Genomic DNA, 57,671 nt, shown 5'->3' with positions numbered 1-57,671 from the left:
ACGCTTCTTATACTGAGCTCGAATTTCATCGCGCCAAGGCAGCAAGTTAATTTGATGCAACATGCTTTTCTCCCTGCCACTTGAGGCCACGCATTGCCATCCCCGCCGCAATACCAAAGTGCTGACAATTCAATGACGATCGGCGTTTCTGGACCACCTTATTCTCAAACAAAGACATAGGGTTCAGTGACTCACAACTCATCTGAAAATGACGTTCTAACTCCTCAACGACCATTGGTATGCTCGCTCCTTCGCCCATTAGCCAAATCCCTGAGATAGGTTGAAGCGCATTTACCGACGAATAGAGTTGCAGTTGACGCTTGAGCTTTTCAATAAGATTAACAATAAACCGATGTGTATCCTGAGTGGTGCCGAACACGCCTTCCATATCACTTGGACTGCCTGTGCCTAACAGCTCTTGAGTACCAAAGGCGATGTCTTTATAAAAAGGCGCAGAATTCTGCGGGATAACCCCTAACGAGGTTTGGTCGATTCCAACGTCCACCAGCAGCCAATTCTTCTTTTCTGGGGACAAATACGAAGCCAATTGCCAAATATTGAGAAGTCCATGTGCTTGGGTATCAACGACGATAGGTTTAAACCCGGCTTTGCTTAATGCATTGGCTCGACTATCCACAACTTCCTTGCGAGTCGCGTACACCTGATAACTACTTGTCGATCCTTTACCAAACCGTTTGTCTTCGAGCTTTACAAAATCTAAACTCAGCTCTTCGATAGGAAAGGGAGATTGATGAGCAAAGGTTTGATAGATAGAAAACTCTTTCTCTCTATCTTCTAACTCACTCTCTATTTGCAGTACTTTGCTGATCACCGTGTTATCTGGTACTGAAATAGCGACGTTACGACTTCCAAAAGGCAGTCCTTTCTTAAGTTCTTTGAGTTTCTTAACAGTTTTCTGATACTCCAAAGTATGGTTAGCTGTAAAAATGTCGTCCGAAATAGGCAGCTCTTTGTATCCCACGATGGCATACAACTCCCCAACGGGTTTTAGTACCACAGCTTTGATACTGTGATGATTTATATCTATACCTGTAATTAATGATGAACCCATTTGACCTAGCTCCTGAAGTGCTGAGCATTTCGTTGATTATCTAGGGGTTGTGATTATTAGTTAAATAAGCGTTAATAAACGAAAGCTAAGTTTTTAACCTAGAGTACAAGGGTTTGCTGCTTGTCAGCCTTAACTAATCAGGGATTATCCGGTGAAGTTCATAAAGAGATTATTCATATTTACATTGACTTGCATGATTCTTGGAGTCAGTACAATTTTTGGGTTTTATTATTACGTAAAACCTGAGCTACCTGATGTTGCCACTCTGCGCGACGTAGAACTCCAAACACCAATGCAAGTCTTCAGTCAAGATGGTAAGTTGATATCTCAATTTGGTGAAAAACGTCGGAATCCAGTCACTTACGACGAGATCCCTCGCCACTTAGTTGAGGCTCTGATTGCCACCGAAGATAGTCGTTTCTACGATCACCCAGGTATTGACCCTATCGGTATTACCCGTGCCGCCATCGTGGTCGCCATGTCGGGCTCTGCAAAGCAAGGGGCGAGTACCATTACTCAACAGCTTGCGCGTAACTTTTTCTTATCTAATGAGAAGAAGATCATGCGTAAGATCAAAGAGATATTCATTGCGATCCACATTGAGCAACTGCTTAGCAAAGAAGAAATCATGGAGCTTTACGTGAACAAGATATTCCTTGGTCACCGTTCCTATGGTTTTGGTGCAGCCGCTCGTGTTTACTTTGGTAAAGACCTTCCAGATCTCACCTTGAGTGAACTGGCTACACTTGCTGGTATGCCAAAGGCACCATCAACCATGAACCCTATCTACTCCGTTGAACGTGCGACCAACCGTCGTAATGTTGTATTACGCCGCATGTTGGATGAGCAATACATCACTCAAGAAGAGTACGATGAAGCTAGCAACGAAGAGCTTCTCTCTAAATATCATGGTGCAGAAATAGAAGTCAGCGCTCCGTATGTCGCGGAAGTAGCGCGCGCTTGGATGGTCGAACGCTACGGCGAAGAGGCTTATACATCAGGTATGAAAGTTTACACGACGGTTGATTCAAAACTGCAAAGGGCAGCCAACCAAGCCGCGATTAAAAACCTACTCAACTACGATGAGCGTCACGGTTACCGTGGTGCTGAAAAGGTGCTGTGGCAAACCGAGCAATCGGCTTGGGATCATGAACAAATAGTTCAACACCTTAAGTCTCAACCAACCTATGGTGACTTAGTCCCAGCGGTAGTGACGAGCGTTGATGCGAAAAGTGCACAGGTTTGGGTTAAGAACCAAGGGGAAGGATCGATCGAGTGGCAAGGTATGAACTGGGCACGTAAGTTCCTAACAGACAATCGCCAAGGTCCAGCACCTTCTCAAGCGAAAGAGATACTTGCTGTTGGTGAACAAATTTGGGTTCGACATGAAGCCATAACAGGTGATGAAGTATCTGAAGAACCTAGAGAAGAGTCAGCAGAGGCGAAATCAGAAACGCCTGTAGTATGGCGACTAAGCCAAGTACCTAATGCGAACACTGCTTTTGTTGCAATGAACCCTAACAACGGCGCGGTTTTGTCGATGGTGGGTGGCTTTAACTTCGTGCACAACAAATTTAACCGAGCAACGCAATCTATTCGTCAGGTTGGGTCTGGTATCAAACCATTTATCTATTCAGCAGCGATTAATAAAGGCTTAACGTTGGCATCACTGATCAACGATGCCCCTATCAACCAATGGGATAAGAGCCAAGGTACCGCATGGCGACCAAAAAACTCACCGCCTACCTATGTCGGCCCAACCCGTTTACGCATTGGCCTAGCTCAATCTAAAAACGTGATGGCCGTACGTGTGCTGCGTGAAGTAGGCTTGGATGATACGCGTAACTATCTAACACGCTTCGGTTTTGATGTTGATAAAGTGCCTCGCTCTGAAACCATCGCTTTGGGTGCAGGCAGCTTAACGCCAATGAAGGTTGCACAAGGTTACTCAGTATTCGCTAATGGCGGCTATTACGTTGAACCTTTCTACATCAGCCGCATTGAGACACCATTTGGTGAGACTGAATTTGAAGCGACACCGAAAGTGGTTTGTAAGGAAGATTGTCAACAACAGATAACGAGCAATACTATGGCCGATGAGTTTGCTGAGCAAGATGTCGACACTGAAGTAGAATACGCACCTCAAGTTATCTCTGAGCAGAACGCATTCCTAGTACGTGAAATGATGTACAGCAATATTTGGGGTGGCGGCGACTGGAGTCAAGGCACAGGTTGGAATGGTACTGGTTGGCGTGCTCAACCTTTAAAACGTCGTGACATTGGCGGTAAAACAGGCACAACCAATGATTCGAAAGATGCCTGGTATAGCGGCTACGGACCAGGCATGGTTGCGACCGTATGGGTCGGTTTTGATAACCACAACCGTGCTCTAGGTCGTACCAGAGCGAACTCAAACCTTGAAAAAAACCCGATTACAGGTGCCGAAGCTGGAGCGAAAACCGCAGAGCCAGCATGGGTTAAATTTATGGGAACGGCACTCTCGGGCGTACCAGCACAACGCAAAGAACTTCCGAAAAACATAATCCGAGTTCGTATTGACCGTGAAACAGGCTTACTAACTAACAAGTTCGATAGCTCATCAATCTTCGAGTACTTCGAAAAAGGCACAGAGCCAACCGAGTACACCACCGAAGGTTTCAATGATGATATCTACTCAACGTCGTCTGGCGAAGCCGTAGAAGCGCTCTTTTAGCAGTAGAGTTGATAAAAAAAACACCAAGTAAAAGGGCAGATACGATAATTCGTACCTGCCCTTTTTATGCCTGAAAACCGCCTCTTGAGGCATTAAATCTTACTGTTTCTCAAGTTGCGTTCGGATAGTTTCAGCCAGTTGCTCAAAGCGTCCCTTTAACGGAGATCCTGGCCGGTACGCCACGACAATTCTGCGCGAAGGGGTCGGATTCACCGCAGGAACATAGCACACACCATCTTTCTGCTTTTCCTTTGGTACCGATAACTGAGGTAGTAAAGTAATACCCGCCCCTGCTGCGACCATGTTACGCAGCGTTTCTAAGCTAGTCGCTTTGAAACGTTCATCGTCTTTTGCTCCCGCCGCAAAACAGAAGCCCAAAGCTTGATCTCGTAAACAGTGGCCATCGCCCAGCGCAAGTACGGTTCTGCCATTAAGTTGAAGCATATCCACACTGTCTTGCTGAGCCCATTCATGGCCACAAGGCACAGCAAGACTCAGCGGCTCATCATAAACATCAATCTCTTTGAACATCGCCGTTTCATCAACCGCAGCCAATACCAAGCAATCGAGCTTGCCATCTTCCAACTGGCTCACCAATTGATGAGTCTGCGCTTCGTGCAGGTAAAGCTCAAGGTCGGGGAAGCTCTCTTTCAGATGAGGAATAATTTTGGGTAAAATGTACGGGCCCACAGTCGGAATAAAGCCAATATGCATTGGCCCCGTCATTGCTTCACCGTGTCCACTCGCCATATCTTTAAAGGTTTTCACCTCATTGAGAATAGACTTCGCTTGCTCAACAAGTTGTAAGCCTGATTCTGTAAATATCACCTTTCTTGGGCTACGCTCGGTTAACTGAAGGCCAATTTCATCTTCCAGTTTACGTATTTGGCCGCTGAGTGTGGGCTGACTTACAAAGCACGCTTCTGCCGCTTTTCGGAAGTGTTTATGCTCTGCAAGCGCTACCAAGTATTCAAAGTCACGAATGTTCATGAGCAGTCTCTCACCTCAAGTTTTAATAAGAACAAAGGTTTTAATAGAAATATTTAAAATAAATGTTCTTGATAGAATTTACCTATCAAAACCATAACATCAAACGATTAGAGCTATCAAAGAAATTATCTAATAATGGGCTCAACGAAACGAAACAGAGCAAAGAAAAACGTTAAGCTCTGATAGAACAAATTAAAAATACTATTTAAGGAAATCAATATGTTTACATCTAAAGAAGGTCAATCAATCCCTCAAGTAACATTCCCAACTCGTCAAGGTGATGCATGGGTTAACGTAACGACTGAAGAGCTATTCAAAGACAAGACGGTTATCGTATTCAGCCTACCAGGTGCGTTTACGCCAACGTGCTCTTCAAGCCACCTTCCTCGTTACAACGAGCTACACTCTGTATTCAAAGAGAACGGTGTTGATGACATTCTATGTGTTTCAGTAAACGACACATTCGTAATGAATGCTTGGAAAGCAGACCAAGAAGCGGAAAACATCACATTCATCCCAGATGGTAATGGTGATTTCACAGACGGCATGGGCATGCTAGTTGAGAAAAACGACATCGGCTTCGGCAAACGTTCATGGCGCTACAGCATGCTGGTTAAAAACGGCGTGGTAGAAAAAATGTTCATCGAAGAAGACGTACCAGGCGACCCGTTCAAGGTTTCTGATGCAGATACTATGCTTAACTACATTGCTCCTGAGCACAAAGAGCAAGAGTCAATCACAGTATTCACTAAACCAGGCTGCCCTTTCTGTATGAAAGCAAAGCAGAACCTTATCGACAAAGGTCTAAACTACGAAGAAGTCGTGCTAGGTAAAGACGCAACAACCGTAAGCCTACGTGCAATCTCTGGTCGCACTACGGTTCCTCAAGTATTCATCGGTGGCAAACACATCGGTGGCAGCGAAGAGCTGGAAGCTTTCCTAGCTTAATTTTTCTAGCGAGAACTTAGCAATATTGGAGGCACTGGCTAACCTACCCTTTGTAGGTTAGCTACTTACAAGCTCCACTTCTAAAGTTTCAAAAAAGCATTTAGAAAGTTAGGCTGGACAAAGCATATAGCTTCGACTCATTGACTTAAGAGTCACGCTAAACCTAAGAAACAAAATCACAAAACTAACCCACTACGCTGACTCACTTCAAAAATCACTTGAGTTGGAGGGGGTCGTTCAAACTAAATTTAGCCATTGCGAGAAGATTATTATGAAACAAGTCAATGTAGATGTAGCAGTTATCGGGGGCGGTACGGCAGGTCTAGGTTCTTACCGCGCTGCAAAAGCACACACTGACAGTGTTGTGATGATTGAAGGCGGCCCTTACGGCACAACCTGTGCCCGTGTTGGTTGTATGCCATCCAAACTGCTTATTGCAGCAGCGGAAAGCGTACACCACATCGAGAAAGCGACGGCTTTTGGCGTTCACCCACAAGGTGGTATCGTGGTTAACGGCCGTGAAGTCATGGAGCGAGTGAAGTTTGAGCGTGACCGTTTTGTTGGTTTTGTTTTAGAAGGTGTTGATGAAATCCCAGAGCAAGACAAGATCTCTGGCTACGCAAAATTCTTAGATGACAACACGCTACAAATTGATGACCACACCGTTGTGACGGCTAAGCGTTTTGTCATCGCGACCGGTTCTCGCCCTGCATACCCTGCAGCTTGGAACGACCTGGGCGACCGTCTAATCATTAATGATGACGTGTTCAACTGGGATGATTTACCAAAATCAGTAGCCGTATTTGGTCCTGGTGTTATTGGTCTTGAGCTTGGTCAGTCACTGCACCGCTTGGGTGTAAAAACAAAACTGTTCGGTTTAGGTGGTCAAGTTGGCCCAGTAACCGACCCAGAGATCATGGCTTATGCAAACAAAGCCTTCAATGAAGAGTTCTACCTGGATGCCGACGTAAAAATCGAAAGCATGAAGCGTATTACTACTGAATCTGATGAAGATCGCGTTGAAATCCAGTTCATCAATAAACAAGGTGAACTAGAAACTAACGTCGTCGAGTATGTACTGGCAGCAACAGGCCGTCGTCCTAATACAGACAAGCTTGGCCTAGAGAACACCTCTCTTGAGCTTGATGAACGTGGTGTGCCAATCGCAGACCATTACACGCTACAAACATCACTACCATCGGTATTTATCGCTGGTGATGCAAGTAACCAACTGCCTCTCCTGCATGAAGCAGCCGACCAAGCACGTATTGCCGGTGACAACGCAGGTCGCTTCCCTGAGATTCGTGCAGGTCTACGTCGTTCTAAAATCTCAGCGGTATTCTCTGACCCACAAATTGCAATGGTTGGTGAAACATACAAAGAGATCACAACACGCTTAGGCACTTGTGGTTGTTTCGCAACAGGAGAAGTGTCTTTCGAGAACCAAGGTCGTTCACGAGTGATGCTACGCAACAAAGGTATTCTGCACGTCTACGGCGAGCAAGGTACAGGCCGTTTCCTTGGTGCTGAGATGATGGGGCCAAACGCAGAACACTTGGCGCATCTATTAGCTTGGGCGCATCAAAACAAGATGACGGTTTCGGAAATGCTAGACATGCCTTTCTACCACCCCGTTATCGAAGAGGGTGTACGAACCGCCCTACGTGACCTCAATGCGAAACTACACCTAGGTCCACAGATGGTGAAGCACTGTCTAGATTGTGGGCCTGGTTGTTAATCTCGGTGGATTGAGACAGAACGCATAGATTAGATACTAAAAAGGAAAGCCATTGGCTTTCCTTTTTATCTTTTGGCAACGAGCAAATAACAGATTCCCGATTACGCTCCTTCGTCGCTACCGGGAATGACGTTGATTTATTTATGTAACTAAACCAAAACTAAACTCGTCATTCCAGAACCGAGGGACGAGGTATCTGGAATCTCTTGAAGCCATTGCCTGTCGCTAAATACTTAGCTATTACTTCTCAGCAGCAATCACAGAGATTTCAACAAGTAGCGCTTCGCGAGCCATATCGCCAGTCACACATGCGCGAGCTGGAGCGTGACCTTCTGGAACCCATGCATCCCAAACTGCGTTCATTTCTTGGAAGTCTTTCATGTCTTTCAAGTAAATCGTTGCTGACAGCATGTGCTCTTTGTCGCTGCCTGCTTGCTCAAGTAGGGCTTCCACTTTATCCAACATCGTTTGTGTTTGTTCTGTGATGTCTTTGGTTGCATCAGCGCAAACTTGGCCACATAGGTAGATAGTACCATTGTGTTTAACAATACGGCTCATGCGTTGCTTGGTTTCTTGGCGCTCAATCATCGATCTTCTCTCTCTATGTCACCGTGATCCAATATCTTGTGACGTGGTATTATCAAGGCAACAAGCATAACGCGAATTAAGCCTAAGATGACATGTGTTCATTGCAATAAAAATGAAAAAATCTTCAACAAACTCGGTCGCTGCCAACGTTGTATGAATCAACTGATGGTGCTGTCGATAATCAGCTGGGGAGCATGGTGGGTATTTTTCAGAGAAGACCCGAAAACCATCAATGCCATCGCCTTGATGATGGCTGCTTGCGCATTCAGCGGTTTGTTGTCGCTGCATTGGTTCATGAAGTTTGTGGTGCTGCCTTTAAGGAAAAAAAGCGTTAACTAATGTCTTTGGAGGGATAAGTGATAACGGTCAAATATCGATTCAATGACCCGGTAGAGCTTCTATTTAGCGCCCCATCATCATTTCCCAAACAGCAGATAGAAAAAAGCCCCAGAATCAATCGACTCTAGGGCTTTCTTAGAAAATTCTAAGAAAAAGCAGTGGTACTTTAATAGACCGGGCTTTTCTTAGTTTGTTCCCCAAAGAAGACCAGATTTTTGATCTTTTTTTAGGGCCTATAAAATCAATGTCTTATGCAACATTTACCTTGGCAATAATCTGTTCTACCAAGTTCACTTCCAACGCCACTTCATCGCACGCATGTTGGCGAGGACACTGATCGCAATCTTTTAGCACCTTCTCAGGTAGCAAAGATTTCGATGTTGGTAAGAAAGCGTGCTTCATAAAGAACTCAGGCGTACGAGTCAGTACAAACACCTTCTTAATGGCCATTTGTCGTGCTTTATCAACCAAATGTTGCACAATAGCCGTACCCTGCCCTTGACCTTGCCAACCCGCTTCAACACCGAGTGAGCGAATTTCAGCTAAGCCTGAATCATAGACATAGAGTGATGCACAGCCCGTCACTTCACCATGATGCTCTGCGACTGCAAACGAGCCAATATCACGCACCAGTTCATTACGAGAACGAGGCAAGTTTTCACCCATATTGGCCCAATAGGCTACCATACCTTCTAGCGCCTCGATATCGGTCAAACGGGCAGAACGAACTTTAACGATAGAGGTGTCACGTTGCGATAAGCGCTTTTCTGCTTGGTCGACTGCGTAAGCCACTTGCTGTGGTGATACACCGCCTAACGCGCTACGTTTTTCAAGACATGATTCAATGGTCAGGATGTCATACACATCCTCTTCAATCACCTCAGAGAACTCTTTCATCTCTGCGATGCTTAAGTCTTCTAATGCGCAGCCTTTAGCAATCGCCGCCACGACCGTCACACCGACAATATGGTGAGCTTCACGGAAAGGAATACCTTTCGCTACTAAGTAATCAGCCAGTTCAGTGGAGTTAGCGTAGCCTTGTTTCGCCGCTTCAAGCGTACGTTCGCCGTTCACTTTGATGCCGTCAAAACAGAGTGCGGCCATTTCCATACAATCATTCCAAGTGTCTAAAGCGTCGAACAGACCTTCTTTATCTTCTTGCATATCTTTGTTGTACGCCAAAGGCAGTGCTTTCACTGTCATCATCATTGCTGCTAATGAACCGTAAACACGGCCCGTTTTGCCACGGATAAGCTCTAGCGCATCAGGGTTTTTCTTTTGCGGCATCAGAGATGAACCTGACGTCACGGTATCCGCTAACTCGATGAAGTTTGATTCACCAGAGTTGTAGAAAATCATATCTTCTGCAAGACGCGAAAGGTGAAGCATAGAGATAGAAGCAATCGACATCAGCTCCATCACATGGTCACGGTCAGAGACTGAATCTAGAGAGTTACGCGTTGCACGACGGAAACCTAAGTTGTGAGCTAACTCTTCACGGTCCATCGGGTAAGCTGTTCCTGCAAGGGCACCAGAACCCAGCGGACATGTATCTAGACGCTTAATCGCATCATTTAAACGAGAATAATCACGCTCAAGCATTTCAACGTAAGCCAAGCACCAGTGAGCAAAAGTTACCGGCTGAGCACGTTGCAGGTGAGTGTAGCCAGGAAGCACGGTTTCTTGATGCTGAGAAGCAACGTTGACCATTTGGCTCTGTAGACGATCCAATGCCAATAGCAGTTGGTTACCTTGCTGACGACACCATAGTTTCAGGTCTGTCGCCACTTGGTCATTACGAGAACGGCCAGTGTGAAGCTTTTTGCCTAAATCACCGACCTTGCCGATAAGTTGCTGCTCAACCCAACTGTGAATATCTTCTGCATCAGAACGTAGAATCTGTTCAGGATCTTCCATCACCTCAAGTTTTAGCTCATTCAGCGCTAACTCAAGCTTCTGTTGCTCTTCTTCGGTTAATACGTTGACCGACAGTAGAGCTTTAGACCAGGCAATTGAGCCCACAATGTCTTGCTCAGCCAATCGGTAATCAAAACGAAGAGAATCGTTAAAACCTTTGAACCGGGTGTCTGCTGCTTGGGTAAATCTACCGCCCCATAATGCCATTGTGTATCTCCTAATTGCACAGTGCTCACTGTTTTTGCAAATGATAATTCTGATTAAGATTCAGTATTTTTCTGATGGTTTAAACTTACGGCAATTCAAAATGAAAATAAAGTATTAATTCATTATTTTAACATATTTATTCACCAAAATTTCAAACCATTGATTATTTTCACGTGGAAAGAGAATTATATGCCATTCAATAGTAAAAACCGAAGCTGATTGATAGAGTAAATAGAAAGCAAAAAGCCCATTCACTAATCAATAGTAAATGGGCTTTAAAAATGATGTCTCGTTTACTCGACTTCAATCTTTCGCTAAAGACTAGCTCGCTAACTCATTATTAGGATTACTTTTGGCTATTCAGCGCACGGATACGGCTTGATAGCGAATAAAGGCGGATGAAGCCTTCAGCGTGGCTTTGGTCGTACACTTCATCTTCACCAAAGGTTGCAAACTCTTCTGAGTATAAGCTGTTCTCAGAACGCTTCTGAGTCACTGTTGCATGACCTTTGTAAAGTTTGATCACCACTTCACCATTCACGTCTTGTGCTAGTTCTTCTGTCGCCGCAAGAATTGACTTACATAGCGGCGTGAACCAACGGCCATCGTATACAAGGTGAGAAGCTTTAACGCCTAGCTCTTCACGGAATTCGAAGGCTGCTTTATCAAGAACCAGTTGCTCGACTGCACGCAGTGCTTCCATCATGATTGTGCCACCTGGGGTTTCGTAACAACCACGAGACTTCATACCAACCAGACGGTTTTCTACGATATCGATACGACCAACACCGTGCTTCGCCCCCTTCTCGTTTAGGTAAACCAGCGCGTTGTATGGTGTCATTGCTTCGCCATCTACCGCTACCACTTCGCCTTTTTCAACTTTAAGCGTGACGGTTTCAGATTCGTTTGGCGCTTGCTCTGGATCTACCGTCCAAGCCCAGCAATCTTCATCAGGTGCGTTCCATGTATTTTCTAGAACGCCACCTTCTGTAGAGATGTGCCATGCGTTTGCATCACGCGAGTAAATCTTAGTAAGAGAGGCAGTACAAGGGATGTTACGCTCTGCTAGGTAATCTAGACACTCTTCACGGCTCACTAGATCCCACTCACGCCATGGTGCAATGACGTGTAGGTCTGGTGCTAGTGCTGCGAATGCACCTTCAAAACGAACTTGGTCATTACCTTTACCTGTACAGCCGTGACACAGTGCGTCTGCACCTACTTTACGTGCTACTTCAACCTGCGCTTTCGCGATGATTGGACGAGCCATAGAAGTACCTAGTAGGTATTTGCCTTCGTAGTAAGCGCCCGTTTTTAGCGTTGGGTAGATGTAATCTGCCACCATCTCTTCTTTAAGGTCAGCGATGTAACACTCAGAAGCACCAGAAGCTTTCGCTTTCTCTTCGATACCAATCAACTCTTCGTCGCCTTGACCAACATCCGCGACAAACGCAACCACTTCACAGTCATAGTTCTCTTTCAACCATGGGATGATTACTGATGTGTCTAGACCGCCAGAGTAGGCTACTACAACTTTCTTTACGTTAACTTTGCTCATTTTCTTTCTCCTAGTTTCCATACTGCACATGGCGGTCAGCGTTGGAAATGACTTCATAATTATATGTTTATTTAATTTGTCTAAATTCTTTAAGTAGTGACTCGTTGTGAGAACTACTGAGGTAAAAACTGTGTTCCTATGCTTTTACCTGAAAACAGTTGTGTTAGCTTTTCTGGGTATCGCCAAGTCGCAACTTCGATTGGTCGTCCGAGCTCGTTAGCGGCTTCTAGTGCGGCTTGAACCTTAACGATCATGCCGTCAGTAATCACTTTGCCTGCAATAAGGTCATCGGCTTGTTGTTGATTAAGGCTTGAAATGAGGTGGCCTTTGCCATCCAACACACCACTTACATCAGAAAGCAGTACCAGTTCAGCATCAAGTGCGCCAGCAACGGCAACCGCAGCTTGGTCGGCATTCACGTTCATTAGTTGACCTTGGTCGGTTAGACCAATCGAGCTAATGATTGGCAGTGCGCCAACATTAAGAATCGCTTGCAGGACGGTTGAGTCGCCCGGTTCCGCTTTTCCTACTGCACCTAGTTCAGGGTTCAGTTCGCTCACTTTGCATAAACCACCATCTGCTAGGCTCAAACCAACGGCATTGATACCGTCTTTAATCGCCTGACCTTGAAGTAATTTATTCGCCGTACCCGCTAGTGCACCTGCAATCACAGGGATCTGATCATAAGGAGTAACACGTAGGCCCTCTTTCTTAACCGTTTCGAGATTCAGATTGTTCATCAAATCATCAACTAGGTAACCACCGCCGTGAACAATTACGATTGGTCGCTGTGCCTGTTGTTGGTAGGTAGAGATAGCACCAAATAACTTGCTAAGTGTTTCACCACAAGATAGCGCAGCGCCACCTAACTTTATGATTAATGGTTGATTATTAAGGCTCATATCTAGATTCCTTTACACTAATGCAGTTAATGGCGCAAAACCATAACGTAAATTTAAACACTGCATCGCTTGGCTAGATGCACCCTTTAATAAGTTATCGATCGCTGCAACAACGATGATATGTTGCCCCTGAACCTTCCAACCTAAATCGCAGAAAGGTGTCTGTTCTACATCTTGAATTCTTGGCAATGTCTCTTCGAGTAACCTCACGGCTGGCTTACCTTGATAAGCTTGCTCGAAGGCATCTTGTATCTGTTGCTCCGTCACACCTTCAGCCAGTTTCATGGTGATGGTCGCTAAAATACCACGCTTAAAATTGCCGAGGTGCGGTGTGAAAATCACGTCACGTCCGAGATGAGCAACCATTTCAGGTTGGTGGCGGTGACTGAACACACCATAAGCCTGCAAACTCACTTCACAGAAGCTGTTAACCATGCTTGCTTTGCGACCGGCACCAGTCACGCCACTGGTTGCGTTGATCACTGGCCATTGGGTTTCATCTAATAACTTGCTTTCAACTAAAGGCTTAATCGCCAATTGAGAAGCGGTTGGGTAACAACCCGCAACTGCGACCAGTTGAGCTTTTTTAATGTCTTGCTCATTCCACTCAGCTAAGCCATAAGCGGCTTTATCAAGCCATTGTTCATGTTGATGTTCAAAACCGTAAAATTCTTGGTAAAAGTTTTCGCCCTTAACTCTAAAGGCACCGGATAGGTCGAACACTTGGCAATCGTTCTCAAGAAAGATTGGTGCTAGGTCATGACTGACCTCGTGTGCCGTGGCTAAGAAAATCACATCAGACTGTTTAGCCACTTGTTCTGGATTCGTTAATGGCTGTACTGGCATATCAATCAAGCCAGCTAACTTACCGTGCAGTGCCGCAATAGGTTTACCAGCGTCTACACTATTGGCGGAGACATATAAACCTGATAGCGTGAGATCAGGGTGTCTGTTTATCATTAGAGCCAGTTCTGCTCCTGTGTAGCCGCTTGCGCCAATGATCGTGGTTTTCAACATCTCAACACATCCATTTCTGAGGTAAGTTACATTTCAAATTTGACTATTCATACTTAATTTTTAGCTTTATTTGATTTCTTATGCATTAAATATGATTTAATATGTGTTTTACCGACTTATGGTTTTCCTGTCAATAGTAGAAGTGAAGTTATTATGCAATTACCGAGTTTTCTTGAGGTCTACAAAGGCCTAATTTCCACCGACTCCATTAGCTCAACCGATCCAAGCTGGGATCATGGCAACGAGAAAGTGATCGAAAAAATGGCTCAATGGTTTAAAGACTTGGGCTTTAATGTTGAAGTCGTGGAGGTCGAGCCCGGCAAGCATAATATGGTCGCAAAGATGGGCTCTGGAGAAGGAGGCTTATTACTTGCTGGACACAGCGATACGGTGCCATTTGATGAAGGGCGTTGGAACTTCGACCCTCACGCACTGACCGAGCACAATAACCGCTTCTACGGATTAGGCACCGCCGATATGAAAGGCTTTTTTGCCTTCGTTTATGAAGCGGCGAAGAAGACGGATTGGAGCAAACAGGCAAAACCACTTTATGTATTAGCAACCTGCGATGAAGAGACCACCATGCTTGGTGCTCGTCACTTCACGGAGAATGCACCATTTAAACCGGACTACTGCATCATTGGTGAGCCAACTAGCCTAGTGCCGATTCGAGGGCACAAGGGCCACGTGGCAAATGCGGTGCGCGTAACGGGTAAATCAGGTCACTCTTCCGATCCTGCCTTAGGCGTCAATGCTATCGAGATCATGCATGAAGTGTTGTTTGCTTTAATGCAGTTACGTGACAAATTAGTCAAAGAGTATCACCACCCAGGTTTTGCGATTCCAAGTCCCACGCTAAACCTTGGCCATATTCACGGTGGCGACAGTGCTAACCGTATCTGTGGTTGTTGTGAGCTGCACTACGATGTTCGTCCTTTACCGGGTATCAGCTTAGATGGCTTGGATAACATGCTGCGCAGCGCACTCAAAGAAGTGGAAGCAAAATGGCCGGGCAGAATTGAGATCACGCCACTGCATGAGCCAATTCCGGGTTACGAGTGCCAACACGACCATCCATTTATTGGTGGCATGGAATCGGTGTGTGAGATTAAATCGCAAACCGTGAACTACTGTACCGAGGCACCTTTCCTTCAAGAACTTTGCCCAACCTTAGTACTGGGCCCAGGTTCGATTGACCAAGCTCACCAACCGGATGAGTTCTTGAGCTTCGATTTTATCGATCCAACGATTGATGTTCTGAGGAAATCGATCCGTAAATACTGCTTCTAGCTATTACTACCCATTCGATATTTTCCAATAAAAGCCACCTTAAAACGTGGCTTTTATTCTGTTATCCCTGATTTGGACTCAATCTTGTAATTAAATTTCACTTTATTCCGAAGTATTGGAAAATTTACTTATCCCGCATTTCGAAAGCTAATAATTGCAAACTTAGAATGCTTTATTTGACTAGATACAGCAGTTTTCGCTAGATTGTGTACTTAACAAGGAACAATGGATGTAATTTTTTTACGAGGCAGGATGACAATGAACGAGAAATACGCCGCTCTCAAGAGTAACGTAAGCATGCTGGGACGCTTGCTAGGTAACACAATCCAAGATGCACATGGTGACGTTATCTTAGAGAAAGTGGAAACTATCCGTAAACTTTCCAAATCCGCCCGCGCAGGCAACAAAGCTGACCGTGACAGCCTAGTTGAAGAGATCAAAAACCTGCCGAACGAACAACTCACTCCTGTTGCTCGTGCATTTAACCAATTTCTCAACCTCACCAACATGGCAGAGCAGTACCATACGATCTCTCGCCACTGTGAAGAGCATGTTTGCGAACCAGACGTTCTGCAATCTCTATTTTCCAAATTAAGCCAGAATAACATCAGTAAGCTAGACGCGGCTCAAGCCGTTCGCGACCTGAACATTGAACTCGTTCTGACCGCTCACCCAACAGAAATCACTCGTCGCACCATGATCAACAAACTGGTTAAGATCAACGAGTGTCTGTCTAAATTAGAGTTAAGCGACCTATCGCACAAAGAACGCGTAAAAACAGAACGCCGCCTAGAGCAGCTTATCGCTCAAGGTTGGCACTCTGATGTGATTCGTCAGCAACGTCCAACACCACTTGATGAAGCTAAGTGGGGCTTTGCAGTTGTTGAAAACTCGCTATGGGAAGCGGTACCTGACTTCCTACGCGAAATGGATGGCCGACTTAAAAGCTACCTTGGCGAAGGCCTACCGATTGATGCACGTCCAGTGCATTTCTCATCTTGGATGGGTGGCGACCGTGATGGAAACCCTTTCGTCACGCACACCATCACTAAAGAGGTACTACGACTTTCTCGCTGGAAAGCCGCTGACCTTTACCTAGCTGACGTAAACGAGCTGATTACTGAACTGTCGATGACTAAGTGCAATGATCAGGTGCGTGAACTCGCGGGTGATGAACACGAAGCTTACCGCGCGATCCTAAAAAGCCTACGCACCCTGCTTGGAAACACACTAGAAGTCTTAGATGCTGAAATCAAAGATGTAGAAGTCCCTAAGAAAGAAACACTACAGAACATCGACCAACTATGGACACCGCTTTATGCGTGTTACCAATCGCTGCACGAATGTGGCATGGGCGTAATCGCAGACGGTTCTCTGCTTGATACTCTGCGCCGCCTAAAAGCATTCGGTGTGCATTTGGTTCGTCTCGATGTTCGTCAAGAAAGTACTCGTCACTCGGATGTGCTGTCTGAACTGACTCGCTACCTAGGCATTGGTGATTATGACCAGTGGAGTGAGCAAGACAAAATTGCTTTCTTAACCAATGAATTAAGCTCAAAACGCCCACTACTGCCACGCGATTGGGAGCCATCTGAACAGGTTAAAGAAGTTTTAGACACCTGTAAGGTCATTGCCGCTCAACCTCGTGAAGCCTTCGGCGCTTACGTGATTTCTATGGCTCGTACTGCGTCAGATGTATTGGCTGTTCATTTGCTTCTGCAAGAGTGTGGTTGCCCGTACCGCATGGACGTTTGTCCATTGTTCGAAACGCTAGACGATTTGAACAACTCAGAAGCAGTAATGAAGCAGCTAATGAGCATCGATTTGTACCGTGGCTTTATCCAGAACCACCAAATGGTGATGATTGGATACTCTGATTCAGCCAAGGATGCTGGCGTAATGTCTGCCGGCTGGGCTCAGTATGATGCGATGGACAAGCTGGTTAAGGTTTGCGACGAAGAAGGCATTGAACTGACCCTCTTCCACGGTCGTGGCGGTACCGTTGGTCGTGGTGGTGCGCCTGCACATGCTGCGCTTCTTTCTCAGCCACCTAAGAGCTTAAAAGGCGGTTTACGTGTCACTGAGCAAGGCGAGATGATCCGCTTTAAACTGGGCTTGCCAGATGTTGCGGTAAACAGCTTCAACCTTTACGCAAGTGCGATTCTAGAAGCGAACCTTCTACCGCCACCAGAGCCTAAACAAGAATGGCGCGACCTAATGGAAGTGCTGTCTCAAGTATCTTGTGAGGCTTACCGTAAGGTAGTTCGTGGTGAAGAGAAGTTTGTCCCTTACTTCCGTCAAGCGACGCCTGAACTAGAGCTAGGCAAACTGCCACTTGGCTCTCGCCCTGCGAAACGTAACCCGAACGGCGGCGTAGAAAGCCTACGTGCGATTCCATGGATTTTCTCTTGGAGCCAAAACCGCTTGGTACTTCCTGCATGGTTAGGCGCTGGTGAAGCGATTCAGTATTCAGTAGACCAAGGCCATCAAGCGCTACTTGAAGAGATGTGTCGCGAATGGCCATTCTTCTCAACCCGCTTGGGTATGTTGGAAATGGTGTACTCGAAGTGCAACATGGAAATCGCTAAGTACTACGACCAGCGTCTTGTTGACGAAGAGCTACTACCGTTAGGTGAATTACTGCGTGAACAGCTGCAAAAAGACATCAAAGCAGTACTTAATGTAGAAAACAACGAAAACTTGATGCAGAGCGACCCTTGGGGGCTTGAATCGATTCGTCTACGTAATATCTACGTTGAGCCATTGAACATGCTTCAAGCTGAACTACTTTACCGTACTCGTAAGAGTGAAACACCACCAGAAGAGCTAGAAGAAGCGCTCATGGTGACGATTGCGGGCATCGCGGCAGGTATGCGAAACACTGGATAACCAGTTATTAAAACCAAAAAAGGAACAAAAGGTCACTACAAGTGGCCTTTTTATTTTAATAAATCCAATTGTTTTAGTTTTTTGTAAGTTTTTTGGGTTATTTTGTCCATGTATTCTACTTTATGCTTATTATTTAGATATACTACTGCTCCGCTGCAGAAATACTCCAACATAATAATCTGCAGCAGCTTGGCCAATATACTGGTCGACCTAGGTGATAAACGGCTTTATAAGGTGACATAACCAACGACTAAGTTGGTGCTACTTAAACATAACCAATATAACGTGCCACAAGAAGCACACTTGATGTTTAGGTATTTTGTTTACTGTTTACCATTTGGATCTCAGACATGTCATTACCACACGTAATTCTAACCGTTTTAAGTACACGCGATGCTACTGGTTACGATATCACAAAAGAATTCTCAGCAAGCATTGGTTACTTCTGGAAAGCTAGCCACCAACAAGTTTACCGCGAGCTAAATAAAATGGCTCAAAACGACCAGGTAACTTGTGTGCTTGAACCTCAAGAAGGCAAACCTGATCGTAAGGTTTATTCTATCACTGACGCTGGACGTAGCGCTCTAGGTGAATGGTTTGAACAACCAACTGCACACCCAACCGTTCGTGACGAGTTCTCAGCTAAACTAATGGCTTGTGCTGTACAACCTTGTGACGCATACCGTGTACAACTTGCCGAGTTGGTAGAAGAGTCTCGCAAACTGGTTTCTCATTACAAAGAAATCGAAGCGGCTTACTACGCAACACCATCAACGCTAGACAAGCAAGCTCGTTTAGAACGTCTAACGCTTCGTCGTAACCTACTTCTGCGTGAAGCATGGATAGTGTGGGCTGAAGAGGTATTGTTAGAGCTTGGTACTATCGCTTAAGCTAGAAGCTAGAAGCTAGAAGCTAGAAGCTAGAAGCTAGAAGCTAGAAAAGTAAAAGGCTTGAACTCTTAGAGTCCAAGCCTTTTTTGTATCTATAGGATTTGAGATTCTATCGCCGATGGCGTTTTATCAAGAGCTTCAACTACAGCGTAGCCACTTGTGGACGAACACCTAGCGTATGGCAAAGTGCGTAGGTCATTTCTGCACGGTTTAGTGTGTAGAAGTGGAAGTCTTTCACGCCTTCACGGCTCAGGGTGCGGACCATATCAATTGCTTGGCTAGCACCAACTAACTGACGAGTCGTTGGATCATCGTCCAGGCCTTCAAATTGCTTCGCCATCCAGCCCGGCACTTTAACGTTGTTCATTGCAGCAAAGCGAGACGCTTGCTTGAAATTAGAAACGGGTAAGATACCCGGTACAATCTCAACATCAACGCCCGCCGCCACACAGCGATCACGAAAGCGTAGGTAGCTTTCTACATCGAAGAAGAACTGAGTGATGGCACGGTTAGCACCGGCATCCACTTTACGTTTTAGATTAATAAGATCCGATTGAGCGCTTTTTGCTTCAGGGTGAACTTCTGGGAATGCCGCGACTGAGATATCAAAATCATGGCGCGATTTAAGCAGTTCAACTAGGTCAGAAGCATACATATCTGGCGCACCGCCGCCTGCTGGAATATCACCACGTAGAGCAACAATGCTCTCGATACCATTCGCCCAGTAATCGTCGGCGATTTGAATAAGTTCTTCACGGCTAGCATCAATGCACGTTAGGTGTGGCGCTGCTACTAAACCTGTTTGGTTTTTGATTTCTTTAATGATTGAGTGGGTACGATCACGTTCACCCGAGTTTGCACCATAGGTTACCGATACAAATTTTGGTTGAAGTGTTTTAAGACGGTGAACAGAGTTCCACAGGGTCTCTTCCATCTTCTCACTGCTTGGTGGAAAAAATTCAAATGACACATTAATGTTGTCAGAAAGCTCTGCGATATTCTGATTTAAAGCGTCGATATGGCCTGCGTGTGTGTATCCCATCTTACTCTCCCTGTGGCAAAAGCAACCACTAAAAACTCAAATCCTTAAACGACGTTTAGACGTCTATATGTCTGTAGCATGTATTGAATACGATTTAATGTCAACAGATCGATTATGAATTTTTCTCAAGTAGATCGTGAGTAAAACTCAAGTAGTTAGATGGGTCGCAAAGCAGAAATAAGGTAGAAAAAAGGCTGAAAAACACATCGTGCTTTCAGCCTTATCTATATTAGTGGATAGTATGCTATTTAGACACTAAACCAACCGATCTGAGTATCAGAACAGGCTAGACATTCTGTTCAGGTCAGATTGAATTGCGCCCGCTGTTACTTCACGGCCCGCACCTGGGCCACGAATAACTAATGGATTATCTTTGTACCATTTGCTCTCAATCGCAAAGATGTTATCGCAAGGCAGCAAGTTCGCTAGAGCGTGTTCTTTAGATAGAGCTTCAACGCCTACGGTTGCCTTACCGTTCTTCTCTAAACGCGCTACGTAACGCAGAACCTTTTGTTGAGAATGTGCTTTCTCTAAGCGCTCAGCCAACTCTTCGCTCAGCACTGAGGCCTTATCAAAGAAATCATCCACCGACAGGTCTTGCAGTTCTGCTGGCACCAGTGATTCCACTTTTACGCTTTCAGGTTCAATGTCTAAACCCGATTCACGCGCCAGAATGACCAACTTACGCATCACATCTGACCCATCTAGATCCGCACGAGGATCCGGTTCTGTGAGGCCTTGTTGCCATGCTAAGTCAACCAACTCGCTAAATGGTACTGTGCCATCGAACTGTTGGAACAACCAAGACAGTGTGCCCGAAAAGATACCTGACAATGCAATAATGTCATCGCCACTTTCACGCAGGTCACGTACCGTGTGGTTAATCGGTAAGCCTGCACCAACCGTCGCGTTGTACAACCAATGACGACTGATCTTAGCGAAAGCATCTTTGACTTGATGGTAATACTCACTTGATGCAGAACCTGCGACCTTGTTCGCCGAGATCAGGTGGATACCTTGCTGTGCGATTTGCAGATATTTTGCTGCAAGTACCGGGCTCGCAGTAACATCAAGAACAACCGCTTCGTCATAACCTTGAATAGAACCCAAACGCTCTAACCAGTCGTTACCATTATTGGCAATCGCTTCGTCATCAAAGCGCTTACCTACCGAAGTCGCATCAATACCTTGATCGTCGAACCAATAGGTTTGGCTATCAACCACCGCAACCAATTCAAAGTTCATTCCACGACGCTTTTCAAGTTCCGCTTTTTGCTCTGCGAACAGTCTTAACCAGCTTGAACCGATATTGCCTTTGCCACATAAAGCAATCGCAACACGCTTCTGTGCTTGGAACAGTTGGGAGTGAATGCCTTTCACTAGGCTTGAGGTTTCACTCTTACGAATGACAGCCACTAAGCTCAAGCCTGAGTTTGCTTCTGAGATGAACTCAACCGGCGAGCTCTTGAGTTGTTGATAGAAACCGTAGCAATGGTTCGGGTTCTTAGTCACACCCGCGCCCACCGCCGCGATCAGAGAGAAACCCTCTTTAAGTTTAATCTCAGCTTCAATCGCATGATCTTGCAGATATTCTAGAGCGCCACCAGCAATCTCTTCGGTGTAAGCAAGGCGCAAGCAGTGTTGATCGGGTTCAAGTTCATAAGCAAGCGGCTCGAGTTGAGCGCGCTTAAGCCCTTCAAGCACTTCACTCTCGAGACGGTCGAAATCATGGCCGTGACCAAACGTCAGCTGCACGATAAGCACTTCATCTAAAGAGGTAATAATTTTTGCGCCACGACCCGATGCCAGTACACGCTCAATCTGTGTGGAGCCCGCTTCTGGCTGATAGCTGCAGCGTAAACTTAAATCCATAGCACTTTGAGCCACCGGCTGTAGCGTTCGGCTGTGAAGCACTGGCGCCGCCAGACGAGCTAACTCACTTGCTTCATCAAGGCGAAGCAGAGGCAATAGACACGCATCCAAAACCAAACGAGGATCTGCGCTGTATACGCCTGCCACATCACTCCAAATCGTCACGCGTTCAACTTCAGCCAATGCACCAATCACGGTAGCTGAATAATCCGAACCATTTCGACCAAGCAATACGGTTTCGCCGTCGCTGTTCTGAGCCATAAAACCAGTAATCACCACGCGACAGTGTGCATGCTGCGCCAAGGCTTCTTTAATGAGAGGATAAGAACGTGCTCGGTCAACCTCAGGTTGAGCACCCACTTCTGCACGCAAAAAGGCGCGCGCATCTTGAGCTACCGCTTGTAAATCATGTTGGCACAACAAAGCGGCTAGCAGACGCGAAGACCAAACCTCACCGTGTCCTAGCACCTGTGCTTTTTGCGCTTCGCTCAAGGGAGCAGTTAGCTCACCCAAAGCGGTAAATTCTTGTTGAATAGTGGCCGTAAGTTGCGCTGCCGACTCACCTTCAAGCAGCGCTTCAATCAGCTCAAGTTGAAACTGACGAAGGGTTTGTAGGCATTCATGAGCAATACGACCATCTTTGTCGAGCGCTTCGACAAACTCAATCAAACGGTTAGTTGTTTTACCCGCTGCCGATACCACAACCAAGTCAGTGGTAAATGAGTATTCTCTAAGAATGTTGACCACGCGCTGGTAGCACTCAGGGTTGGCTAAACTGCTACCACCAAATTTATGTAGCTGGCGAAAGGTTGCCATTATTAACCCTCCCCTTCTACGATAAAGTGTTGTGTTTTTTCAAACGCTTGCTTGAGGTCATCAATCAAGTCTTCTGCATCTTCAAGGCCAACAGAAAGACGCAGTAACTGTTGCGAAACCCCCGCTTCTGCTAATGCTTCTTCGCCCATTGCACGGTGAGTCATCGACGCAGGGTGGCAAATTAAGCTTTCCACACCGCCCAGTGATTCTGCCAAAGAGAACAGCTCTAATTTATCAACAAAGTACTTAAGCGCCTCAAATGAGCCCGCAAATTCGAAGCTCAGCATTGAGCCAAAGCCCGATTGCTGCTTCTTCGCGATATCATGACCCGGATGTTCAGGAAGGCTTGGGTGGTAAATAGTGCCGACGAGATCTTGTTGCTGCAGAGACGCAAGAATTTCACGTGAACTCTCTTCGTGAACTCGCATACGCGCACCTAGCGTACGAATACCACGTAGAGTCATGTAGCTATCAAATGGTGTGCCGGTCGCACCAATACAGTTACCCCACCACGCTAGCTCTTCAGCGTGCTCTTCAGTTTTGGTGACGACAACGCCACCAATAACGTCCGAGTGTCCGTTGATGTATTTAGTGGTTGAGTGGATAACAAAATCAGCACCCAGCTCTAAAGGCTTTTGGAACACAGGCGTCAAAAACGTGTTGTCGACAGCAACCAGTGCACCAACCTCTTTCGCTTTGCGGCAAGTTTCTGCGATATCAACCACACGAACCAATGGATTCGATGGTGTTTCAATTAAGATCAACTTTGGCTTAAGCGCGATCGCCGCATCCAGCGCGGCTTGATCCGATTGATCAACAAACAGAACTTTGAAGTCACCTTTAAGTGAGCGTGTGTTAAACAGACGGTAAGTGCCGCCGTAGCAGTCGTGCGGAGCGATAATAAGATCATCGCCACCTAAAAAAGCAGAAACCCATAAGTTTAGCGCCGAGGTACCACAGTTAGTGACAACCGCGCCTTTGCCCGATTCAAGTTCAAACAGTGCCGTTTCTAGTAAACCGCGGTTCGGGTTACCAGAACGGGTGTAATCGTACTTTGGCACTTCACCAAAAGCGGGAAACCCATAGTTAGTCGAAAGATAAATAGGTGGGACAACGGCATGGTGTTGCGTGTCTGACTCGATACCAGTACGTACTGCGATTGTTGCTGGCTTCCGGCTGCTCATAGGTGCTTCCTTACAAGTTTTGCGTCTGAGAATCACAGCTGCTTGTCGGCATTTTGCGGCTGTGTTAGATATATGTTATTCACTTTACTTTCATAAACATGAGACGTCAACACTTCTAGACGTCTATATGTCTTTGCTTATGGCGGTAAATCCCGCTAAAATCACCACTATTAATTTATTCTAACAACTAAAGTGATGAAGGTACGCAATGGCCGACTGGAATGGTGAATACATAAGCCCATATGCTGAGCATGGAAAGAAAAGCGAACAAGTAAAGAAAATTACAGTTTCTATCCCTCTAAAAGTGTTAAAGGTTCTTACTGACGAGCGTACTCGCCGCCAGATTAACAACCTACGCCATGCAACAAACAGTGAGCTACTGTGCGAAGCCTTTCTACATGCGTACACAGGCCAACCACTACCAACGGATGAAGATCTCCGTAAAGACCGTCCAGACGATATCCCTACTGAAGTAAAAAGACTGATGACAGAGATGGGGATCGAATTCGAAGCGTTTGACGAATAATAAAAACAACTCAGTCACCGCCTTTAATACTGATTCGTTATAGCGGCCCCTATTCATAACATCACTCACTATACTGCTTGCGAGTGGGCTGTGAGTGATAGGTATAAAAAAACCGACTCCTGATGAGTCGGTTTTTATTATTCTTGCCCATAGCGAAACCGCTACAGAGAATCCACCACTGCGGGCTATTACGCCATATAGTTAGCTGGCATATCAATACGCGCAACGCCAGATTCAACGGCCGCTTCCGCTACCGCTTTTGCTACTCGAGGAAGCAGACGCGGGTCCATTGGCTTAGGAATGATATAGCCCTTACCAAACTCCAGCGCCGTCTCACCTGCTGCCGCTAATACTTCAGCTGGCACTTCTTCTTTAGCCAGTTCACGAATAGCATGAACCGCCGCCAGTTTCATCTCATCATTAATTTCGCTCGCACGCACATCTAGCGCACCACGGAAAATGAATGGGAAACAAAGTACGTTGTTAACTTGGTTCGGGTAATCACTGCGGCCTGTACCCATAATAAGGTCTTTTCGAACTTCATGAGCAAGATCTGGTTTGATTTCTGGATCTGGGTTTGAACATGCAAACACAATCGGCTTATCAGCCATTAGTGTTAGTGCTTCAGCTGGTAGTAAGTTAGGGCCAGACACACCCAAGAATAGATCCGCATCTTCGATAACATCTTCAAGAGTACGTTTGTCAGTGTTGTTTGCGAATAGTTCTTTGTACTCATTGAGGTCATCACGACGAGTGTGGATTACCCCCTTACGGTCCAGCATGTAGATCTTCTCACGCTGGGCGCCACACTTAATCAGCAGTTCCATACAAGCAACCGCTGCTGCGCCTGCACCTAAACAAACGATCTTACATTCTTCGAGTTTCTTACCTTGAAGTTCAATTGCGTTCAGCATACCAGCTGCTGTTACAATCGCAGTACCGTGTTGGTCATCGTGGAATACTGGAACATCACAACGTTCAATCAGGCGACGTTCAATCTCAAAACAATCTGGTGCTTTGATGTCTTCTAGGTTAATACCACCGAATGTATCTGCGATATTGGCAACGGTATCTACAAACTCATCGATTGTGCGGTGTTTTACTTCAATATCAATAGAATCTAAACCTGCAAAGCGCTTAAACAGTAACGCTTTACCTTCCATTACCGGCTTAGAAGCAATAGGGCCAAGATTTCCAAGACCAAGAATCGCCGTACCGTTAGAGATAACTGCAACCATGTTGCCTTTACCCGTGTATTTATAAACGTTATCTACGTTTTGTGCGATTTCGCGAACAGGTTCAGCCACGCCAGGGCTGTATGCAAGTGCTAGATCTTCTGCAGAATCTGCAGGCTTTGTCAGTTCTACGGCAATTTTGCCTGGAATTGGGAACTCATGATAATCAAGAGCTTGCTGACGAAATTGTTCTTGAGGCGATAACTCTTGAGAGGATTGGTCTTGTCGGCTGTCTTCAGACATAGGTGTAGGTTCCTAGGTTATTATTATTTGGGGGTCTTGTTCATGTTAATGGATGTACTTCAAAGTTCCTAGGTAGTTAAAGCCTCTGTCTCATTAAAAAACGAGATTTAACTACTAATAAGACCAGTGAGCAGTGGAAATTACTATTGCCTGTTGAACTTTCAAGCGAATTTCTAAATAGAAGTAGCGGAACGACCGTTGTGGAAAATGCGGATAAACGACCTATCATTTATATTAATTGCCTACCTATTAAATAGCTACAGAGCAGTATCCATCATTTACTCAAATTATAGGCAACAAAAAAGGACACCTAAGTGTCCTTTTTCATGTCTAAATAGCGAGAATTACTTCTTGCTAGAAAGAGCACCGAAACGCTTGTTAAAGCGATCTACACGGCCGCCTGTATCTACGATACGTTGCTTACCTGTGTAGAATGGGTGACATTTGTCACATACATCTAGGTGAATACCATCTTTACCTAGAGTAGAGTTGAATTCGAATGTGTTGCCGCAAGAACAAGTTGCTGTTACTGCTTTGTATTCTGGGTGGATTCCAGCTTTCATGGGATAACCTCAAGTAGGCCGTGTCGCTATACGATTCTAAGCCGCACACCACACGTAGTTTAAAAAAGAAATAAAGACACCGCATCCGTACAAAAAAGTGACGAAGCCATACCTTTAAGGCGCAGTATAGTAATGAATCTATAAGACAGGATCAACCGATTTGATACATTTTTCGCCAATAGTGTCTTTATTTCTTTTGTTAACTGGCATGTTGGTTGAAATTCAAGAGCTCTAATGACCTTCATTCGTTAACTCACCTCTTTCACCTAAACTGCTCCTCGAATTTAACCGCCTTATCATTTAGACTGTTCGCTCTCCTCAACTCAGTAAAGCCGTCACTTTATGCGTCCAATGATTGCCCGTGTGGCCCTGCCTGTTCCACTCGACAAGCAGTTCGATTACAAGATTCCTAACCACCTCTTTCCGGTTATTGGTGGACGAGTTTCTGTGCCTTTTGGACGCCAAACCTTAACTGGGATTGTTACGGCTCTGGTTAACGAATCTGAATTCGAGCTAGACAAACTCAAGCCGATTAAAACCTTATTAGATAACCAACCCGTTTGGCCAAAGTCGGTCTACTCACTCTTGGTGTGGTGTAGTCAATTCTACCAATACCCGCTTGGCGAAACCTTTGCTAACGCCCTACCGAGCGCCCTAAGAAAAGGCAAAGCCGCCGACTTCGCAACGCTTATCGAATGGCAGTTAACATCGTCAGGCAGAGATCAACTGATGCAAGGCTTTGGTCGCGCCGTCAAACAAGCCAAAGTGATGCATATGCTTGAAAATGGCGCAGTTCCTCATCAAGAATTCATTGATGAAGAAGTGGGTAGCGCAGTACTTAAGACACTGGAAGAGAAAGGTTGGATTGAATCGGTAGAGAAAAAACCGCAGCGCAAACCATGGCCAGTTGAACTCGAAAACGAACAAGACAAGCCAAAGCTCAATGCAGAGCAAGCCATCGCAATCGCAACAGTCAATAGCCAGACCAACTTTGGCTGCTTTCTACTAGAGGGCGTTACCGGCTCAGGTAAGACAGAGGTCTACCTGAATATGATCAAGCCGATTCTTGACCAGGGTAAACAGGCACTAGTTTTGGTGCCTGAAATTGGCCTCACCCCTCAAACCATTAACCGCTTTAAGCGACGCTTTAATGTGCCTGTTGAGGTTATCCACTCTGGCTTAAACGATTCAGAGCGACTGAATGCGTGGCTCTCGGCACGCGACAATATTGCAGGCATCGTAATTGGTACGCGTTCGGCTCTATTCACGCCTTTCGCTGATCTAGGCATTATCATTGTCGATGAAGAGCATGACGCCTCCTATAAACAGCAAGACAGCCTGCGCTACCACGCACGTGATGTCGCCATTATGCGCGCTCATAAAGCGCAGGTTCCGGTCGTTCTTGGGTCAGCAACTCCGGCTTTTGAAACGCTGCACAACGCTCAGATAGGCAAATACAACTACCTTACCCTCACCTCACGTGCAGGTGTCGCATTGCCGACCACTAATAAAGTGTTGGATGTGAAAGGCGAATATCTGGAAAGCGGTTTGTCTGCGTCGTTAATTGCTGAGATGCAAAGACACCTGAAAGCGGGCAACCAAGTGATGTTGTTCCTCAACCGCCGCGGGTTCTCCCCAGCATTGATGTGTCACGATTGTGGTTGGACTGCCGAGTGTAAGCGCTGTGATGCTTACTACACCTATCACCAATACAGCAATGAAATGCGTTGCCACCACTGTGGTTCACAACACCATATCGTTCACCATTGCCAAGGCTGCGGTTCAGCGAATTTAGTGACAGTGGGTGTCGGTACCGAACAGCTCGAAGCGCAACTTGGTCAACTCTTTCCAGAATATAAAACCATTCGTATTGACCGCGACAGCACCCGTCGTAAGGGTAGCTTAGAAAGCGCATTAGAGTCGATTCGCAAGGGTGAATACCAAATTCTTATTGGCACCCAGATGCTGGCTAAAGGTCACCACTTCCCTGACGTGACACTTGTGGCGTTATTGGATGTGGATGGCTCTTTATATAGCAGTGACTTCCGAGCACCTGAACGCCTTGCTCAGCTCTTTATCCAAGTCGCAGGGCGCGCAGGTCGTGCCAGTAAACCCGGCGAAGTGATCTTACAAACGCACCATCCAGAACATGGTCTGCTACAAGCATTGCTGCACAAAGACTATAACCACTTCGCTCAGACGGCCTTAGCCGAACGTAAACAGGCGATGTTGCCACCTTACACCTTTATGACACTGTTTAGAGCAGAAGCGAACGACACGCGCTTGGTGGAAGAGTTCTTACGTCAAGTTCGTCACACCCTGGAGTCACATCCATTGTTTGACCAATATTGCATGGTGTTAGGACCAACGCCTGCACCACTAGCCAAACGTGCAGGCAAATCTCGCTGGCAATTGATCTTGCAAACCCAGACTCGTTCATTGATGCAGAAGCTATTAATGAGCGCCAAGCCGGCCATCAATATGTTACCTGCTGCGAAAAAAGTTCGCTGGTCACTCGATATTGAACCGCAAGATTTAAGCTAAACCCACCTGGGTTAAAACTAATGATAAGTTTGTTCACAAATATTTCATATTTCTCGTGAGTAACATCACACTAGTCATGCGATTTTTGTTAATCTAGCCGTAACTTTACACGGATGAAACAAATAGAATATTGCAATCAAAAAAGTGTTAGCAACACTTTCATTATGTCTATTTGATTGTATTAATTATTCACGCCTTAGATACTTAGGCAACAAAGGAACTTAAAAGAGGGTTTAATTTATGGCGACAATGAAGGATGTTGCCCAGCTAGCAGGCGTCTCAACCGCAACGGTATCACGTGCATTGATGACCCCAGAGAAAGTCTCAGTTTCTACTCGCAAACGAGTAGAGGCAGCTGTACTTGAAGCTGGATACTCACCCAATACATTAGCTCGAAACTTACGTCGCAACGAATCAAAAACCATCATTACTATCGTTCCTGATATCTGTGACCCTTATTTCGCCGAAATCATTCGTGGTATCGAAGATGCAGCTGTAGAAAATGATTACCTAGTTCTGCTTGGCGACAGTGGTCAACAGAAGAAACGTGAATCATCATTTGTAAACTTGGTGTTCACCAAACAGGCTGATGGCATGCTACTGCTTGGCACCGACCACCCATTTGATGTCAGTAAATCTGAACAGAAGAACTTACCACCTATGGTGATGGCATGTGAGTTTGCACCTGAACTTGAGTTACCAACGGTACACATCGATAACTTGACGTCTGCATTTGAAGCCGTCAACTACCTAGCTCAGTTAGGTCACAAGCGCATCGCACAAATATCTGGCCCAACCTCCGCCACTCTATGTAAGTTCCGCCAACAAGGCTACCAACAGGCATTACGCCGAGCTGGTGTATCAATGAACCCAGCTTACAGTACTGTTGGTGATTTTACCTTTGAAGCTGGAACAAAAGCCGTTCGTCAATTATTAGCACTACCGGAACAACCAACCGCAATTTTCTGTCATAACGATTCAATGGCAATTGGCGCTATTCAAGAAGCAAAAAAATTAGGTTTGCGTGTTCCTCAAGACCTCTCCATTGTTGGTTTTGATGACATCCAATTCGCTCAATACTGCGATCCACCACTAACGACCATTTCTCAGCCTCGTTACGAAATCGGACGCCAAGCGATGCTCATGATGCTCGACCTACTTAAAGGTAACGATGTTCAAACCGGTTCACGTCTACTTGAAGCTAAACTCGTGGTTCGTGGCAGTACAGCGCCACCTCGAATTTAGACAAGGTAAATACCCAAACAAACCGGCGGCACATTTTGATGTGCCGCTTCAATTTCTGCACTATTATCCTCACGCAATCTGGATTACCATGAGAGCAGAACTATCAACTATTGAATTGTCTTGTGGCTAATAGAGATTATGTAAAGCGCGGTCGTGGCACAAAAAAAACGACCAACAAACAAGCCCCTCGCCGTAAACCTTGGCGCAGTGGTCTTTTGGCGATCCTCCTTGTTGGTGGTTTTGGTTACGGGCTTTACTTATTAAGTAATGATCCTGAGCCACCAGCGCCAGCTCCTGTGGTGAACAAGTCGAAACCTAAGCCAGCAAAAGTCATTCCGCCGCCTCCAACAGAGAAATGGGACTACGTCGAAACGCTGCCAAGTCGCGAGATTGAAATAAAAGCCAAAGAGCAACAGATCTCGAAAATCCCTTACATCATGCAATGTGGCGCTTACAAAACCTCAGCACAGGCAGAAACACGTAAGTTGGACATTGCCTTCCAAGGTATCTCGAGTGAGATCCGCAAGAAAGATGGCAGTAGCTGGTACCGTGTGGTTCTAGGACCTTATAAATTTAAGCGTGATGCCGAACGAGATCGCCACAAACTACAACGCGCAAAAATCGAACCTTGTGCTATTTGGAAAGACACCGAGTAGTGATAAGCGACAGCGCAGTTGTGTAACCGCTAGAGTCGCAGCAAAGACAAACCCGAAAGCCTCCCATTGTGGAGGTTTTCTTTTATTTAGTCCCCTTAACCAAATTTCCTTACCACTTCCACTAATAAGTTGCTCGACATCACTCATGGTTCCTTGAATTACCCGAGTGTCATCCTCATATACTTTTTATACCCAAGGATAAGAATATAAAGAGGCCCTACTCGTGACTACCATAGTATCTGTACGTCGTAATAATAAAGTCGTCATCGCGGGTGATGGACAAGTATCTCTAGGCAATACTGTAATGAAGGGCAATGCCCGCAAAGTACGTCGCCTATATAACAACAAAGTACTGGCAGGTTTTGCTGGCGGTACGGCTGACGCTTTCACGCTATTCGAAAAATTTGAAAGCAAACTGCAAATGCACCAAGGTCACCTAACCAAAGCGGCCGTTGAGCTGGCAAAAGATTGGCGTAGCGACCGTGCTCTACGTAAATTAGAAGCACTGCTTGCCGTAGCGGATGAAACCGCTTCACTGATCATCACTGGTAATGGTGACGTCGTTCAACCTGAGAATGACCTGATTGCTATTGGCTCTGGTGGTAACTTCGCTCAAGCAGCGGCAACTGCCTTACTAGAAAATACTGATTTAGATGCACGTGAAATCGCAGAAAAGTCGCTGAGCATTGCTGGCGATATCTGTGTCTTCACCAACCATCAACACACTGTTGAAGAGCTAGATAGCACCGTTGAACTGCCAAAACCAGAATAACGACCTCCTCTATCCATAACGTTGTATTCAACAGTGATTAAAGAATTAAGGAAAAAACATGTCTGAGATGACTCCTCGCGAAATTGTTCATGAACTCAATCGCCACATTATCGGCCAAGACAACGCTAAGCGTTCAGTAGCGATTGCATTGCGTAACCGCTGGCGTCGTATGCAGCTCGAAGAAAGCCTGCGTGTTGAAGTTTCGCCAAAAAACATCCTGATGATTGGCCCAACGGGTGTGGGTAAAACTGAAATAGCTCGTCGTCTAGCAAAACTCGCGAACGCGCCTTTCATCAAAGTGGAAGCAACCAAGTTCACTGAAGTGGGTTATGTAGGTAAAGAAGTTGAAACCATCATCCGTGATCTAACCGATGTTGCGATCAAGATGACACATCAACAAGCGATGGAAAAGGTGCAATACCGCGCTGAAGAGCAAGCCGAAGAACGTATTCTTGATGCCCTTCTGCCGCCAGCTCGTGATGCTTGGGGCCAGAATGAACAGACAACTGATGACACAACATCTTCGAATACTCGCCAGGTTTTCCGCAAAAAACTGCGCGAAGGTAAGATGGATGACAAAGAGATTGAAATTGATGTAGCCGCACCGCAAATGGGTGTTGAAATCATGGCTCCTCCTGGCATGGAAGAGATGACAAACCAGTTACAAGGTATGTTCCAAAACCTAGCTGGCGACACCAAGAAAAAACGCAAGATTAAAATCAAGGATGCATTCAAAGCACTAACTGAAGAAGAAGCCGCTAAGCTTGTAAACCAAGAAGAGCTAAAAGAGAATGCGATCTTCAACGCTGAAAACAACGGTATCGTATTCATCGATGAGATCGACAAAATCTGTAAACGTGGCGACAGTTCAGGTCCAGATGTATCTCGTGAAGGTGTTCAACGTGATCTACTGCCTCTTATCGAAGGCAGCACAGTTTCAACCAAACATGGTATGGTTAGAACTGACCACATCTTGTTTATCACATCAGGCGCATTCCAAGTGGCTAAGCCATCTGACCTAATCCCTGAGCTGCAAGGTCGTTTGCCAATCCGCGTAGAGCTGGAAGCACTATCAGCGAACGACTTTAAACGTATCCTGACTGAGCCAAAAGCGTCTCTAACAGAGCAGTACATTGCTCTAATGAAAACAGAAGACGTCAGCATTGAGTTTACTGAAGATGGCATCAACCAAATAGCTGACGCGGCATGGCGTGTTAACGAAACCACTGAAAACATCGGTGCACGTCGTCTACACACAGTAATGGAGCGCTTAATGGATGAGATTTCATTCGACGCAACAGACAGAGCCGGCAGCAAACTAGTGATTGACGAAGCTTACGTAACATCAAAGTTAGGTGAATTCGTGGAAGACGAAGATCTGAGCCGCTTCATTCTGTAGCACATTAAACTCCAACTTATTGCTCTATCTCAAAGAAATAGCAGCTAATAGACGAATTCAAGGCCCACTATAAAGTGGGCTTTTTATTACCTAAAAAATGGGCGTATACTCGAATTACTGTATGACACGATATACCGACCACTAGCGTACTAACGACAAAAGTGCACTTACAATGAAAATAGACTTACGATGAAAATAGACTTACGATGAAAATAGACTTACGATGAAACAATCTTTACTGATCTGGCTTGATGCCGCGCGACCAAAAACTCTGCCCCTCGCACTTGTCTCCATTCTTACAGGGAGTAGTTTGGCGTTCGCTAGCAATCATTTTTCTTTATCGATAGCGCTGCTGGCTTTTTTAACCGCCACTCTATTACAGATTCTATCGAACCTAGCCAACGACTATGGCGATGCCGTCAAAGGCACCGACAACGAGAAGCGTTTAGGCCCAATACGCGCGATGCAGTCTGGTACAGTCAACGCGAAGACCATGAAGCAAGCTATCATCCTCAACATCGTATTGACGGTAATAGCTGGATTGGTTCTTATTTTTTATGCACTAAGCTCGATTGAGAGTATCTTGTCGTTCATCGCTCTTGGTGTTCTGGCGATTGCGGCTGCTATTGCATACACAGTTGGTAACAAGCCCTATGGTTATATCGGCCTTGGCGACTTATCAGTGTTTATCTTCTTTGGATTGCTAGGCGTGTCTGGAACGTACTTCTTGCATACTGGCCACGTTGAGCCTAGCCTATTTCTTCCCGCTTTAGGTTGTGGATTAATGGCAGTGGCAGTTCTCAATATCAACAACATGCGTGATATCGAAAACGATAGCGAATGTGGTAAGCGCACTATGGCCGTTCGCTTAGGGCAGCGCAAAGCCAAGCACTATCATTTCTTGTTACTTAGTTTCGCCCTTGCATCTTTCGCGCTATACCTACTGATTCAGGAGAAACCCGTTTGGATTAGCCTGCCATTTTTGTTCAGTATCATTGTTGTTTACAAGCATGGTAAAGCCGTATGGAAAACCGATAAACCAGCTCAGATTGCACCAATGATGCCCGTTATTGTGAAATGCTCCCTGGTCACTAACTTATTGTTTGCAGGGGTTGTCGTAGCTCAAACTCTATTGAGTTAATTGAGACTAATCATTGCAAAGGGATCAGGCACCGATATACTCAAAGTAAGTTCATTGTTCAAAAGGTAAACGAATGGAATACAACACTTCAGCACTGTGCGACATCTACATAGATCAAGTTGATGTCGTGGAGCCAATGTTCAGCAACTTCGGTGGACGAGCATCCTTTGCAGGACAGGTCACAACATTAAAGTGTTTTGAAGACAACGCTTTGATTCGCTCTGTATTGGAGCAAGATGGGTTAGGTCGAGTGCTGCTAATCGATGGTGGTGGCTCATTACGAAAAGCGCTGATCGATGCTGAAATCGCCCTGCTTGCCGAAGACAATGAGTGGGAAGGTATTGTGGTTTATGGCTGTGTACGTGAAGTCGATGAATTAGAAGATATGAACCTCGGCATTCAAGCTTTAGCATCCATTCCCGTCGGAGCTAGCCAAGAGAGCATTGGCGAGGTTGATGTTCCAGTCAATTTTGGCAGCGTGACTTTTTTACCTGAAGATTACCTTTACGCGGATAACACAGGCATCATTCTCTCTGCTGAGCCGTTAGATGTTGAACTCGACCTTGATGTCGAAGAAGAATCAGATTAAGTATCTCTAACAAAGCTCCAGCCAATTAGAACAACGAACAAAAACGCCCGCTACTCAGTAGCGGGCGTTTTTTTTAATCTGAAGAGTCAATTACTCAACGTCATCCATTTTACCTAGAAGGTTACGGATGCGATCTTGCCATGCTGAATGCTCTTCCTGCATTTGCTGAGTTTTTTGCTCTAGCTCGTGACGGCTTGCTTTTAGCTCACCAGCTTCTGTCGCTAGTGCTTGTTTCTCTTCTTTAAGCTCTTCCACTTCCATTTGAAGAAGTGCAATTGTATCTACTGCTGTTTGAATTTTTGCTTCTAGCTGCTCTAGTACTTCAAAAGACATTCTGGCCTACCTTTAGTTATCCATTTAATGGTGAAGGTTCACTCCACTTATTTCCCCATTCTACTCAGCAGAGCAAGGATAAACACTCAATATATTCGATAATTTGCACCATTCGATGAAAAAAACAGCGCTTTTTACCGAATATTGACGCGAATGATTATCTCCACATCCACAGGCTGATTATTTTGATGAAGATTTATTGTTTTCTACTGCAAATTGATCGAGAGCAATCCCCAAAAACAAAAAGGCAAACGTTTTCTTTTGGATATGGTAAAATCCGCCGCAAAATTTATCTTCCCTCCCCCTTTAAAAGTTTTGGAGTTCGCATGAAACGCGATTTAGCAATGTCATTTTCTCGTGTCACTGAAAGTGCAGCACTAGCTGGTTACAAATGGCTTGGCCGTGGCGATAAAAACGCTGCGGATGGCGCTGCTGTAGAAGTCATGCGTAGTCTACTAAACAAAACCGAAATCAGCGGTGAGATTGTTATTGGTGAAGGTGAAATTGATGATGCACCTATGCTCTACATCGGTGAGCAAGTAGGTGTGGGCGGTGATGCTGTCGACATTGCCGTTGACCCAATAGAAGGGACACGCATGACAGCAATGGGCCAATCAAACGCATTGGCGGTATTGGCGGCAGGCGAAAAAGGCAGCTTCCTTAAAGCGCCTGATATGTACATGGAAAAATTGGTTGTCGGTCCTGGCGCTAAAGGCGTGATTGACCTAGCACGACCACTAAAAGAAAACCTAGAAAACGTAGCGAAAGCGCTGGGTAAAACGCTGGATACATTAGTTGTAACGACACTGGCTAAGCCACGTCACGATCAAGTCATCGCCGACATGCAAGCAATGGGCGTTCGCGTATTCGCAGTGCCAGACGGTGATGTTGCTGCTTCTATCCTAACTTGTATGCCCGACAGCGAAGTAGACGTCATGTACTGCATCGGTGGCGCACCTGAAGGTGTCGTTTCTGCGGCGGTTATTCGCGCACTAGATGGTGACATGCACGGTCGCCTTCTCCCTCGTCACGAGGTGAAAGGCGATACCGCAGAAAACCGTAAGCACGGTGAGCTTGAGCTAGAACGTTGCGCTGAAATGGGCGTAACGGCGGGTATAGTGTTGAAGATGGAAGACATGGCGCGCAGCGACAACGTAGTATTCTCAGCAACCGGCATTACCAAAGGTGATTTGTTAGAAGGCATTACTCGTACAGGTAATATCGCAACCACAGAAACACTACTTATACGTGGTCGCTGCCGCACGATTCGTCGCATCAAATCAATCCACTACCTAGAACGTAAAGACCCAGAAGTAATCGGTCACATCCTGTAAACCTAAGTTAAACAGAACAACAAAGGCTGATACCACGTATCAGCCTTTTGTTTTATTGGCCTGTGCCAAGCACACCATATGCTAGCAATAGCGTGAACGGCGGCCAATATAGTAAATGGTTTGCTTTATAAACACCTTGCCTCATAATAGTAAGGTTCATGAGGTAGGGATAATATGAAAACAAGCGACAAAATCTTACAAACCATTAAGCGCCAAGGAGCGGTAACCGCGAAGCAACTGTCAGAAGAATTTGACATGACGACAATGGGGGCAAGGCAACATCTGCAAAGCCTGGAAGATGACGGTATTCTTGCGTTTCATGACGTTAAAGTAAAAGTGGGACGTCCTACCCGCCATTGGTCACTGACTCAACAAGGCCATAGCCAATTCTCAGACCGACACGGTGAGCTGACGATTCAAGTGATTGATGCCGTAGAGAACCTATTTGGCCAAGAGGGGCTAGCTAAGGTTGCTGCCGAGCGTGAACAACACACTTTAAAGCAGTATCAAACCGCTCTATCTGGCTGTGATAACCTGATCAGTAAACTTGAAAAGCTCACTCAACTTCGTGAAGAAGAAGGCTACATGGCAGAACTTCAAGAACAAGGTGATAACTATATCTTGATCGAAAATCACTGTCCTATCTGTAAAGCAGCGACTCGCTGTCCAAGCCTCTGTCAATCTGAGCTCAATGTATTTACTGAGTTACTCAAAGGTGAATGTCATGTAAGCCGCACTGAACACATTATCGCTGGTGAGCGACGCTGTACTTACACCCTAACCCCCACACCTTCATCGTAATACTCAGTGCTTGAGCTTTGCGCCAAACGACTGGTCTCGTCTCAATATTGAGAAAACTACAATAGAACAAAATTTGTACAGAATTCTTTCTTAAGCTTAAAGCATATGAAACATACTTAATGCTAAGGAAGGAATGATGGCACATCCACAACCCGACCAAAAACTGCCACCCTTTGATGAACTGGTCCAACTCGCGAAAAGCGATCCTAAAGCATTCAATCAATTCAAACACGAGATGTGTGAGCAAATGATCTGTTCTGCCTCTCAAGTGATGCAAGACAGGCTTCGAGCTCAGCAAAGTCATATCGATTTAGTCGTTAGCCGCTGCAAAAACCCTCACCATACCAATGTCGTACTGATGCAAGAGTTGCGCTGTCAGGTTTGTAAATTCCAAGACGCCCTCGAAGGTCGCTGCCCCCTTGCTGAACCAAAGTCCGAGAATGTCGTCCCTTTTAGACCAAATACAGAGCCGAAAATGTATTAAAGCGAATATAAGTTAACAGCAGACACACATGAAAATCAGACTGTTATAATACAAAAAAGGGAGCGCAAGGCTCCCTTCTTATATTCATTCAATTGTTATACTGGATTTTCACCGTAGTCGTTACGACCTTCTGTGCCTTTCAACAAGCCACATTCAATCAAAACCCATAGCCCACACACTAATGCCGCAGCGGTAGCCACCATATGAATTGGCGATACCGACTCTGTCGTAGTTGCTGCCATTGGCGAGGCTAAACGTCCCAGAACGAGAGGCACATTTAACAATAACCAGTAGTTCGACTTATTACGGTCATGCCAACGCTTAGCCGTTACCGCAAGATCTGGAATAACCAGCACCAGTAAGAAAATTGGCAGTAGAATATAAGTGTATGCGGGGAACAAAACCGATATACCGGAAGCAAAACCAGTAATCGCCACATAGTAGAAAATATTCCACATCCAATAAGTCTTACGACCAATTCTCCCCTTGAAAGAGAGCAGTAAATCTTTCATCGACATCTTAAAATACTCAAAAATTAATACGCTACCAAAAAGTTAGCAGCAAATAGCCCGTTAATCACTTTTAATTAGTTAATCACTTTCTGAAAGCAATCTTTATCCATATCTCTTATGTTCACCGTAAGGCTGCGGATATGACTTGCCTGTTCTTGTAGGGCTTGCATTAGCAAACGTGACAACTCTCTTTTCTGTTCTTCGGTACGCCCTGAAAGTAACTCGAAGCTGATGTGAATAAAATCCACACTGTCCTCTTCGTCACCGACTAGCCAGTTATGACAACGCAGTGAACGCGACTTCACAGAAGGCACATCAAACAAGCCACAGTTTAATGCAACTTGATGAAGATCTTCTAGTAAACCTTGGATATTCACTCGCTCGTCCACTGAATTTGAGTACTCTAAAACTAGATTCGGCATTATTACTTCCTATTGTTAACGCAATCGTTTGTCTCTTAATAGCAACTAACGGTGAAAAATCCGAGAAGTTAGCGATTATTCTGTCTGTCGGATCACTGATATATGCACAAAATCTACTCTTACCATTGAGTAAGATCCAAGAAAGTCATGACCACAGTCATGATCTGTTGATATTAATCTGTTATATTATTTCGTAATAAAGTTTACTTTTTTACATTCGATTTATTTAAATACTTTGGAGATATTCCTATGCGTCATCCTGTAGTTATGGGTAACTGGAAACTAAACGGCAGCAAAGAAATGGTTGTTGATCTACTAAACGGTCTTAACGCTGAACTTGAAGGCGTAACAGGCGTAGACGTAGCAGTTGCTCCACCAGCACTTTTCGTTGATCTAGCAGAGCGTACGCTTACTGAAGCGGGCAGCGCGATCATCCTAGGTGCTCAAAACTCTGACCTAAACAACAGCGGTGCATTCACTGGCGACATGTCTCCAGCAATGCTTAAAGAGTTCGGCGCATCTCACATCATCATCGGTCACTCTGAGCGCCGTGAATACCACAACGAATCAGACGAGTTCGTAGCTAAGAAATTCGCATTCCTAAAAGAGAACGGCCTAACTCCAGTGCTTTGTATCGGTGAATCTGAAGCACAAAACGAAGCAGGCGAAACGGTTGCTGTATGTGCTCGTCAGCTTGATGCTGTTATCAACACTCAAGGTGTTGAAGCTCTTGAAGACGCAATCATCGCTTACGAACCAATCTGGGCTATCGGTACTGGTAAAGCAGCAACAGCTGAAGATGCACAACGCATCCACGCTCAAATCCGTGCACACATCGCAGAGAAATCTGAAGACGTTGCTAAGAAAGTTGTTATCCAATACGGCGGTTCTGTTAAGCCAGACAACGCAGCAGCTTACTTCGCACAGCCAGACATCGACGGTGCTCTAGTTGGCGGCGCAGCTCTAGACGCGAAAAGCTTCGCAGCTATCGCTAAAGCAGCAGCTGAAGCAAAAGCTTAATTTAAACTTCACCGTTTAAATTGAATGAAAGGTCAACTTAGGTTGGCCTTTTTTATTGTCTGTCGTTTGGGATTCAAGCTTCAAACTCAAATGACAGGCACAAAAAAACCGCTAATAAATCAGCGGTTTTTAAAATATTTAAGTTAACGCTAAGCGTACTTAGAACAACTCTTCGGCAACGCGGAACAGCTCAGAACGGTCAGGGTTCTGCATGTTCTCGATACAATCGATGATGTCGTGGTGAACAAGTTCTTCTTTCTCGATACCAACACAACGTCCACCGTGACCTTCTTGAAGAAGGTGAACAGCGTAGTTACCCATACGAGAAGCCAGTACACGGTCAAATGCAGTAGGACGACCACCACGTTGGATATGGCCAAGAACCGTTGCACGAGTCTCACGACCTGTTGCCGTTTCGATCTCCTTCGCTAGCTCGTTCGCATCCATCATAAGCTCTGTTAGAGCGATGATTGCGTGCTTCTTACCTTTAGCAATGCCATCTTGAATATTGCTAATTAATTGATCTTTATCTAGGCCAGTCTCTGGAGTAATGATGTACTCACAACCACCCGCGATCGCAGACATAAGCGTAAGGTCACCACAGTGACGGCCCATGATTTCAACAATAGAAATACGTTGGTGAGAAGAAGACGTGTCGCGCAGACGGTCGATTGAATCGATAACTGTGTTAAGCGCAGTTAGGTAACCGATTGTGTAGTCAGTACCTGCGATATCGTTATCGATTGTGCCTGGAAGGCCGATACATGGGTAACCCATTTCAGTCAGTTTTTTCGCTCCCATATAAGAGCCATCGCCACCAATAACAACAAGTGCTTCGATACCGTGCTTCTTAAGGTTCTCGATGCCTTTCTCGCGAACTTTAACATCTTTGAATTCAGGGAAACGTGCAGAACCAAGGAAAGTTCCGCCACGGTTGATTACGTCAGATACGCTTGAACGGTCAAGCTTTTCGATACGGTCTTCAACAAGGCCTTGGTAGCCATCGTGAATGCCGTAAACTTCAATGCCAACTGATAGCGCGGTACGAACTACACCGCGAATTGCTGCGTTCATGCCTGGAGCGTCACCACCACTGGTCAAAACACCGATCTTCTTAATCATGCTCACCCTCGATTTTTGGGAATCTATTATTCAATTCTTTTGCTTGCTGATCGTATATCAACAAGATTTTAAATCTATATTTGTGCTTTATGTTACATTTCCTCAATAGGAATAGCACTTAAATCGCGTAAATTTATGTAACATTTCTACTTCTGTAAGAGTATTACAGTTTTAACTAATAACTTTGTTGATTCACATCAGAATCAACATTAATTATTATACGGTGGTTTTTGTATCACCAAAGAATTAGCAATTTTTACTCACTTTAGTTCAAAAGCCATACACTTACCATTTGCTCGCCATTTTTCCGGTCTATTACCAAGAATGAAATTTCTGCTGCTTCTCGGGTCCAAATACGACCGAATACGGGTCTTGATGGATTAATACATCAGCATCAGGGAACACGGAGATAAGCTTAGCCTCTACTTCGTCAGAAATGCGATGCGCTTCAATAAGTGGGATAGTATCTTCAAGCTCTAAATGCAATTGAATGAATCGAATTGGCCCTGAACGGCGCGTTCTTAGCTGGTGCACACCGAGTACGCCTTCCACACTCAACGATGTTTCTTTTATCTGTTCCAGTTCTTCATCGGGCAGCTTCCTATCCAGTAAAGATTGAATGGCTTCCATCGCCATTTGATAAGCACTATAAAGAATGTAGATACCGATACCAATCGCGAACACCGAATCCGCTTGCCCAATACCAAACCAGCTCAATGCAAGCGCCAACATAATGGCCGCATTCATGTAGAGATCAGACTGATAGTGCAGTGAATCCGCCGCAATAGCTTGGCTACCGGTTTTTTTCACCACGTGCTTTTGAAATCTGACTAAACCATAGGTCATCACTATTGCGAACAAGCTGACGTAGATACCGATTTCCGGGGAATTCAATTCGTGTGGCCTAAAAAAGCGTTCAATACCATTAAGAATAAGGAAGCAGGCCGAGCCTGAAATAAACATCGCTTGTGCTAATGCGGCAAGAGATTCAGCTTTACCATGACCAAAGGTATGTTCTTTGTCGGCGGGCTGTAAAGAGTAACGAACCACAATAAGATTGACGACAGAAGCGGCGATATCCAACATTGAATCCACCACCGAAGCCAACAGACTCACTGAACCTGTCACCCACCACGCTGCGACTTTCACTATCAATAAAACAGTAGCGATGGTGGTGGCTGCCCAAGCGGCGAGCGTAACTAAACGTGCGTATTCTTGTTTCATAATTTGGCTATAAAGTGACTGATAGCACAAAGTATAACCTGCAAACAATCAATTGAATATGACAGCTAGGATGTAAAACATTCATTTTTAGGGATCAAAAAAAGCGACACTTGGCCGCTTCTTTCTCAACACTTTCATTCAATCCGGCTTTTTCAAGCCATGAATTACTTGTTTTTGTTCATGCGTTTTTCCATTTTGTCAGCACACTTAGTCATGCGCTCTTGTTGGATTTCTTTCAGTTGCGTTTTTTGCTCAGCCGTTAATACACTCATCATTTGGTGTTGCTTCTTCAGTATTACCACGCGACGCTCAGTTTGCTTTTCAACCATTTCGCTTGCCAAGTCGTTCGCTGCGGCTTCATCGAAGTTGTCAGCCAAAACCAAGGCTTGAACTTTTTCGTGGTGTGCTTTCATTTGCGCCACTCTATCGGCTTTGTTGCCAACGTGTTTTGCTTTCATCTCTGCACGATTTGCTTCGCGCATCTCTTTCAATTCTGTTTTTTGTGCGTCAGTGAGATCAAGTTGGCGCATCACTTTCTTATCGAAGCCGCCGCATTTGCCGTGCATGCCTTTGTGGTCGCCTTTATCACCGCCACCGTATGCATACGCAGTGGTTGCACCGAACATAAGTGGAAGTGCCGCCGCTACTAGTACAAGTTTCTTAGTCATTTTCATAATCTTTGCCTCAATTCGGTATAATAAGTTATGTGGTACGTCTGTTTTTTAGCGCTTAGATATAGATTAGTTCCTCCCTCGTAAAGTGACGTTTAGAAAGCGTAAAGAATCGTAAAGAGTGAAAGCTGGCGAATAATTAGCAGTATTATTAACCTAACTAACCGATTAAGGCTCCCTGATGGCGAACATTCTTCTGATTGATGACGACACCGAATTAACCTGTTTACTTAAAGATATTTTGAGCTTTGAGGGCTTTACAGTTTCCGAAGCCAATGATGGCTATACGGGGCTTGAGGCTATCAATGAGGAGATTGATCTAATTCTTTTGGATGTAATGATGCCACGCCTTAATGGTATGGAAACACTAAAGAAGCTGAGAGAAGATTGGGAAACACCCGTGCTGATGCTGACCGCAAAAGGCGAAGAAATCGATCGTGTGATTGGCCTTGAACTTGGAGCTGATGATTATTTACCAAAACCATTCAGTGACCGAGAGCTGCTCGCGCGTATTCGCGCCATTCTGCGCCGAACACAAACCAACACCGCGCCTAAGACAGCCAGTGACACCATTCAATACCAAGACATCGAGATCTTCCCTGGCAAACAAGAAGCCTACTGCAATGGTCAAATCATCGACCTTACAACCACAGAATTCGTCTTACTTAGCCATTTAATCCAGAATCCGGGGCAAGTGATCACCAAAGAAGCCTTGAGCTTAGATGTATTGGGTAAAAGACTCGCCGCTTTTGATCGCGCGATTGATATGCATATCTCTAATCTCCGTAAGAAGATCCCAGAGCGCCACGACGGTAAATCTCGTATCAAAACTTTACGCGGCCGTGGCTATTTATTGATAGAGGAAGATTAATGCGCATACCTAAAATCACCAGCTTATATGGGCGTATCTTTGCTATCTTTTGGTTCACCATGTTATTGGTGCTTTTATCGGTCCTATCGCTTCCCCATTTAGACCCTAGAGTTGCGCGTGATGTCCCTGAAGAACACTTCACGAAACTCAGCCGTATTGCAAAGAGTATCGAAAAGCGATTCGCCAAAGAAAATAACTTGGGCAAGATTGTCTTCCAATTGGAAGGCCCACCACGCAGCCGGAAAGACACACGCCCTCGCATCTACTTAACCGATCTTGAAGGCTCGGTGTTAACAACTAAAAAGCATTCAGATTACAAAGTAAAAGCCATTCGTAACTTCGTGACGACAATTGATAACCCTAAAGTGCCAAAACAAAAGCTGTATGGACATTACATGGTAGCAGGCCCAATACCAGTCGCACTTGCCGGTGAGAACCTGATGATGTATATCGGAGTTAAGTGGGATCAGCCGCCGCCGTTCTTGTTACGCCTATTTGATAGACCTCTACAACTTTTACTTGCCGTCATGTTAGCGAGTACCCCGCTATTACTTTGGTTAGCTTGGGCATTGAGTCAACCTGCTCGCAGACTAGAACGCGCCGCAAAACGTGTAGCGAAAGGACAATTTGAGGTCGACCCTCAATTAGAAAAAGGCACCTCAGAATTCAGACAAGCTGGTGAAAGCTTTAACCAAATGGTCGAAGCGGTAAACCAGATGATCTCAGGGCAACAGCGTCTGCTCTCTGATATCTCACACGAGCTACGCTCTCCATTGACCCGCCTACGCATGGCAAATGCATTGGCGATTCGTAAACAAGGTGAGAGCCAAGAACTCGAGCGTATCGATACCGAAGCGCAACGTTTAGAACAGATGATCAGTGAACTACTGACGTTATCTCGTATGCAGGTCAACAGCCATATTACTCGTGAGGTTCAGCCCATCTCGAGCTTATGGGAAGAAATTATAAAAGACGCACAGTTTGAAGCCGAACAGATGGGCAAACAGCTGACGTTTTCGGAGATCCCAGAGCGTTCTATCTCAGGCAACCCCAAGCTATTGATGAGTGCGTTAGACAATATTACACGTAACGCAATCTATTACGGTAAGGACCGCGTCGATGTGCAATTCAGTGTTCAACAAGATCTACTCACAATTTGTGTAAATGATAACGGTGATGGCGTGCCTGAAGATGAATTAGATTCTATTTTCAGGCCTTTCTATCGTGTTTCAACCGCCCGTGATCGTAACTCTGGCGGTACAGGTCTTGGGTTAACCATTACTGAAAGTGCGATTCGCCAACACAGCGGAACCATCACCGCCAGCCGCAGCCAGCTAGGTGGATTACAACTCGAAATCACTCTACCTATCTTACCGGTGTAATACCCCCACAAAGATCATAGTTGATAATGATTGTTATTATCATTATGGTAAATCCTCTAATTACGGAGGATTTACCATGTTGCACACTTTTCCTGCTCTACCCTACGCTTACGATGCTCTAGAACCTTACATTGATGCTAAAACGATGGAAGTGCACTACAGCAAGCACCACAAAACCTATTACGATAAGTTTGTTAATGCTATCGCGGGTAGTGAACTAGAACAGCAATCGCTGACCGAGATCTTCGCTAATATCTCGCAGCATAGTCCTGCCGTTCGCAACAATGGTGGCGGCTACTACAACCATATTTTGTATTGGAACTGTATGTCTCAAGACGGCGGTGGTGAACCGGCTGGCGAACTTGGCGACGCTATCAAGAACACATTCGGAGATTTCGAAACATTCCAAGAACAGTTCGCTCAAGCGGCGATCAATACCTTCGGGTCAGGCTTTGCTTGGTTAGTGGTAGAAGAGGGACAACTAAAGATCATCTCTACCTCAAACCAAGATAACCCTTGGATGGATACCATCGCCAGCAACGGTGAGCCAATTCTTGCACTGGATGTTTGGGAACACGCCTACTACATCAGTTACCAAAACCGTCGCCCTGATTACATCAACGCATGGTGGAATGTGGTGAATTGGAATGCGGTTGCTGAAAACTACGCACAAGCACTCGCGAATCAAGCGTAAGCGAATGGTGGTGAACTGTACTCACTCAGCTTGCCACCGTATACTCTGGCTATCTTTGATTATTCTTGTGAGCCAACATGTTTGATATCGCTCTATACGAACCTGAAATTGCACCCAATACGGGTAACATCATCCGCCTATGTGCTAATTGTGGCGCGAACTTACACCTCATTGAACCGCTTGGTTTTGATTTTGAAGAGAAAAAAGTACGCCGTGCTGGTTTGGATTATCACGACCTAGCGCGTGTTAAGCGTCACAAGAACCTAGAAGCCTTCCTTGAGTATCTAGAAAATGAACGCGAAGGTGACTTTCGTATTTTTGCTTGCACCACTAAAACAACAGGTCACCACGTGGATGCAAAATTCCAACAAGGTGATGTGTTGATGTTTGGCCCAGAAACACGCGGCCTGCCCGCTGAGTTCATTGAAAGCATGCCAATGGAGCAACGTATTCGTATTCCAATGATGCCAGACGCGCGTAGCCTAAACCTGTCTAACGCGGTAGCTATCATTGCATTTGAAGCGTGGCGACAAATGGGCTTTGAAGGCGCGGTATAACCGAACGCTCACTCGTCTGTTGTCTGTTGTCTGTTGCCAATAATAGCTAACACGCAATAAAAAAGGCTCTTACCGTTATCTCTTCTTGCGAAGGATAAAGGTAAGAGCCTTTTCTGTTTCGTACTTTTGTCTTTCTATAGAAAAGAAAGGGGTAAAGCGACGGGCTTAGTTTAAACGATTACGATCGTTGTCGTCGTCTTTCTTCTCAAACTCCCCCTCAAAGGTGTTGCCGTCTTTTGATTGGTCAAATGGGTCACGATTAAACGGGTCTTGTCCACCCGTATGAAAGCCGCCAGACATATTGGTCACCACCATTTTTTCCATCATTTTCTTGGCAATTATTGCTCTTGGTGCTGGCAGCAATACCAGCATGCCGAGTGCGTCCGTCATAAAGCCCGGAGTCAACAGCAATACACCTGCAACCGCAAGCATCACGCCTTCAAGAATCTGTTGTGCTGGCATTTCACCTTGCTGTAATCGACCTTGAACAGACATTAATGTCTGTATACCTTGGCTACGAACAAGCGATGCACCCGCAAATGCAGTAATCAAAACCAACGCAATCGTTGGCCACAATCCTAAGAAGCCACCAACTTGAATAAATAGCCCAATCTCAATGATGGGTACGAAGATAAAGAGTAATAGTAAGATAGGAAACACACGCCCTCCTTTGTTACTTCCAGTTTACGCTGAAAGCCTTATCAACCTCAAATTTATCCTGTAAATAAACGTGTTTATTGACCGGGAATAAGTTTGCAAAGTATTGACTAAACAAAAGCGAAAAAGGTGATCAACTTACTATTTTTATGCGCTAGGTACAGTATCATGTGCCACATAAGTCAGGACGGATTTATCAGCCTAATATTCTAGCGAACGGAGTATTTGCACACAGAATAGGCTAATAACTAACTATATAATCAGAATAATTCTCTAAGGATCCTGTTATGGCTACTCTATCAGAAGCACAAGTTGATGCTCCTCACGCTACTCGTCTCGAAGAAGATCTATTAGGTCAACGTCATGTTCCCGCTGATGCTTACTACGGCATCCACACTCTACGCGCAGTTGAAAACTTCAACATTTCAAAGGTAACGATCTCAGATGTACCTGAATTCGTTCGCGGTATGGTGATGACAAAGAAAGCAGCGGCTTTAGCAAACAAAGAGTTAGGTGTAATTCCAAGCGAAGTAGCTAAATACATCATTCAAGCTTGTGACCTAATTCTAGACACTGGCAAATGCATGGATCAGTTCCCATCGGACGTTTTCCAAGGTGGTGCTGGTACTTCTGTAAACATGAACGCGAACGAAGTGGTTGCTAACGTCGCACTGGAACTTATGGGCAAAGAAAAAGGCCAATATGAGTTCATCAACCCAAACGACCATGTAAACCGCAGCCAATCTACAAACTGTGCTTACCCAACGGGCTTCCGTATCTCTGTTTACAACAGCGTACTAAAACTGATCGACGCAATTGAATACCTAAAAGGTGCATTCGAGCTTAAGAGCCAAGAATTCAACACGATTTTGAAGATGGGTCGTACTCAACTTCAAGATGCAGTTCCAATGACGGTTGGCCAAGAGTTCCATGCTTGGGCTGTAACCATCAACGAAGAAATCAAAAACCTAGAATACACTTCAAAGCTGCTGCTTGAAGTAAACCTAGGCGCAACAGCTATCGGTACTGGTCTAAACGCAGCACCTGGCTACCAAGGCCTAGCAGTTAAGCACTTAGCAGAAGTTACGGGCCTAGAGTGTGTAGCTGCTGAAGACTTAATCGAAGCAACGTCTGACTGTGGTGCATACGTCATGACGCACGGCGCACTTAAGCGTCTAGCCGTTAAATTGTCTAAGATTTGTAATGACTTGCGTCTGCTTTCTTCTGGTCCACGTACTGGCTTGAACGAACTGAACCTACCAGAACTACAAGCAGGCTCTTCAATCATGCCAGCTAAAGTAAACCCAGTGGTTCCTGAAGTAGTAAACCAAGTTTGCTTTAAAGTTCTAGGTAACGACAACACGGTTTCTTTCGCGGCGGAAGGTGGCCAACTGCAACTGAACGTCATGGAACCGGTAATCGCACAAAGCATGTTTGAGTCTCTGGACATTCTAACAAACGCATGTGTGAACCTACGCGACAAGTGCGTAGACGGCATTACTGTAAACAAAGAAGTATGTGAAGCGCACGTCTTCAACTCTATCGGAATCGTAACCTACCTTAACCCATACATTGGCCACCACGAAGGTGACATTGTTGGCAAGATCTGTGCTGAAACAGGTAAGAGTGTTCGCAATGTGGTTCTAGAGCGCGGTTTATTAACCGAAGAAGAACTTGATGATATTTTCTCTGTTGAAAACTTGATGCACCCTCAGTACAAAGCAAAACGCTACGAGTAACGAATGAACAAATAAAGGCTCTGTTTCCAGAGCCTTTTTTCTTGCTTAATAAAATTATTAATAACTATATATTTTAGGAGTCACTCATGTTTTTACTTGAGCTATTCGTCGTATTGGGATGTATCCTGATCGGTGCTCGTATCGGGGGGATAGGCCTCGGCGTTATGGGCGGTGTTGGCCTTGCAGTACTCAGTTTCATTTTCGGGATTCAACCAACCAGCCCACCAATCAACGTAATGTTAATGATAATGGCGGTTGTGGCAGCCGCAGCCGCCATGCAAGCTTCTGGTGGTTTGGATTACATGATCAAGATTGCCTCTGGGATTTTGCGTAAAAACCCTCGCCACATCACTTTCATTGCTCCTTTAGTAACCTATTTTTTCACAATGATGGCAGGTACTGGCCACGTTGCTTACTCGGTTCTTCCAGTTATTGCAGAAGTGAGCCGTCGTAGTGGTATTCGCCCAGCGCGCCCACTAGGTATGGCCGTTATCGCATCACAATTTGCGATTGTTGCAAGCCCAATTGCGGCAGCGGTTGTCGCTTTGGTTGCCTTCTTGGAACCACAAGGCATCACGCTAGCTGATGTTCTTTCCGTCACTATCCCAAGTACTTTCCTTGGCCTTGCTTGTGCTTGTGTCATTGTCAACAAACTCGGTAAAGAGCTCAAAGACGATCCTGAATACCAACGCCGCATGCAAGATCCTGAATTCCGTAAAGAGATGGAACAAGAGGAAGCGGTTGAAAATATTACCATCACACCACAAGCGAAAAAATCAGTTGGTATGTTCCTATTTGGTGCGCTGACGGTTGTTGTCATGGGGGCATTCCCATCACTTCGCCCTCAGTTTGATGGCTCACCGATGGGTATGGCACACACTATTGAAATCGTCATGCTAACGGTTGCAGCTCTTATTATTTTAATCTGTAAACCAGACGGAAATGCAATTAGCCAAGGTTCTGTATTCCACGCCGGTATGCGTGCGATTGTTGCTATTTTCGGTATTGCTTGGTTAGGCGATACCTTCATTGGTGGCCATGCTGCAATGGTCAAAGAAGCGGTATCGGGTCTAGTAGAAGTTGCACCATGGACATTTGCATTCGCACTATTTGCTCTATCAGTAATGGTAAACAGCCAAGGTGCAACCACTGCAGTTCTTGTACCTGTGGCGATTGCTTTAGGGCTTCCGCCAGCAATTATTATTGCAACCTTCGTTGCGGTTAATGGTTACTTCTTTATTCCAAACTACGGCCCTATCATCGCGTCAATTGACTTTGATCGAACGGGTACCACGAATATAGGTAAGTACATCTTCAACCACAGCTTTATGCTCCCAGGCTTACTAAGTATGGTATTTAGCATTGCGTTTGGTCTGCTACTATCGAATGTCATGATCTAATCGAATAGACTTTCGTTCTGGATAAAGAGAAGTGACACCACTTCTCTTTTTATTCTCCTCAAAAATATCGCTTTTTCCTCTTCTAATCCCCACCATATCCGCAACTTAATGTTAACCATTTAATTTACAGCCCCCCATCCTTTATCCTTATTTGATATAAATCAAATATTACTTAATTAATCCATAAACATTATAAAATTTCATTTTGCATAAAATTCCACACATTTATTCGCTACACACTCTAGATAACCTAAAATAAAAGAATCGTAGATAAACCATCAGCATAGATAACCAATTTAATCACACTAATACCCCGATAATTTTCAGTGTAATTATTGAGCAATAAATTAGTACAATAAAAATGTGAACAGTCGCTAGGTTAGAGTTAAAAATGAGATTTAAAATACCCAACAGATAAATAAAAGTTCAAGTCTAATATCTGATTTAATTTAAAAATCAAAAATATAAACGTTTGTTTTAATTAATTATTAAATTAACTGATCAATTCGAATTTTATTACATTTATTGATTTACCTTTTTAGGATCAGCTGTTTATTTTTGACTCGCGAATTCACACTGATCTGCCTAGGGGCATTGACGTGAAAGGAGATGGCTATGACGACCGAAACGATTAACAAGGCAGAAAAAGGCGGCTTCTTTGCCAACTTTAAGTTCCCTTCCGCCTACACCATTTTATTTATTCTTATTGCGCTAGTGGCTCTGTTCACATGGATTATTCCAGCAGGCCAATACGACCGAGCAATGAATGAAGAATTAGGCCGAGAAGTACCGGTTACCGGCACCTATCAAACGGTAGAAGGTAACCCTCAGGGTGTGATTGATGTACTACTAGCACCGATTGACGGCTTCTACGACCACAATAGCTATGAAGCTGCGGCAATCGACGTTTCGCTGTTCATTCTAATCATTGGGGGCTTCTTAGGGCTAGTCACTAAAACCGGTGCGATTGATGCCGGTATCGAACGCGTCACCGCCCGCTTAGAAGGGCGAGAAGAGTTGATGATACCAATACTGATGGCACTGTTTGCCGCGGGCGGTACTGTCTACGGCATGGCGGAAGAATCACTGCCCTTCTATACCTTGCTAGTCCCTGTGATGATGGCTGCTCGCTTTGATCCTCTTGTGGCTGCTGCAACGGTACTGCTTGGCGCGGGCATTGGGGTACTAGGCTCAACCATTAACCCATTCGCGACCGTTATCGCTGCCAACGCCTCTGGTATTCCATTTACAGACGGCATCGTGCTGCGTGTTGGCATGCTGATTGTTGGTTGGGGTATCTGTGTTGCCTACGTCATGCGCTACGCAAGAATGGTGCAAGCCGACCCAAGCAAATCAATAGTGTACGACAAATACGAAGAGAACAAAGCGCACTTTCTTGGCAACGCAAGTGGCGAAAAACTTGAATTCACCGCAACACGTAAACTGATTCTGGCCATTTTTGGCGGCTCATTCGCGGTAATGATTTACGGTGTATCCGTTGCTGGGTGGTGGATGGCCGAGATCTCAGCCATGTTCTTAGCGGCGACCATCATCGTTGGTATTGTGGCCCGCATGAGTGAAGAAGAGTTTACTTCGAGTTTCATTGATGGTGCTCGAGACCTACTGGGCGTGGCGCTTATCATCGGTATTGCGCGTGGTATTGTGGTGGTAATGGACCGCGGTATGATCACCGACACCATTCTCTTCTCTGCAGAACAAATGGTCACCGGGCTGTCTTCGGTTATCTTTATTAACGTGATGTTCTTCTTAGAGATTCTATTGTCATTCTTAGTACCGTCAACATCAGGTTTAGCGGTGCTCACCATGCCAATCATGGCACCACTGGCCGACTTTGCTGGCGTAGGTCGCGACCTTGTAATCACCGCTTATCAATCGGCCTCTGGCTTGGTGAACTTAATCACACCGACCTCTGCAGTGGTAATGGGTGGCTTAGCGATTGCTCGTGTCCCTTACGTGCGCTGGGTTAAGTGGGTAATGCCACTAATCGGTATCTTGATGGTGTTCTGCATCATTGTACTGAGTATTGGTGCGCTGATCTAACTCAAAGCACTTCACTCCTTTCTCATCCAAAGCCGCTTCTCATAGCGGCTTTTTTATGGCTTCCTCTCCCCATGCCCCCCTACTACTGAAGTAGCATCTCGAAGCCATACACGCGATATTCAAGGTATCTTCTGTTCGTAACAAAGCTCTGCTCAACCAAACCCAAAGCACTCGCAATAGAAGAGTCACCCTACTTTTCAATATCAAATTAGATTGATGAAATAACACGCTATTTTCAGCCATGATTTTTAAATAAATAATTAGTCACTTATTAGCGTTAATTATATTTAAAGTCATTTGCAGCCTAATAAACAAACGAAAACTAATGACCTTTTTTATAAAAAAACACACTTAAACAGCCGACTTAAAAGTGTGATCACAACAGCTTTATTCGCATTTACTTTGTTAATAAATAATTAATTCCATATCCAAAATTAAATATCTAAATAAAAACACTGCATACTTCCAAGCTAAGCACACTCTTATCAATAAAAATATTCTGCATATATTCCCTCGTAAATTAGATTCTAGTAAGTTTCGTCAAAAAAACGTGCATAAAGTTCCCCAACAGCTAATTATTTAGAATGTATTAGCCGTGACTAAAAGTGCATAAAGTTTGTTAAAACCCTTAATTTTAAAGGGCTGCGAGAGAAAAAACGATTTGTGATAGATCTCTAAGAATACCTGACTAGCAGGCGTAATATTAATTCCAGACAAGAGATATGAATAAATAATTCATTCTTCTCAACTGAAAATAAATAATTACTCTTAGTGATAAAAGTAATTCAAATATATAAGAGAGAGACGATCATGAGTAAGTTCTATGTAGGTTCTGAAATAGGTCAATTACGCCGCGTTCTAGTTCACCGTCCAAGACGCGCACTGACTCACCTAACACCCTCTAACTGTCACGATTTGCTGTTTGATGACGTACTGGCTGTTGAGCGCGCAGGTAAAGAGCATGACGCATTTACTCAAACGCTACGTGATCAAGGTGTTGAAGTTCTTCTTCTTACTGACTTGCTAGCAGACACACTAGCCGTGCCAGAAGCGAAAGATTGGCTACTAAACTGCCAAGTATCTGATTACCGTTTGGGTAAAACATTCGCCAATGATGTGCGCTGCTACTTAAGCGACTTACCAAACCTAGAGCTAGCAAAAATTCTAACGGGCGGTCTGTCTTACGCTGAGATGCCAATGAAATCGTCTTCAATGATGCAAGGCATGCACGCACCAACCGACTTTATTATCGAACCTCTACCAAACCACCTATTTACTCGCGACACGTCTTGCTGGGTATACGGCGGTGTCTCTATCAACCCGATGGCGAAACCTGCTCGTCAACGTGAAACCAACCACGTGCGCGCTATTTATCGCTGGCACCCAACATTCGCGGGCCAAGACTTTATTAAATACTTCGGCGATGAAGAAAATATCAGCTACGACAACTCAACGATTGAAGGTGGTGACGTTCTTGTTATCGGTCGTGGCACAGTGCTTATCGGTATGTCTGAACGTACCACAGCACAAGGTGTTGAGCACTTAGCATCGAGCCTATTCAAACACGGTCAAGCGAAACAAGTTATCGCCATGCAGCTACCAAAACATCGCTCTTGCATGCACTTAGACACGGTAATGACTCACATGAACGAGGATACATTCTCTGTTTACCCTGAGGTGGTTAGTCAAGACGTGCAGTGCTGGAGCCTAACTGGCGATGAATCAGGCACTGTGAATGTGAAAGAAGAAGGCTACTTCGTAACAGCTATCGAAAAAGCACTTGGCGTAGACAAGCTAAATCTCATCACGACAGGTGGTGACAACTTCCATGCAGAACGTGAACAGTGGAACGATGCGAACAATGTGCTGACAGTTAAACCAGGCGTCGTTATTGGTTACGAAGGCAACACCTACACCAACGAAAAATACGACAAAGCAGGCATCACGGTTCTTTCTATCCCTGGAGACGAACTTGGCCGCGGTCGCGGTGGCGCACGCTGCATGAGCTGCCCAATTGAGCGTGATGGTATCTAATCACTAAGACGAAACGGCCAAGCTAAGCCATTTACAAGTTTACGTAAAATCAATAGCTTGGCCAAAATGAGAGAACACAATTATGACTAAGCAAACTGTTGTTGTTGCACTCGGCGGTAACGCCCTACTTCGTCGCGGTGAGCCGTTAGAAGCCGATGTTCAACGCCGTAATATTGAAACAGCGGTTAAAACCATCTCTGAAATCGCGAAAGTGTACAACGTGGTTCTAGTGCACGGTAATGGCCCACAAGTTGGCTTACTTGCTCTACAAGGTTTGGAATACAAAAAAGTAAACCCGTATCCGCTGGATGTCTTGGGCAGTGAGACTCAAGGCATGATCGGCTACATGCTGATGCAAGAGTTCAAAAACTACCTGCCTAACCGAAACATCTCGTGCATGTTGACGCAAATGACGGTTGATCCAAACGATCCTGCGTTTTCCGATCCAACCAAGCCGATTGGCCCGATCTACGAAGAAGCAGAAGCGCGTGAACTAGCGGAGAAGTTCCACTGGATTGTTAAACCCGACGGTCAACATTTCCGCCGCGTTGTACCAAGCCCACGCCCTACCGGCATTGTTGAGCACGAAGCGATCACACAACTTATCGATGCGGGTCACCTCGTGATTTGTACTGGTGGCGGTGGCATCCCAGTGAAAAAAGAGAACGGCAAATTAGTCGGTGTCGAAGCCGTTATCGACAAAGACATGTCAGCGGCTTTTTTGGCGAAACAACTGGATGCGGACGCACTGCTTATTTTGACTGATGCCGACGCTGTTTACCTTGATTGGGGTAAGCCAACTCAACACGCACTGCGCAGCACCACACCAAGCGAACTGGCGAAATTCGAATTTGATGCGGGCTCAATGGGGCCAAAAATTGAAGCATCGTGTGAATTCATTCAGCAAGGCGGCAAAGTGGTGGGTATCGGCGCACTCGAAGATGGTTTGCAAATCCTGCAAGGCCAAGCGGGCACCAATATCACCAAAGGTTAACGCGCTAACGGGCTTTATTATCTTGAAAAACTTAAAGCTTTATAAGCTTAAACCTTGAGAGCTTTTAAACCTTGTGAAAACAGAATTAAACGAAACAAACAGAACCGAATAAATTGACTAAAAAATTAAATCGCGCTTTCTTGAATTTTCTTTCCCTGTAGCAAGAAAGCGCCTAAATCTAAGAAGGAATACATCATGGCTTTTAACCTACGCAATCGTAACTTCCTAAAACTACTAGATTTCACTCCACGCGAGATTCAACACTTGTTAGATCTTTCAATGGAGCTTAAAAAAGCGAAGTACAACGGTTACGAACAGCCAACACTGACTGGCAAAAACATTGCGCTTATCTTTGAAAAAACCTCCACTCGTACTCGTTGTGCATTCGAAGTTGCCGCATTCGACCAAGGTGCTCGCGTCTCTTACTTAGGCCCATCTGGCTCTCAAATTGGCCACAAAGAATCAATGAAAGATACCGCTCGCGTTCTTGGCCGTATGTACGACGGCATCGAATACCGCGGCTTCGGCCAAGAAATCGTCGAAGAGTTAGGCGCTTATGCTGGCGTACCAGTGTGGAATGGTCTGACTGACGAATTCCACCCAACACAAATCCTTGCAGACTTCCTAACCATGACGGAATTCGGCCGTGGTAAACAGCTACACGAAATCAGCTTTGCTTACCTAGGCGATGCTCGCAACAACATGGGCAACTCTTTGATGGTTGGCGCTGCGAAAATGGGCATGGACATTCGCCTTGTCGCGCCGAAACAGTTCTGGCCACAAGAAGAGCTTTTAGCTCAATGTCGTGAAATCGCAGAGCACACTGGCGGCAACATCACACTGACTGAAGATGTTCAAGAAGGCGTGCAAGGCTGTGACTTCCTATACACCGATGTTTGGGTATCAATGGGCGAAGCAAAAGAAGCGTGGGCTGAGCGTATTAACTTAATGATGCCTTACCAAGTCAACATGGAAATGATTAAAGCGACGGGTAACCCACATGTGAAATTCATGCACTGCCTACCGGCTTTCCATGGCGAAGATACGACTGTAGGCAAACAGCTTGCTGCTGAATATCCGCAACTAAAAGACGGCGTTGAAGTAACCGATGAAGTGGTTGAGTCTGAATACTCTATCGTGTTCGATGAAGCTGAAAACCGCATGCATACCATCAAAGCCGTGATGGTTGCAACATTAGGCAGTTAATAAGCTAAGCAACTAAATAGCTAAGCACGCACTTGTTGGCAAGACATTGACAAGTTAAGTGCAATAACAGGGAAATGCGGGTGGCGTTCTTGGGAATTTGACCTTGAATAAAGCCCGCATTTTTTTTCATGAACTTGAAGAAACCCTTCCCTAAAAAAGCCTAAGATTTTCTGTTTCAACAAGGGTTTAAACAAAAGCAAAATGCAGACGTTATTTCGCATAAAAATCCATTAAATGAATACTTTACAGAAAGTATTGCATGGTATTTTTATCTGAGTATAATCCTCCGCAATTTGTCTTAAGAGAACAAAAAATGAACTGCAATTCTGTCGCACATGATTGTCAAACTACACGCCAAAGAGTGGCGTTGGTGTCATTTTTATTTTGCTCTATTGATCGTTTCGAAGCCTCCTATTGTTAGGGGGCTTTTTTTTGTCCGCAATTTGACTGTATGCATAGAAGGAAGACCCGTTATGGCGCATTCGTTATTTAACAAGCACATCATCTCCATACCAGAGCTCACTCGTAATGAATTGGAGCTTATCGTCGACACAGCAGCAAGACTCAAGGCCGAGCCAAACCCAGAGCTGCTAAAAAATAAAGTCGTTGCGAGCTGCTTCTTTGAGCCTTCAACTCGAACTCGCCTTTCATTCGAAACCGCCGTTCAGCGCCTTGGTGGCACGGTCATCGGCTTTGATAATGGCGGTAACACATCGCTGGCTAAAAAAGGCGAAACGCTTGCCGATTCAGTGCAGGTTATTTCCTCTTACGTCGATGCCTTTGTAATGCGTCACCCACAAGAAGGCGCCGCACGTTTAGCCTCTGAATTTTCTAACGGTGTTCCGATCGTCAATGGTGGTGACGGCGCAAACCAACACCCAACACAGACCTTGCTGGATCTGTTCTCGATTTACGAAACACAAGGCACGCTTGATAACCTCAATGTAGCTTTCGTCGGCGACTTAAAATATGGCCGCACTGTGCACTCATTGACGCAAGCGCTCTCAAAATTCAATAACGTGCGTTTCTTCTTTATCGCGCCAGAAGTATTAGAGATGCCCGATTATATCTGTGAAGAATTAGAAGAGATGGGCATCCAATACAGCACACACACCAGCATTGAAGAAGTGGTGCCTGAACTGGATGTTCTGTATATGACTCGCGTACAGAAAGAGCGCTTTGATGCGTCGGAATACGCGCACATGAAATCGGCTTACATTCTTACTGCCGAGACACTGAAAGACGCGCGCAAAAATATGAAAGTGCTA

The 57,671-nt window shown here is 45.2% G+C and carries 50 protein-coding genes (2 of these 50 cut by a window edge); 30 read left to right on the top strand and 20 right to left on the bottom strand.

From position 1 onward, the window contains the following. A protein-coding gene (locus OCT63_RS04880) for a PilN domain-containing protein (RefSeq protein ID WP_269983316.1) crosses the window boundary here: on the bottom strand, positions 1-63 show its beginning. 537 nt of this gene lie to the left of the window's left edge; only the first 63 of its 600 coding nucleotides appear in the window; it begins with the start codon at positions 61-63; its stop codon lies off the left edge, out of view. Further along, the gene (gene pilM, locus OCT63_RS04875; protein WP_269983315.1) at positions 47-1,072 is read right to left on the bottom strand and encodes a type IV pilus assembly protein PilM; all 1,026 of its coding nucleotides are present in this window, start codon (positions 1,070-1,072) and stop codon (positions 47-49) included. Before pilM ends, OCT63_RS04880 begins: the two co-directional genes overlap by 17 nt. Positions 1,073-1,223: 151 nt before the next feature. On the opposite strand from pilM, the gene OCT63_RS04870 reads away from it, so the two are divergent. After that, positions 1,224-3,785, top strand: coding sequence for a penicillin-binding protein 1A (locus tag OCT63_RS04870; protein WP_269983314.1), 2,562 nt, complete (start codon positions 1,224-1,226; stop codon positions 3,783-3,785). Between the two features lie 99 nt (positions 3,786-3,884). Here OCT63_RS04870 and oxyR read toward each other — a convergent pair whose 3' ends face one another. Beyond that, positions 3,885-4,775, bottom strand: coding sequence for a DNA-binding transcriptional regulator OxyR (gene oxyR / locus OCT63_RS04865; protein ID WP_046224655.1), 891 nt, complete (start codon positions 4,773-4,775; stop codon positions 3,885-3,887). Between the two features lie 219 nt (positions 4,776-4,994). On the opposite strand from oxyR, the gene OCT63_RS04860 reads away from it, so the two are divergent. Both OCT63_RS04860 and OCT63_RS04855 read left to right on the top strand, forming a co-directional pair. Further along, positions 4,995-5,723, top strand: coding sequence for a glutathione peroxidase (locus tag OCT63_RS04860; RefSeq protein WP_017055839.1), 729 nt, complete (start codon positions 4,995-4,997; stop codon positions 5,721-5,723). Positions 5,724-5,994: 271 nt separating this feature from the next. Then, positions 5,995-7,461, top strand: coding sequence for a dihydrolipoyl dehydrogenase (locus OCT63_RS04855; protein WP_137008129.1), 1,467 nt, complete (start codon positions 5,995-5,997; stop codon positions 7,459-7,461). Positions 7,462-7,701: 240 nt separating this feature from the next. Here OCT63_RS04855 and OCT63_RS04850 read toward each other — a convergent pair whose 3' ends face one another. Continuing rightward, positions 7,702-8,049: a RidA family protein gene (locus OCT63_RS04850; RefSeq protein WP_004729674.1), complete on the bottom strand. Its 348-nt coding sequence runs from the start codon at positions 8,047-8,049 to the stop codon at positions 7,702-7,704. An 87-nt stretch (positions 8,050-8,136) separates the two neighbouring features. Between OCT63_RS04850 and OCT63_RS04845 the strand changes: the two genes are divergently transcribed. After that, on the top strand, positions 8,137-8,388 hold the full coding sequence (locus OCT63_RS04845; RefSeq protein WP_077680951.1) for a DUF3624 domain-containing protein: 252 nt from the start codon (positions 8,137-8,139) through the stop codon (positions 8,386-8,388). A gap of 249 nt (positions 8,389-8,637) precedes the next feature. Here OCT63_RS04845 and argH read toward each other — a convergent pair whose 3' ends face one another. From argH to argC, 4 genes are all read right to left on the bottom strand, one after another. Beyond that, entirely contained in the window at positions 8,638-10,512 is a 1,875-nt protein-coding gene (gene argH, locus OCT63_RS04840) for an argininosuccinate lyase (protein WP_269983313.1), read from the bottom strand. Between the two features lie 346 nt (positions 10,513-10,858). Then, a complete protein-coding gene (locus OCT63_RS04835; protein ID WP_060468751.1) occupies positions 10,859-12,070 on the bottom strand; it encodes an argininosuccinate synthase in 1,212 nt (403 codons plus the stop codon). A 113-nt stretch (positions 12,071-12,183) separates the two neighbouring features. Then, the gene (argB, locus tag OCT63_RS04830) at positions 12,184-12,972 is read right to left on the bottom strand and encodes an acetylglutamate kinase (RefSeq protein ID WP_161673230.1); all 789 of its coding nucleotides are present in this window, start codon (positions 12,970-12,972) and stop codon (positions 12,184-12,186) included. A 12-nt stretch (positions 12,973-12,984) separates the two neighbouring features. Further along, complete coding sequence (argC, locus tag OCT63_RS04825; RefSeq protein WP_060468753.1) at positions 12,985-13,989, bottom strand: N-acetyl-gamma-glutamyl-phosphate reductase; 1,005 nt, start codon at positions 13,987-13,989, stop codon at positions 12,985-12,987. 153 nt (positions 13,990-14,142) lie between these two features. On the opposite strand from argC, the gene argE reads away from it, so the two are divergent. From argE to OCT63_RS04810, 3 genes are all read left to right on the top strand, one after another. Next, positions 14,143-15,279, top strand: coding sequence for an acetylornithine deacetylase (gene argE, locus OCT63_RS04820; RefSeq protein WP_269983312.1), 1,137 nt, complete (start codon positions 14,143-14,145; stop codon positions 15,277-15,279). Between the two features lie 252 nt (positions 15,280-15,531). Further along, positions 15,532-18,168: a phosphoenolpyruvate carboxylase gene (gene ppc / locus OCT63_RS04815; RefSeq protein WP_202602478.1), complete on the top strand. Its 2,637-nt coding sequence runs from the start codon at positions 15,532-15,534 to the stop codon at positions 18,166-18,168. 350 nt (positions 18,169-18,518) lie between these two features. Beyond that, positions 18,519-19,058: a PadR family transcriptional regulator gene (locus tag OCT63_RS04810; protein ID WP_017055849.1), complete on the top strand. Its 540-nt coding sequence runs from the start codon at positions 18,519-18,521 to the stop codon at positions 19,056-19,058. Between the two features lie 142 nt (positions 19,059-19,200). Here OCT63_RS04810 and metF read toward each other — a convergent pair whose 3' ends face one another. From metF to OCT63_RS04795, 3 genes are all read right to left on the bottom strand, one after another. Continuing rightward, positions 19,201-20,100: a methylenetetrahydrofolate reductase gene (gene metF, locus OCT63_RS04805; RefSeq protein ID WP_102506810.1), complete on the bottom strand. Its 900-nt coding sequence runs from the start codon at positions 20,098-20,100 to the stop codon at positions 19,201-19,203. A gap of 276 nt (positions 20,101-20,376) precedes the next feature. After that, a complete protein-coding gene (locus OCT63_RS04800) occupies positions 20,377-22,788 on the bottom strand; it encodes a bifunctional aspartate kinase/homoserine dehydrogenase II (RefSeq protein WP_269983311.1) in 2,412 nt (803 codons plus the stop codon). Positions 22,789-22,790: 2 nt separating this feature from the next. Next, positions 22,791-23,972 (bottom strand): O-succinylhomoserine (thiol)-lyase, encoded by a 1,182-nt coding sequence (locus OCT63_RS04795; protein WP_269983310.1) that lies wholly within the window; start codon positions 23,970-23,972, stop codon positions 22,791-22,793. 208 nt (positions 23,973-24,180) lie between these two features. On the opposite strand from OCT63_RS04795, the gene metJ reads away from it, so the two are divergent. After that, a complete protein-coding gene (gene metJ / locus OCT63_RS04790) occupies positions 24,181-24,498 on the top strand; it encodes a met regulon transcriptional regulator MetJ (protein WP_017055853.1) in 318 nt (105 codons plus the stop codon). Positions 24,499-24,686: 188 nt separating this feature from the next. On the opposite strand, the gene OCT63_RS04785 is transcribed toward metJ, so the two are convergent. Both OCT63_RS04785 and rpmE read right to left on the bottom strand, forming a co-directional pair. Further along, a complete protein-coding gene (locus OCT63_RS04785) occupies positions 24,687-25,976 on the bottom strand; it encodes a malic enzyme-like NAD(P)-binding protein (RefSeq protein WP_017055854.1) in 1,290 nt (429 codons plus the stop codon). 344 nt (positions 25,977-26,320) lie between these two features. Next, on the bottom strand, positions 26,321-26,539 hold the full coding sequence (gene rpmE / locus OCT63_RS04780) for a 50S ribosomal protein L31 (RefSeq protein ID WP_017055855.1): 219 nt from the start codon (positions 26,537-26,539) through the stop codon (positions 26,321-26,323). Between the two features lie 342 nt (positions 26,540-26,881). Between rpmE and priA the strand changes: the two genes are divergently transcribed. The 7 genes from priA (at position 26,882) to rraA (ending at position 34,885) form a co-directional block, all read left to right on the top strand. After that, the gene (priA, locus tag OCT63_RS04775) at positions 26,882-29,083 is read left to right on the top strand and encodes a primosomal protein N' (RefSeq protein WP_269983309.1); all 2,202 of its coding nucleotides are present in this window, start codon (positions 26,882-26,884) and stop codon (positions 29,081-29,083) included. A 240-nt stretch (positions 29,084-29,323) separates the two neighbouring features. Further along, on the top strand, positions 29,324-30,328 hold the full coding sequence (gene cytR / locus OCT63_RS04770; RefSeq protein WP_017055857.1) for a DNA-binding transcriptional regulator CytR: 1,005 nt from the start codon (positions 29,324-29,326) through the stop codon (positions 30,326-30,328). Between the two features lie 122 nt (positions 30,329-30,450). Then, complete coding sequence (gene ftsN / locus OCT63_RS04765; RefSeq protein ID WP_161680046.1) at positions 30,451-30,984, top strand: cell division protein FtsN; 534 nt, start codon at positions 30,451-30,453, stop codon at positions 30,982-30,984. Positions 30,985-31,207: 223 nt separating this feature from the next. Next, positions 31,208-31,756 carry an ATP-dependent protease subunit HslV gene (hslV, locus tag OCT63_RS04760; RefSeq protein WP_017055859.1) on the top strand — a complete coding sequence of 183 codons (549 nt, stop codon included), beginning with the start codon at positions 31,208-31,210 and terminating at the stop codon, positions 31,754-31,756. 58 nt (positions 31,757-31,814) lie between these two features. After that, entirely contained in the window at positions 31,815-33,155 is a 1,341-nt protein-coding gene (gene hslU / locus OCT63_RS04755) for an HslU--HslV peptidase ATPase subunit (RefSeq protein ID WP_161673210.1), read from the top strand. 223 nt (positions 33,156-33,378) lie between these two features. Then, entirely contained in the window at positions 33,379-34,296 is a 918-nt protein-coding gene (locus OCT63_RS04750; protein ID WP_269983308.1) for a 1,4-dihydroxy-2-naphthoate polyprenyltransferase, read from the top strand. Between the two features lie 73 nt (positions 34,297-34,369). After that, on the top strand, positions 34,370-34,885 hold the full coding sequence (gene rraA, locus OCT63_RS04745) for a ribonuclease E activity regulator RraA (RefSeq protein ID WP_017055862.1): 516 nt from the start codon (positions 34,370-34,372) through the stop codon (positions 34,883-34,885). A 90-nt stretch (positions 34,886-34,975) separates the two neighbouring features. On the opposite strand, the gene zapB is transcribed toward rraA, so the two are convergent. Continuing rightward, positions 34,976-35,218, bottom strand: a complete 243-nt coding sequence (gene zapB, locus OCT63_RS04740; protein WP_009848877.1) for a cell division protein ZapB — start codon at positions 35,216-35,218, stop codon at positions 34,976-34,978. A gap of 326 nt (positions 35,219-35,544) precedes the next feature. Here zapB and glpX point away from each other — a divergent pair, with 326 nt between their 5' ends. The 3 genes from glpX (at position 35,545) to OCT63_RS04725 (ending at position 37,837) form a co-directional block, all read left to right on the top strand. Continuing rightward, a complete protein-coding gene (gene glpX, locus OCT63_RS04735; protein WP_269983307.1) occupies positions 35,545-36,552 on the top strand; it encodes a class II fructose-bisphosphatase in 1,008 nt (335 codons plus the stop codon). A 174-nt stretch (positions 36,553-36,726) separates the two neighbouring features. After that, on the top strand, positions 36,727-37,353 hold the full coding sequence (locus tag OCT63_RS04730; protein ID WP_161680054.1) for a helix-turn-helix transcriptional regulator: 627 nt from the start codon (positions 36,727-36,729) through the stop codon (positions 37,351-37,353). 136 nt (positions 37,354-37,489) lie between these two features. Next, complete coding sequence (locus OCT63_RS04725; protein ID WP_136980848.1) at positions 37,490-37,837, top strand: DUF3135 domain-containing protein; 348 nt, start codon at positions 37,490-37,492, stop codon at positions 37,835-37,837. Between the two features lie 95 nt (positions 37,838-37,932). Here the strand turns inward: OCT63_RS04725 and OCT63_RS04720 are convergent, their stop codons facing one another. Next, positions 37,933-38,355 carry a DUF805 domain-containing protein gene (locus OCT63_RS04720; protein WP_269983306.1) on the bottom strand — a complete coding sequence of 141 codons (423 nt, stop codon included), beginning with the start codon at positions 38,353-38,355 and terminating at the stop codon, positions 37,933-37,935. A 68-nt stretch (positions 38,356-38,423) separates the two neighbouring features. Then, entirely contained in the window at positions 38,424-38,771 is a 348-nt protein-coding gene (locus OCT63_RS04715; RefSeq protein WP_060468767.1) for a 5-carboxymethyl-2-hydroxymuconate Delta-isomerase, read from the bottom strand. Positions 38,772-39,020: 249 nt separating this feature from the next. Between OCT63_RS04715 and tpiA the strand changes: the two genes are divergently transcribed. Then, positions 39,021-39,791, top strand: coding sequence for a triose-phosphate isomerase (gene tpiA, locus OCT63_RS04710; RefSeq protein ID WP_060468768.1), 771 nt, complete (start codon positions 39,021-39,023; stop codon positions 39,789-39,791). Between the two features lie 159 nt (positions 39,792-39,950). On the opposite strand, the gene pfkA is transcribed toward tpiA, so the two are convergent. The 3 genes from pfkA to OCT63_RS04695 form a co-directional block, all read right to left on the bottom strand. Then, entirely contained in the window at positions 39,951-40,913 is a 963-nt protein-coding gene (pfkA, locus tag OCT63_RS04705) for a 6-phosphofructokinase (protein WP_161673202.1), read from the bottom strand. A 315-nt stretch (positions 40,914-41,228) separates the two neighbouring features. After that, a complete protein-coding gene (fieF, locus tag OCT63_RS04700; protein WP_060468770.1) occupies positions 41,229-42,137 on the bottom strand; it encodes a CDF family cation-efflux transporter FieF in 909 nt (302 codons plus the stop codon). Between the two features lie 164 nt (positions 42,138-42,301). Then, positions 42,302-42,811, bottom strand: a complete 510-nt coding sequence (locus OCT63_RS04695; RefSeq protein WP_269983305.1) for a CpxP family protein — start codon at positions 42,809-42,811, stop codon at positions 42,302-42,304. Between the two features lie 178 nt (positions 42,812-42,989). On the opposite strand from OCT63_RS04695, the gene OCT63_RS04690 reads away from it, so the two are divergent. From OCT63_RS04690 to trmL, 4 genes are all read left to right on the top strand, one after another. Further along, on the top strand, positions 42,990-43,679 hold the full coding sequence (locus tag OCT63_RS04690; RefSeq protein WP_269983304.1) for a response regulator: 690 nt from the start codon (positions 42,990-42,992) through the stop codon (positions 43,677-43,679). Beyond that, positions 43,679-45,061 (top strand): envelope stress sensor histidine kinase CpxA, encoded by a 1,383-nt coding sequence (gene cpxA, locus OCT63_RS04685; protein WP_060468773.1) that lies wholly within the window; start codon positions 43,679-43,681, stop codon positions 45,059-45,061. Before OCT63_RS04690 ends, cpxA begins: the two co-directional genes overlap by 1 nt. Before the next feature lie 76 nt (positions 45,062-45,137). Continuing rightward, the gene (locus tag OCT63_RS04680; RefSeq protein WP_161680542.1) at positions 45,138-45,755 is read left to right on the top strand and encodes a superoxide dismutase; all 618 of its coding nucleotides are present in this window, start codon (positions 45,138-45,140) and stop codon (positions 45,753-45,755) included. Between the two features lie 77 nt (positions 45,756-45,832). Continuing rightward, on the top strand, positions 45,833-46,312 hold the full coding sequence (trmL, locus tag OCT63_RS04675) for a tRNA (uridine(34)/cytosine(34)/5-carboxymethylaminomethyluridine(34)-2'-O)-methyltransferase TrmL (protein ID WP_009844716.1): 480 nt from the start codon (positions 45,833-45,835) through the stop codon (positions 46,310-46,312). A 165-nt stretch (positions 46,313-46,477) separates the two neighbouring features. Here trmL and OCT63_RS04670 read toward each other — a convergent pair whose 3' ends face one another. Beyond that, a complete protein-coding gene (locus OCT63_RS04670) occupies positions 46,478-46,972 on the bottom strand; it encodes an FxsA family protein (protein WP_161686692.1) in 495 nt (164 codons plus the stop codon). 284 nt (positions 46,973-47,256) lie between these two features. Between OCT63_RS04670 and aspA the strand changes: the two genes are divergently transcribed. The 7 genes from aspA to pyrB form a co-directional block, all read left to right on the top strand. Next, the gene (gene aspA, locus OCT63_RS04665; protein ID WP_060468776.1) at positions 47,257-48,708 is read left to right on the top strand and encodes an aspartate ammonia-lyase; all 1,452 of its coding nucleotides are present in this window, start codon (positions 47,257-47,259) and stop codon (positions 48,706-48,708) included. Positions 48,709-48,794: 86 nt separating this feature from the next. After that, a complete protein-coding gene (locus tag OCT63_RS04660; protein ID WP_017055878.1) occupies positions 48,795-50,108 on the top strand; it encodes an anaerobic C4-dicarboxylate transporter family protein in 1,314 nt (437 codons plus the stop codon). 615 nt (positions 50,109-50,723) lie between these two features. Continuing rightward, positions 50,724-52,169, top strand: a complete 1,446-nt coding sequence (locus OCT63_RS04655) for a YfcC family protein (RefSeq protein ID WP_060468778.1) — start codon at positions 50,724-50,726, stop codon at positions 52,167-52,169. 810 nt (positions 52,170-52,979) lie between these two features. Then, on the top strand, positions 52,980-54,203 hold the full coding sequence (gene arcA / locus OCT63_RS04650) for an arginine deiminase (protein WP_017055880.1): 1,224 nt from the start codon (positions 52,980-52,982) through the stop codon (positions 54,201-54,203). A gap of 82 nt (positions 54,204-54,285) precedes the next feature. Then, positions 54,286-55,197 carry a carbamate kinase gene (gene arcC / locus OCT63_RS04645; protein ID WP_269983303.1) on the top strand — a complete coding sequence of 304 codons (912 nt, stop codon included), beginning with the start codon at positions 54,286-54,288 and terminating at the stop codon, positions 55,195-55,197. A 195-nt stretch (positions 55,198-55,392) separates the two neighbouring features. Beyond that, entirely contained in the window at positions 55,393-56,403 is a 1,011-nt protein-coding gene (gene argF, locus OCT63_RS04640) for an ornithine carbamoyltransferase (RefSeq protein ID WP_017055883.1), read from the top strand. 473 nt (positions 56,404-56,876) lie between these two features. Next, positions 56,877-57,671, top strand: partial view of an aspartate carbamoyltransferase gene (pyrB, locus tag OCT63_RS04635; protein WP_060468780.1) — the 5' portion only. The gene runs 135 nt beyond the window's last position; only the first 795 of its 930 coding nucleotides appear in the window; the start codon lies at positions 56,877-56,879; the stop codon falls past the right edge of the window.

The organism is Vibrio sp. RW (genome assembly GCF_027587105.1).
In the GTDB taxonomy this organism is placed as follows: Bacteria; Pseudomonadota; Gammaproteobacteria; order Enterobacterales; family Vibrionaceae; genus Vibrio; species Vibrio toranzoniae.
Note: the sequence above shows the minus strand (reverse complement) of the source record. Positions and strands in the feature narration are given on the sequence as shown.

Coding starts and splice junctions, on each gene's coding strand:
- pilM (WP_269983315.1), bottom strand. CDS start 1,072: ATGGGTTCATCATTAATTACAGGTATAGATATAAATCATCACAGTATC.
- oxyR (WP_046224655.1), bottom strand. CDS start 4,775: ATGAACATTCGTGACTTTGAATACTTGGTAGCGCTTGCAGAGCATAAA.
- OCT63_RS04860 (WP_017055839.1), top strand. CDS start 4,995: ATGTTTACATCTAAAGAAGGTCAATCAATCCCTCAAGTAACATTCCCA.
- OCT63_RS04855 (WP_137008129.1), top strand. CDS start 5,995: ATGAAACAAGTCAATGTAGATGTAGCAGTTATCGGGGGCGGTACGGCA.
- OCT63_RS04850 (WP_004729674.1), bottom strand. CDS start 8,049: ATGATTGAGCGCCAAGAAACCAAGCAACGCATGAGCCGTATTGTTAAA.
- OCT63_RS04845 (WP_077680951.1), top strand. CDS start 8,137: ATGACATGTGTTCATTGCAATAAAAATGAAAAAATCTTCAACAAACTC.
- argH (WP_269983313.1), bottom strand. CDS start 10,512: ATGGCATTATGGGGCGGTAGATTTACCCAAGCAGCAGACACCCGGTTC.
- OCT63_RS04835 (WP_060468751.1), bottom strand. CDS start 12,070: ATGAGCAAAGTTAACGTAAAGAAAGTTGTAGTAGCCTACTCTGGCGGT.
- argB (WP_161673230.1), bottom strand. CDS start 12,972: ATGAGCCTTAATAATCAACCATTAATCATAAAGTTAGGTGGCGCTGCG.
- argC (WP_060468753.1), bottom strand. CDS start 13,989: ATGTTGAAAACCACGATCATTGGCGCAAGCGGCTACACAGGAGCAGAA.
- argE (WP_269983312.1), top strand. CDS start 14,143: ATGCAATTACCGAGTTTTCTTGAGGTCTACAAAGGCCTAATTTCCACC.
- ppc (WP_202602478.1), top strand. CDS start 15,532: ATGACAATGAACGAGAAATACGCCGCTCTCAAGAGTAACGTAAGCATG.
- OCT63_RS04810 (WP_017055849.1), top strand. CDS start 18,519: ATGTCATTACCACACGTAATTCTAACCGTTTTAAGTACACGCGATGCT.
- metF (WP_102506810.1), bottom strand. CDS start 20,100: ATGGGATACACACACGCAGGCCATATCGACGCTTTAAATCAGAATATC.
- OCT63_RS04800 (WP_269983311.1), bottom strand. CDS start 22,788: ATGGCAACCTTTCGCCAGCTACATAAATTTGGTGGTAGCAGTTTAGCC.
- OCT63_RS04795 (WP_269983310.1), bottom strand. CDS start 23,972: ATGAGCAGCCGGAAGCCAGCAACAATCGCAGTACGTACTGGTATCGAG.
- metJ (WP_017055853.1), top strand. CDS start 24,181: ATGGCCGACTGGAATGGTGAATACATAAGCCCATATGCTGAGCATGGA.
- OCT63_RS04785 (WP_017055854.1), bottom strand. CDS start 25,976: ATGTCTGAAGACAGCCGACAAGACCAATCCTCTCAAGAGTTATCGCCT.
- rpmE (WP_017055855.1), bottom strand. CDS start 26,539: ATGAAAGCTGGAATCCACCCAGAATACAAAGCAGTAACAGCAACTTGT.
- priA (WP_269983309.1), top strand. CDS start 26,882: ATGCGTCCAATGATTGCCCGTGTGGCCCTGCCTGTTCCACTCGACAAG.
- cytR (WP_017055857.1), top strand. CDS start 29,324: ATGGCGACAATGAAGGATGTTGCCCAGCTAGCAGGCGTCTCAACCGCA.
- hslU (WP_161673210.1), top strand. CDS start 31,815: ATGTCTGAGATGACTCCTCGCGAAATTGTTCATGAACTCAATCGCCAC.
- OCT63_RS04750 (WP_269983308.1), top strand. CDS start 33,379: ATGAAACAATCTTTACTGATCTGGCTTGATGCCGCGCGACCAAAAACT.
- rraA (WP_017055862.1), top strand. CDS start 34,370: ATGGAATACAACACTTCAGCACTGTGCGACATCTACATAGATCAAGTT.
- zapB (WP_009848877.1), bottom strand. CDS start 35,218: ATGTCTTTTGAAGTACTAGAGCAGCTAGAAGCAAAAATTCAAACAGCA.
- glpX (WP_269983307.1), top strand. CDS start 35,545: ATGAAACGCGATTTAGCAATGTCATTTTCTCGTGTCACTGAAAGTGCA.
- OCT63_RS04730 (WP_161680054.1), top strand. CDS start 36,727: ATGAAAACAAGCGACAAAATCTTACAAACCATTAAGCGCCAAGGAGCG.
- OCT63_RS04725 (WP_136980848.1), top strand. CDS start 37,490: ATGGCACATCCACAACCCGACCAAAAACTGCCACCCTTTGATGAACTG.
- OCT63_RS04720 (WP_269983306.1), bottom strand. CDS start 38,355: ATGTCGATGAAAGATTTACTGCTCTCTTTCAAGGGGAGAATTGGTCGT.
- OCT63_RS04715 (WP_060468767.1), bottom strand. CDS start 38,771: ATGCCGAATCTAGTTTTAGAGTACTCAAATTCAGTGGACGAGCGAGTG.
- tpiA (WP_060468768.1), top strand. CDS start 39,021: ATGCGTCATCCTGTAGTTATGGGTAACTGGAAACTAAACGGCAGCAAA.
- pfkA (WP_161673202.1), bottom strand. CDS start 40,913: ATGATTAAGAAGATCGGTGTTTTGACCAGTGGTGGTGACGCTCCAGGC.
- fieF (WP_060468770.1), bottom strand. CDS start 42,137: ATGAAACAAGAATACGCACGTTTAGTTACGCTCGCCGCTTGGGCAGCC.
- OCT63_RS04695 (WP_269983305.1), bottom strand. CDS start 42,811: ATGAAAATGACTAAGAAACTTGTACTAGTAGCGGCGGCACTTCCACTT.
- OCT63_RS04690 (WP_269983304.1), top strand. CDS start 42,990: ATGGCGAACATTCTTCTGATTGATGACGACACCGAATTAACCTGTTTA.
- cpxA (WP_060468773.1), top strand. CDS start 43,679: ATGCGCATACCTAAAATCACCAGCTTATATGGGCGTATCTTTGCTATC.
- OCT63_RS04680 (WP_161680542.1), top strand. CDS start 45,138: ATGTTGCACACTTTTCCTGCTCTACCCTACGCTTACGATGCTCTAGAA.
- trmL (WP_009844716.1), top strand. CDS start 45,833: ATGTTTGATATCGCTCTATACGAACCTGAAATTGCACCCAATACGGGT.
- aspA (WP_060468776.1), top strand. CDS start 47,257: ATGGCTACTCTATCAGAAGCACAAGTTGATGCTCCTCACGCTACTCGT.
- OCT63_RS04660 (WP_017055878.1), top strand. CDS start 48,795: ATGTTTTTACTTGAGCTATTCGTCGTATTGGGATGTATCCTGATCGGT.
- OCT63_RS04655 (WP_060468778.1), top strand. CDS start 50,724: ATGACGACCGAAACGATTAACAAGGCAGAAAAAGGCGGCTTCTTTGCC.
- arcA (WP_017055880.1), top strand. CDS start 52,980: ATGAGTAAGTTCTATGTAGGTTCTGAAATAGGTCAATTACGCCGCGTT.
- arcC (WP_269983303.1), top strand. CDS start 54,286: ATGACTAAGCAAACTGTTGTTGTTGCACTCGGCGGTAACGCCCTACTT.
- argF (WP_017055883.1), top strand. CDS start 55,393: ATGGCTTTTAACCTACGCAATCGTAACTTCCTAAAACTACTAGATTTC.